Here is a 57,671-nt window from a genome sequence, read left to right on the forward strand (position 1 = left end):
GGCACGGGCGTGATCTCCCAAGGGCGGAAACGGCATCCAGTCGCTCGAACCTGGCGTGCCCGCCAGGTGTGAGTCTTAAGACACGGAGTATCTCCAAAATCTTAAGAACATCACGAAATCGATAATACAAGGGCGGGATAAGCCTGTCCTGAGCCCCGTCGAAGGGGCGCCAGCCGTTCCCGACAAATAGCCGGCTCTTGGAAACGACAGAATTGTAGGGCGGGTTAGCGTACTCGCGTAACCCGCCTTTTCGCGGTCTGCGGCGGGTTAGGCGGATGCCGTAACCCGCCCTACCGTGCTCGGGAAGGGGGTAGGTTCAGAACCCCACGAAACTTCTTGCAAAATTTGATCTCGAAAAATATATTCAAATCTTGATCCATTTTCCTCTGGCGCTCGTGGCAACGATGCCGTCGGTGCGTATATTCCAAGGAGGAAGCCGCGGCCAGTAACCGGATTGTTCGCAGGCCGCCTGAGTCGCTACCACTCCGCCGGTCATGCTCAGAACGTGTTTTAGAAGCGTCGCGAGCGGCCCGAGGGCAAGCCTGTCCTGAGCGTAGTCGAAGGGGCGCCCGGCGCGGAGGACCCGGAGTGTACACGGCATACATGAGGAGGCCTACACCTCCGCAACGCCGCCATCGGGCCGCGCAGTAGCTTCTAGGACACGTTCTCAAGGAGAGAGTATGCATCGCAATAAGGTACGGGTCGCCATCATCGGCGTAGGCAACTGCGCATCCTCACTGGTCCAAGGCGTCGAGTTCTACCGCAAGGCGAAGGACGGTGAATCCGTCCCCGGTCTGATGCACGTCAACCTCGGCGGGTATCATATTTCGGATATCGAGTTTTCCGCCGCCTTCGACATCAACGCTAGCAAGGTCGGCAAAGACCTGTCCGAAGCTATCTTCGCGGAGCCGAACAATACTTATAAGTTCTGCGAAGTTCCCGAGATCGGCGTCGAAGTGCACCGCGGCGTCACGCTCGACGGCCTCGGCAAATATCTCCGCGAGGTGATCGAGGAGTCGCCCGATCCGCCCGCAGATATTGCCCAAGTCCTACGCGACACCGCCACCGATGTCGTCACCTCATATCTTCCCGTCGGCTCTCAAAAGGCCACCGAGTTCTACGCCGAGCAGGCTCTCGACGCCGGCTGCGGCATGGTCAACTGCATTCCCGTATTCATCGCATCGGACCAGCGATGGCGGAAGCGCTTCGAGGAAAAAAACCTTCCGCTCATCGGCGACGACGTCAAATCGCAGGTCGGCGCCACCATCGTTCACCGGGTACTGGCCAATCTTTTCCGCGAACGCGGCGTCCGTCTGGACCGCACCTATCAGCTCAATTTCGGCGGCAACACGGATTTTTTGAACATGCTCGAGCGGGAACGGCTGGAATCCAAGAAGCTCTCCAAGACCCGCGCCGTCACCAGCCAGCTCGATCATGCCCTGTCCGATGCCGAGGCCCATGTCGGGCCCAGCGACTACGTGCCCTGGCTCACCGACCGCAAGTTCTGCTACATCCGGCTGGAAGGCACGACCTTCGGCAACGTACCGCTCCACGGCGAACTCAAGCTGGAAGTGTGGGATTCGCCCAATTCCGCCGGCGTGGTCATCGACGCGGTGCGCTGCGTCAAGCTGGCGCTGGATCGGGGCATCGGCGGGGCGCTGATCGGACCGGCCGCCTGGTTCATGAAATCGCCGCCCGAACAGTTCACCGACGCCGAAGCCCGCACCCGTACGGAAACATTCATCCGTGGCAAGGCGCCTCGCTAACCCGCATTTCTCACACCGCTTCGTCGCGAGGGCGTCGAGACGCCGCTGTGGCGCGCCGCACGGACTGAGCGGCGGCGAAGGCGTAGCCGACACTACGTCGAGTCGGCGAGAGGGAGTACGGTGCGCCACAGTGAGTGGATCGGCGTCCGCAGTAGGAGAGGGGTGAGAAATGCGGGTTAAGGGAGAGCGCCATGGTTGAGACCACTCAACCGGACGGGACTACCGTCTGGACCCGCGATCGCATCGAGCGGCGCGTCCGTGAACTGGGCGAATGGTTCCATAACCTCGACCTCAACGGCGTGCCCACCGCCCCCGGCCATTTCCTCGGCGACTATCCCGCCGCCAAGTGGCGGCAGTTCGCCGATGCCCTTCCCGCCGATTTAGACGGGCAGTCGGTTCTCGACATCGGCTGCAATGCCGGTTTCTACGTCATCGAGATGAAAAAGCGCGGCGCCGGCCGGGTGCTCGGCATCGACTCCGACGAGGCTTATCTGGCCCAGGCCCGCTTCGCGGCGGAGGTCAAGGAGCTCGACATCGAATTCCGCCGGCTGTCCGTCTATGACATCGCCGATCTCGGCGAAACATTCGATTGGGTGATCTTCATGGGGGTGTTCTATCACCTCCGCCATCCCTTGCTGGCGCTGGACCTGATCCACAAACATGTGTCTCGTGACCTGCTGCTGTTCCAATCCATGCAGCGCGGCAGCGGGGAAATCGAGGCAGTGGGATGGGACTATGGTTTCGAGGAACGGGAAATCTTTGACCGGCCCGGTTTCCCAAGGATGCATTTCATCGAGCACCGCTATTCCGGCGATCCCACCAATTGGTGGATTCCCAACCGCGCCTGCACCGAGGCGATGCTGCGCAGCGCCGGTTTCGATGTCCTCGCCCGGCCCGAGGAGGAGGTTTATGTCTGCCGCAGGAGGGAACTGAACACGGAAGACTGGGATCATCGGGCGGTCTACCCCAGCCGCGGCAGAAGGCCGGGCACCAGTGGCGAAGAGATCGATTCCAGCTTGGCGGAGGGAACATGATTGAAGCGGTGATGCTCTGGAACGAACCCAACAACAAATCCCATTGGGATTTCGAGATCGACCAAGACTGGAGCCTCTTCGCCGGCATGGTGAATCTCACCGCCGATGCCCTGCGCGCCGAACATCCTGAGCTTCCCATCGTGCTCGGCGGCATTTCCCCCATCGATCCCCTGTTCATGGAACGGATGAAGGGTTTCGGCGTCATCCGACGGATGGATGCCGTGGCGGTCCACGGCTTCCCGCTGGACTGGAACCACTGGCAGATCCACGACTGGCCCGAGAAGCTCCGGGAAATTCGCAGCGTTGTCGACGACAAGCCTATCTGGATTTCCGAAGTCGGCGTCTCCAGCTTCGGCGCCGAGGAGGTGCAGGAATTCGGGCTCAAGCGAACCGCGGAACTGCTGCTGGGACAGTCGCCCCGCATCCACTGGTACAGCCTCTACGACCTGCCCAAGGCCTGGCCCGCCACGACCCGCCACCGCGAAGCCGAAGGCTCGTCGTACTACCGCCATTTCTACATGGGCCTGCTGCGGGAAGACGGCACGCCCAAGATGGCCCTACGGCACTTCCACGAGTACGCGCCGGAGATGGGGCTGTGCCAGTGGTTTCATTTCGAGGACCACCGGCTCGATGATGCCGTGCGGATCATGAAGGAATTGGGCGTCAGCTATCTCCGCACCGGCCTGAGCTGGGCCGATCATTTTCGTCCCAACGCCCTGGAATGGTTCGACCGGCAGATGCGGGCGCTCGAACCCTTCCGGGTGACCGTGACTTATTGCTTCACCCCCGAGCACCGCGGGATCAACGCCCATCACACCAGCCCGCCGCAATGCGTGGAGGAGTTCGCCGAATTCTGCGTCGAGATGACCCGGCGGTATGCGCGATGACCGTTTTTCTGCTGATCCGCCACGGCGCGCATCTCCTGGGCGGCGACACCATCGCCGGACGGACGCCGGGTGTACGGCTCAGCCCACTGGGCCACGAGCAGGCCTCTCGTATGGCTGACCGGGTCGCAAATCTCCCGGTAAAGGCCCTTTACTCCAGTCCCGCCGACCGCACTCTCGAAACGACCCGCTATCTATCCGAGCGGCTCGATCTGCCAGTTCAAGTCCTCGAAAGCCTCAACGAAATCGACTTCGGCGACTGGATCGGAAGGAAACTCGGCGATCTTCGCCGTATCGAAGCGTTCGGTCGGTGGAATACCTTCCGCAGTGGAATGCGCATTCCCAACGGCGAAGCGATGATCGAAACGCAAACCCGCATCGTCGGCGAGATGCTCCGGCTGCGCGAACAACATCCGAACGACTGCATCGCCCTGGTGAGCCACGGCGACGTGATCAAAGCCGCCGTCGCCTATTTTCTAGGCGTACCTTTGGATCTTTTCATGCGCATCGAGATCGACCTGGCCTCGGTCAGCATCGTCGCCCTCTTCGATCAAGGCCCCTGGGTGCTTTGCGTCAACAATACGGGCAGCGAACTGCCGATGCCCTATTGAACTAACAATTCGTACGCCGGATGTAATGGTATTGAACCGGTTTGAAGCATGTGCCTGCTGGTATAAAGTCGATGATGCGCATAAAATGCGCACAGGAGGTCCGCCATGAAAACCATCACCCACGCCCAGAGCCGTAAACGCCCGGTAAACTTGACTCTCAATGAAGACCTGGTACAACAGGCCAGGCAGTTGACCAACAATCTCTCGGGCATCGTCGAAGCGTTGTTGGCCGAGTTCGTCGAGCGCGAACGTCTACGCCGCCGTGAGCACTCCGAACGAGTGACAACGACGATCGCTCTGTGGAATACCTTCGAAGAGCAACACGGCGCCTTCGCTGACGAGTATTCACCGCTCTAATGCCACAGTTCGATGTTCACCGAAATACTGGTCGGCACCGGGACACGATTCCATTCGTGGTGGTCGTTCAGTCATCGCTGTACGACGATTATCGGCGCCGCGTCGTGGTACCGCTGGTGCGCAAGGAACTGGTTGGATCCATTGTCGATCCAGGCTTCAACCCGACTTTCACCATCGAGGACATCGATGTCGTTCTACACCCGCTGGAGATCGTTTCCATTCCGATCGGGCAGTTGGGTGCTCAAATCGGTTCATTGTCTGACTCTGGCGATCAAATCATTCAGGCCATCGACCAATTGCTAAGCAGAGCGTGGCAGTAAAACGCCTTGCTAACCGGCAGAGGGTCGCGCACCAATTTCCAAGAGTTCTGTGAACTTCCTAACTACCCCGGCTTTGCCGAAGATACTTACTGATACTTTTCACACGTCCTCTCCCTGAGCCAACAACCCAGCCAGTTGCGACTTATAGAAATCCCCGGCGCGCCGGAGCCGCCGCTGCTCTTTCGGATCGCTCGTCCCGGCACAAATCACGCACTGTCCCAAGCGAAACGCCGCATACGCCATGCGGTAGAACGCCAACACCTCGGCAGACGGCAACTCCCCACCCGCCGTGCTAAATGCCCACAGCAAAGGCCGTGCAGTCTCGTCATCGAGCCGCCACTCCACCATCGCTCCCGCCAAGTCCCAGATCAGCGACTGGCGCCCCACCACCGTATGATCAGCCGAATGCCCGGCGCAATCGACCTTGATCAGCCTCCCGTCGATCCGGCGTATCCACTCCTCGGGTGCTAGCCGCCCATCCCCATAGGCGAGATACGGGTGTTCCGGGGTTAACCCTTTCCACCGCAGCGTTTGCTCCGCCATGGTCTCGCCCAGACTCTCGCGGGTATTCCAGTACAGCATCTCGCGCAGCCGATCCAGCGACGTCCTTTGCTCAAGAATCGAAAGCTCGGGATCGGCTGCATCGACGATGTAGCGCCCGATCCGATCGAGAACAGCGGCATCGCACGACTCCAACCGAAGCGGCTTTCCCTCGATCCAGGATCTCGCCACGAATCCGTGGGCGAGATCCACCGGAGCCACGGTCCATCCGCGCCGCGCAAGCCATGCCATCCGATTTCGGCCCGCTTCCGCCCCGCCGGTCAGTCCTTCGAATTTCCACAGCACCGATGAGCCGTCACGCCGCACGACCCGGTACTTGGCCCGCTCGAACGCCGCAAACGCCGCCGGCCAGTCGTCCTCATACGGATAGACGGCATGTCGCCAGTTTCCGCCGCTCAGATCTTCCACCCGGACTACTGAGCCGCTGCGACAAGCCAGTTCGTCCGCCAGTGATCGCCCCTCCCAACTCATCTCGTTCGGCCCGACGACGTAGCGCGGCGTATCGGCCCACCACTGCCGCACGTCTTCGGTTCCGGCGCTTCCGGGTCCGTGATCGTGTCCCGGAAAAAATCCGATTCCGGATCGATCGAGGCCTGCTTCGACCAGAGCTTGAGCCGCAGCCGCCATCGACGATCCGGATTGTCCGGGGCCTTCATCGACTACCAGTCCGAAAGCCGCTCCCTGCACGTTCTCACGCAGAATTTCCACGCGCCGGGTATACGGGTGCCCTGTCGGCCTGACCGTCAGCCGCCGCACGTTCCACCCAGCTTTGGCCAGCACCCGCGCCACGACCGCCGAGAGGCTGGTGCCGATGCTGCGGACGCCGACCACCGCCGCCCGCCGTGAACCGGAATCCGCATGATCGCGAACCCACCGGCTCGCGGCTTCGGCATATTGCTCCGGGTAGAGGGCGTAGAACGCAAATCCCTCGGGCACTTTGACGCGCACCGTCAGTTCGGGCGGCAACTCGATCTGCGCGAGCGCTTTTCGAAGCGGTCCAAGATTGGAATTGTCGAGAAATGCATCGGCGGCGAGATCGGTGACGTTCATGACGCGCCGTACGAGCGTATCGTTTTCCAGCCGATCGGCCAGGGCTTGCTCCAGTTGTCCGGCTTCGATCAGCAGCCTCCGGCGGGCATCAGGTCCTTCTTCGGCCGCGTACGATGTTGTCGAATCAAACGTGTAGGCCGGAATAAGCCCTTCGGCTGGGCTCAGGACAGGCTTATCCCGGCCTACCCAGGTCGACAACTCTAAATTTACGGCATTGCCGTTCGCGTACTCGGCCCACTGCCGAATCCGATCGAGCAACACACCGGCCGACTCCTCGAAGCTTGGATCACCATAGACGATCATATTTTCTTGGACTGCGCCGCACATCGCTTTTCACACGCCATCTAATCGTTAAAGACGGGATATTTGAATCTGAAAACGGCCGTTGAGACTTCCCAAACCCGCTCGCCCTGAGTCTGTCGAAGCCTGTCGTGAGCTTGCCGAACGGGGTGAGCGGGTTTGGGAAGCTTCACCCAATGGGCATGCATAGGCCGTTCATGCTTCGACAAACTCAGCACGAACGGCGTGTGCCTCGACTGCCCCGTTTTTAAGTTGAAACGCAATGGAAAATCCTCAGCCAAGGACGGGAATCCTGACCTTTCACCGCTGCGTCAATTACGGCAGCTATTGGCAGGTACGTTGCCTCGTGGAGGGGCTGCGCTCGCGCGGGCACGACGCCGTTATCGTCGATCACGATTCCTGGCGGATTAACCTCGCCGAATGGAAATGCGCACTCCGGCCGGTTCTGCCCACTCCCGTCCCGAGCAAGGATTACCTCCTTTATGGTTTGAAACTGATCAAGTTCGCCCGTGCCGTTTCTTCGCTGCCGCGCTCGCCGCGTTTCGCACTTGAGCGCGCGGCCGACATGGAGAGCTTCGATCGGGTGGTCGTCGGCAGCGACGAGGTATGGAATTTGATACATCCCTGGTATGGCGGGTGCTCGCTGTTCTTCGGCGCTAGCGTCCGGGCACGGCGGCTGGTCTCCTATGCCGCCAGTTTCGGAAATTACGACGCCTCGAACGGGCTTGAACCGGTTTGGGCGGACCAACTGCGGCGGTTTGAAGCCATTTCCGTTCGCGATGAGAACTCCCGGAGCATTATCAAAAACGCGTTGGGCTTCGAGCCGGAACTGGTTCTCGATCCCTGCCTTCAATTCATGCCCGAGCCCGAGGGCCCCTGGCGCGGACCGCATCGGCCCTTCGTGGCCGTCTATGGACACAACTTTTCCGAGACGTTCGGTCGGGAGGTTCGGCGCTGGGCCCGATCGCGCGGCTATCCGCTGATCAGCCTAGGCTACCGGAACGACTGGGCCGATTCCCAATGGATCACGGCCGGCCCGCGCCGCTTCGCCCACGGCATCGCCCAGGCAAAAGCGGTGGCGACCAACTTCTTCCACGGCTGCGTCTTTGCCCTACGGTACGCCAAACCTTTCGTCTGCGAGAGCTCCCCCTATCGATACACCAAGGTCCAAAACCTCATGGAAACGGTCGGTGGGGAAAAACATCTGGTCGTCAAAGATACGCCGGCGCTCGTCTATGACGCCCGCCTGAGCGAACCCTTGGATCCCGATATGCTTGATCGGATCGATCGGCTCCGTCGAGCGTCGGGCGACTATCTCGATCACGCGCTGGGCTGACCGATGCCGCCCCCTATCGATAAACAGATCTTCAGTCCGCGGGACATCGTGCGCTCGGGGCTGTGCATCGGTTGCGGCGGTTGCGTGGCGTCGCCGCTTGTTGCGGCGCAGGAGGCTCATTCGACCGCACTGCGGATGGAGCTGGACCGTTACGGGCAATATAAGCCGAGAGGTTCCCCCGAATGGCTGCGCCGCAGATCCTCGGAGTTTGCGCGAATCTGCCCTTTTTCGCCTTCCGCCCGGAACGAAGACGAGCTGGCCGCGGATCGTTTTCCCGATGCCGGCCAGACCGATTCGGCATTGGGCCGTTTTCGAGCCGCCTACGTGGGCTACGTGGCGGAAAAGGATTTCCGCGACCGGGGAAGCTCCGGCGGCATGGTCAGTTGGGTGTTGGCTGAGCTGCTGCGTACCGGGCGGGTCGATGGTGTAACCCACGTCGTCGCGGCCACGGACCCGCAGAGCGAGGGCCGATTCTTCCGGTATCGGATCTCGCGCAACGAGGATGAAATCCTGGCCGGCGCGAAATCCCGCTATTACCCGGTGGAGTTATCGGATGTGCTTGGAGCCATCCGCTCGGTTCCCGGCCGCTATGCCGTGGTCGGGGTTCCCTGCTTCATCAAGGCCGTGCAGCTCCTTCGCCGCGAGGACCCGGTGCTTCGCGAACGCATTCGGTTCACCCTGGGCCTCTTCTGTGGGCATATGAAGAGCGCGCGTTTCGTAGAAAGCTTCGCCTGGCAGATGGGTGTTTCGGTGGCTGACATTCAAGAGGTAGAGTTTCGCCGCAAGGACCCCAGTCGTCCGGCGAGTTGGTACACCGCGGAACTTTCACTTCGGGACGGCCGCACGCTGAAAAAGGATTGGTGGAATCTGGCGGACGGAGATTGGGGTGCGGGTTTTTTTCAGAATTCGGCCTGCAACGTCTGCGACGACGTGGTCGCGGAAACGGCCGATATCGCCTTTGGCGATGCCTGGGTAGAGCCCTATTCGTCCGATGGGCACGGCACGAATGTGGTAATTGTCCGCTCCCCGGAAATGGAACAGCTTGTCACGACCGGGATTCATGAAGGCCGCTTGCAACTAGCTCCGGTCGACAGCCGGTTCGTCGAACAAACGCAAGCTGCGGGTTTTCGGCAGCGCCGGGAGGGTCTCGCCTATCGACTGAGTTGGCGGCGTCCCGGCGTGAAGCCGAGAAAGCGCGTGCGGCCGGATTCCCGAGGCCTATCCACCCGAAGAAAACTGATTTACCGGTTTCGCAGCCTGATCACGGCCTGGAGCCATCGGGTATTCCGGTTCGCCCGTTTGATCCGCCGGCCGGGGCTCTATATCCGCTGGGCGCGTCTGGCGTTGGCGATCTATCACGGTTTGGCCTATTCCCGGGGCTGGCTTGGCGCAATGATCGATCGATGGGGGCAACACTAAGGAGACTACGTATAGAGCATTTCGGTCTTCTGTTTTTTTTCCCGTTATGGCGCGCCCGAGCATCGCCGCCTGGAACCGGAATGGCCCGGAGGGGCGCGGCAGGAGGCCGCGCGGCGACAAAGGCACAACGGGACGTGCCTTTTGTCGCCCCCGGCTCCAGGCGGCGACGCGCAGGATCAGCGCGCCATCCGGGTGCCCTTTCTTTGGGTTACTTTTCTTTGGGCAAGCAAAGAAAAGTAACTCGCCAGCGGGGCGAGACCCGCTCCAAAGCAGTCGCCGCGATCAGCGGCACCTTTTACCAAAGCGACTAATGCGAAAAGAAATCACAACCCCTCACCCGTGCTGCCAGCGCTTGGCGCTAAACACGTTGTGCACCTGACCGATCTTGTCCAATACCGAACTGAGCTGCCCCAGGTCGGAAACTTCCGCCGTGATCCGCATGATTACGGATTGGTCGTCGCCGTTGGTTTCGCTGTGCGTGCGCACGATGTTGATATGCTCGTGCGCCAGAATGTGGGTGATGTCCTTGAGCAAACCCTTTCGATCCAGGGCCTTGACCTCGAGCTCCACCGGGAACGCTTCCGACTCCGTGCCCCAGGCCACGTCGATCAAACGGCTTTGCTTGCGGGGCGGCAACTGTATGATGTTGTCGCAATCCTGGCGATGGATGGCGACGCCCTTGCCCACCGTCACATAGCCGATGATCCGGTCGCCGGGCTTAGGTTCGCAGCAATGAGCGAAATAAGTCAGGAGGTTGCGGATGCCCTGAATAGTCACCTCTTCCGATGCCGTGCCCATATGCGGCAAAGGCTTTTTTGCCGGATGAGCCGCCGGAACCTTCGGTTGCCATTCCGGAAGCCTCAAGGCGTTGGCCAATTGGGCCGGGGCGATATCGGCGCGGCCGACCGCCAACAGCAGATCATCCCCGCGCGGCAGGTGGAAATGCCGTGCCAGGTCGTCCAAGTCCACGTCCTTGATGCCCAGCTTCTGCCGCTCCCGGTCCAGAATGGATTTCCCGGCGCGAAGATGCTTTTCGTGATCCTGCTGTTTGAACCATTGGCGGATCTTACTGCGCGCATGCGCCGTCTTGACATAGCCCAAATGGGGATCGAGCCACCCCAGGCTGGGGCCGCCGTGCTTGGCGGTGAGAATCTCGACCTTTTCTCCGGACCTGAGCGAATAGGTCAAAGGCACGATACGGCCGTTGACCTTCGCCCCGCGGCAGCGATGCCCGACCTCGGTGTGAATTTGATAGGCGAAGTCCAGCGGCGTCGCCCCTTTGCTCAGCCGGACCACCTGTCCTTTCGGCGTCAACACGAAGATTTGATCCTCGAACAATTCGGCACGGAAATCCTCCAGCATCGCCTGATCGTCGTCCTTGCTTTCCAGCAGGCGGCGCAGGGCATTGATGCTGCGGTCCAGAACGGCGTCCTGCTTGCCGCCTTCCTTGTAACGCCAGTGGGCGGCCACACCGTATTCGGCGAAATCGTGCATGGCCTGGGTGCGAATCTGGACTTCGACCGGCCGGCCTTCGGGCCCGATCACCACTGTGTGCAGCGATTGGTATCCGTTTTCTTTGGCATTGGCGATATAGTCGTCGAACTCCTTGGGGACGTGCAGCCAGCGGCCGTGCACCAGACCGAGCACCGCATAGCAGGTGGGAATGTCGTCGACGATGACGCGCACGGCATGCAGGTCGTACAACTCCTCCAGATCCAGCTGCTTGCGCTGCGTCTTCCGGTAGATGCTGTAGATGTGCTTGGGCCGGCCGTAAACCTTGGCATGGATGTGATTCGCATCCAATTCCTGCCGCAGTATCTCGATGAATTGATTAACAAAAGCTTCACGGCTAGCCCTGTTCGTGGCCAATTCGCTCGCGAGGCTGCGGTATTTGTCGGGATTGAGATAGCGAAACGCGAGATCCTCCAACTCCCACTTGAGCTGCCCCACGCCCAGCCGATTCGCCAGGGGGGCGAACACGTCCAGGGTTTCCATGGCGATCTTCTCGCGCAATTCGCCGTCCTGGCCCTTGAACAGCCGCAAGCGTTGCAGGCGATAGGCGAGCTTGACCAGCACCGCGCGTACGTCATTGACTACCGACAGGAGCATGCGGCGCAAGAGTTCCGCCTGGGCAGGCTCCTTGATTTCGGTCGGACGGTATTCGTCGAAGGTGTTGAGCCAATTGACCTTCTGCACCAAATCGGCGACGACCTCCCCGAATCGGGCCTTGATTTCGGCTTCCTTGAGGTTATCGCGGAGATAAGGATCGCTCAGCAGCGCGACTTGCAGCGTGAGCGCATCGGCCTTGATCCCGTGGAGAATATCGGCGACATCGATGCCGCGCGGCCTGACCACCGGGTCCTGATCCCGCGCCCTAACGGCAAGGCTCAGGGCCTCGACGATTTTGTCGCGCTCGCTGGCCGTGGAGCCGGCCGTGAGCCGCGACTCCAGGTCATCCGTGGCGTGGGAAGAAATGTCCGTGTGATAGAGAGAATGCTTCATGACAGTTCGAAATAATCGCGCAGAGTTGAGCAAGACAAGCAAACGGCGCACCATCGCCGCACAGGGCTCAGCCCCAGACCATCACTCGATTGCGTCCCGCGCGTTTGGCCATATACATCGCGCTGTCGGCCTGGAACAGAAGATCCTCGCCGGTCGCGCCGTGACGAGGATATTCCGCGATCCCCATCGAGAGCGTGCCGGTTAATACTTGGTCTTCATATTCGATGCGTAATTCCTGAAACGCCAAACGCCACGATTCGGCGCGCTGAGCTGCCGTCGTCAACGGCGCGCCGGGAAGAATCGCCACGAATTCCTCGCCGCCGAAGCGGCAGACGATGTCCTCGCTGCGCAGATGGCGCAGCAGCAACGCGGCCAACTCCTTCAGCACCAGGTCGCCCGCCGGATGGCCATAGGTGTCGTTGAGTTGCTTGAAATGATCGATGTCGATCATCACCAGGCTAAGGGGCTGATCTTCCCGGGCCGAGCGGGATAACTCGCGTCTCAGGGTCTCTTCCATGTACCGCCGGTTGAACAGCGCCGTGAGCGGATCGCGTACGGCCAGATCCCTCAGCTTTTCCTGCAATACCCGGTTTTCGGCCAATTGCGCTTCGAGGCGCTCGTTGCTGGCCTGCAATTTGTCCTCCGCCAGCTTGCGGTCGGTGATATCGATCAGAAAAGCCAGGATGACGGAGACGGCGCCTTCCCCATCGCGCAGGATGCTCACGGACAAGTCGCCCCAGAAAAGGCTCCCGTCCTTTCGAACTAAACGCCTCCCCACCCGGTATTGATCGACTTCGCTCATCAAAAGCGCGTCGATTCGTCCGCACGATCCGGAACAGTCTTCCACGGGTGTGAGATTACTTGGAGATAACGCGCCCATTTCTTCGGCGGAGTACCCGAACATGTCCAGCCAACGCCGATTCACTTCGATAAACCGCAAATCCTTGTCCAACAGGGCGATGCCGACGGCGGCCTGGTCGAATACCCCCCGCCATAAAGCGATGTTGGAGCGGAACTCGGCTTCCCTTGGATTAGGAATACATTTGACCGTATCGATCATAGACAACACGGCAACACGCTCTCCGTCCATCTCGGCCGCGCTTGCCTCGATCGAATGCCAATGATGTGCATTCGACACACTCTTGAGAAAGGCTTCCGAACGAATCGCCTTTTCGTCGAACTGCAGGGATTCAAGCAACCGCAGTAGAGCGTTCGGATCGTCGAACAACACCGACGCATCAACCCCGGGTTTGGCGACATCGCCGAAAAGCTCGCGAGCCGAGCGATTGAGAAAGACCAGCCCCTTGTCGGCCAATCGGAGGACAAGAAGGGGGATAGGAATTTGATCTTTCCAATCGGGAATGGGATTCGGCGACTCGGAATTCAACGCGGGATCCTGTGGGGCACACATCTGATTAACGTCCCTTAGACAAGCCGACTAGTGTCTAGTTTTTAACCAACCATCAGCCGATTTTTAACCGCATATTAGCAAGGGCTAAGATGAACATCCACCGATGCCCATAGCGCAGGTTAAAGACACCGGCCGCCCGACTGTGGCAGAATCCGCCGGGAATCCGCAGCGGCCCAACATCTCATAACAACATGCCATGAGCGCGATCCATCCCGTCGAACTGATTGTTCCGTCCCATCGGAACCCCGCCGAGCTGATCAACACATTGGAACGGATACTCAACGTACGCTCAGCCGCTCAATATCCCATTGTTCGAACCTACTACGACAGCTTCGATTGGCGGCTTTATCGCTCCGGATTTTACTTCGCCGTCGACGACGCCGAAAACCGGCTAAGCGCGGTTTACGGAACTCTCGATAGCGCAGGGCATTACGATCCGGATGCCTTGGACAAGCCGCCCCGGTTCGCCCGGGATCTCCCCAACGAAAAATGGCGAAATCGGCTCGAAGACGCGCTGGGAGTCCGCGCCCTGCTGCCCCAAGTGCAGCTCCACGGGACACGGAACGCCTATTGGCTGGACGACCACTCGGGACACGGCATGTTTAAGCTGACGCTCGACGCCTATCGAGTCGACACGGCGCGCGGTCCGCTGCCGCTTGAGAACCGTTTGCGCACGGAATCGGCGAACCTACCGCGCAAAAATTATCGCCACATCCTGGATCGGGTTATTAACGAATTCGGGCTCGAACCGGCAATCGAACCGCTGCTCACCGAAGCGCTTATAGCAGCGGGCAAAACGCCGGCGGACCCATCGGCCTTGCCCCAAAGGCCCCTCGATCCGAACCTAAGAGCCGACACGGCGGTAAAACTCGTACTGCGGAATTTGCTCGACGTGATGCTGATCAATGAAAACGGCGTCAAAGACGATCTCGACGCCGAATTCCTTCACGATTTCCGCGTAGCCGTGCGCCGCACCCGGGCCGTTCTCAGCCAAACCAAAGGCGCTTTTCTGGAACGCCCCACCGCGAAGTACTCCCGAGAGTTCGCCGCACTCGGACAAGTCACCGGTGAACCGCGGGACCTGGATGTTCAGCTTCTCGGATTCGAAAGCTATAAAGCCGGACTCCCTGGCCCTATGCAAGCCGATTTAGCCCCGCTTCAAGCGTTTTTGATCGAAAAAGCGGCGAAAGCTCACGAGCAACTGAACAAGCATCTTCAGTCGGCTGCCCATCATCGGTTGATTCGGGACTGGCGAATTTTTCTCGAAAAACCGGCGCCGCGTAAGCCGCGCTCACCCCAAGCCTTGCTGCCCATCGGCGAACTCGTCGACCGGCGCATTTGGAAACTCTACCGCCGAATCATCGCGCAAGGTAAAGCGGTCAAATCCGATACCCCGGTGGAACCGATCCACGACTTACGCAAAACCGGCAAGAAACTGCGTTATGTGATGGAGCTTTTCCAGGGACTGTATTCGCCGGAACAAATGAAACAGACCCTTAAAATGCTGAAACGGTTACAAGACAACTTGGGCCAGTTCCAGGATGCGCACGTCCAAATCGAGAATTCGAGGCGCTATGCGTTCGACTTGCGGAAGGCCGGAGCGCCAACCGAAACCTTGCTGGCGATAGGTGCGCTCATCGAACGCCTATACCGGCGGCAGAAGACCGTGCGCAACGAGTTCGCCGATTGCTTCGGCGAGTTCGCGCAGGAGTCCCATCAGCGGCGGTTCCGTCAGCTGTTTGCACCGAGCAGGACCCGTGAAAAAGAACAGCGCGCGAGCGACGAACCGATACGCCCGGCCTCGGCCGCTTGAGCCGGAAAGAACAAATCATAAAGGCATTACCGATACTCAGTAACTCACAACAAGAGGGGGAAAATATGAGCGAATCCAAAACAAATCAAAACTGGCCCAAGATCGTGGTCGTCGGTGGCGGCGCCGGCGGTCTGGAACTGGTCACGCAGCTCGGCAAGCGCCTTGGCCGAACGAAGGCCGAGATTACGCTGATCGATTGCAGCCGTACCCACATCTGGAAGCCTCTGCTGCACGAAGTGGCTGCCGGCACCCTGGATTCCCACGACGACGAGCTGGATTATCTCGCCCAGGCGAGCAACAACCGTTTCCGTTACGTATTGGGTCGCATGGACGGCCTGGACCGCGCGAACAAGCTCGTGCATCTCGCCCCGATGCTCAATGAAAAAGGCGAGAAAATCATGCCCGGCCGCACCCACCCCTACGATGTTCTGGTCATCGCGGTGGGCAGCATCTGCAACGATTTCGACATCGCCGGCGTGGCCGAGCATTGCCTGTTCCTGGATACCACCGATCAGGCGGAACAATTCCAGAACCGGTTGCTGGAAGCGTATTTTCATGCCCACGCCACCGGCGGCGTCAAGGAAACCGGCCAGTTGGACGTCGCCATCGTCGGCGGCGGCGCCACGGGCATCGAGTTGTCCGCCCAGCTTCACCAGGCTACGCGGCTATTGAGCGCCTACGGGCTCGATAACGTGAAACCGTCCGACATTCAGATCCACATCATCGAAGCCGCCGACCGATTGCTCCCGGAACTGCCCGAGCGCCTCTCCAAATCCACGCTCAAGCAACTGGAAAAACTCGGCGTTCAGGTCCATCTCGGCGAGCGCGTGGTGGAAGTCACCAAGGACGGCATGAAGACCCAAAGCGGCCACTTCATTCCCGCGGCAATGAAAGTCTGGGCGGCCGGCGTCAAAGCGCCCGATTTCCTCAAGAACATAGCCGATCTCGAAACCAACCGAATCAACCAGGTCGTGGTGCGCCCCACCCTGCAAACCACCGTCGACGACGACATCTACGCCATCGGCGACTGCGCCGCCTGCCCCTGGCCGGAAAAGAACTCCACCGTCCCGCCCCGCGCCCAATCCGCCCATCAGCAAGCCACCCTCGTCCTGAAGAACATCCGGCGAAAACTGGACGGCAAGTCCGCGCTCACCTACCGCTACAAGGACTACGGCTCGCTGGTGTCGCTCGGCAAATACAGCACCGTCGGGAATCTCATGGGCAACCTCATGGGTACCGTAATGATCGAAGGCCTGATCGCCCGGCTGGTTTACCTATCGCTCTACAAGATGCACCAACTGGCGCTATTCGGACCGATCCGGGTCAGCATGCTGATGGTCTCGGGATTCTTCCGGCGGAGATTGAGGCCGAAGATCAAGTTGCATTAAGCCTCGTCTGTAGGATGTAGCGAGCGATGCGGCTCGTGCATCACCGATGCTACAAGCTTTTTGAGATGTTGATTGTAGTTAGAGCTTGGTTATGACGGATAAATGGCTTCATCTTTGCGAACTGAGTGGGGATCCTTGGGTTCTCCCCATTTGGGCGTCTGTTCATCGTGCGATGGCAGCTGGACGGACCACAGCCATCACACCGGAGCTTAGTGAGATGGGCGTACACATCTCCACTCGCCTCACATTGCTCCCTCGTGTAGTTGATCGTCTCACCAAAGATGTGTCGGCTCTCTATTGCACTGCAAAAGCCTATGAGCCAGAGCATGTTTTTACGAGAACAAAGAGCGGAACGGCTCTTCCGGTTGACAATGACATCAAGTACCACGTCATAGCCGATGTCGATTCGTTCCTGTTCGAAGTAAATGCTTGCGCGGAATTGATGCAAAAGTTCTTTCAGCTCCTATACGCGCATGCGGGTAAACCTATCACTGACAAAGAAGACGTCGCCAAGGCAGTCATTGCGGTTCTCAAAAAAGACGGAGTGCCAAAAGCTTGGTTCAAAAAGCTCAAACAAGCTCGGAACTTCGCGGCTCATAATGGCACGCCTTATGTCGCCATAGACATTTCTGAGTATGGAAAATGGGAGGCTCTGTTCTTGAAGGAGAACATTGTTCTACTTGATGACAAAAGAAAGTTCTTCAAAGTCTCGGATCTTCAGGACATTTCGCATGGATTTTCCAGTGCAAAGACCGCCTTGCAAAAACACCTCGTAGAGCTATTTCAGCTATGAAGAAACGCAGAGCGTTCTCCAGCGAGGCGTAGCGAGGGCCGTCGCCACTCGTCCTCAGTCCCGTTAGGGCGCCCCCGAGCATCGGAGTCCGGCACCGGAATTGCCCAATGGGGCGCGGCAGGAAGCCGCGCGGCGACCGAGGTACAGGGACGTGCCTTCGGTCGCCCCCGGTGCCGGGCGAGACGCGCAGGATTAGGGCGCTCTACGGGTGTCCTTTCTTTTGGTTCCTTTTCTTTGGACAAGCAAAGAAAAGGAACCCGCGTGCGGGGCGGCTCCCCGCTCCAAAAAGAATCGCCGCGATCAGCGGCACCATGGGTCGCGCGTCCGGATACTTCACCACCGCTATGCCGAAACGAAACATACTCTATCGGCAACACGGGATATATCCGGAGAATTGGGGCGGCGAGAGCGTCGCGAGCGGCAATACGTTCGGGGAGTAACTCGAACGATGCGGTTCGTTCCTCATCGCATCCTACAAACCAGGAACTACGCACACTTGTTCGCAGAGCGGCAACCGGATTACAAATTCGCTGCCTTTGCCGAGTCCTTCGCTTTTCACTTCGACGTGCCCTCCGTGCATCTCGACGATTTTGTGGACGATCATCAAACCCAATCCGAGGCCGCCTTGCGTGCGGTCGAGAGTCCGAGCGGCTTGAGTGAAAGCATCGAAGAGATGGGGCAATAACGAGCTTGAGATCCCTTCTCCCGTATCGCGAACGGAAATGACCGCCTCCCCATTCGCAAGGACGACGGTCAGCCAAATGCAGCCGCCTTCCGGCGTGTACTTGGCGGCATTATCGAGGAGATTCGAAATGGTCTGAACCAAGCGCACGTGGTCCCCTTCGAGGTACACCGGCTCTTCCGGCACCGCAACCGAAAGCACGTGACGTCTGGACTCAATCAGCGGCTGGCTGGTTTCGACAGCCTGGTTGATTACCGTCACGAGATCGACCAAGGTTATTTGAAGCGTGAGCTTGCCTTGGACGATCCGCGAGACATCCAATAGATCGTTCACCAACCGCACCAGGTGATCGACTTGCCGGTCCACCACGTCGCGCGCCCATCGGAGCTTGGGATCGAGGGTATCCAGCTTGCGCATGACATGAACCGCATTCCGGATCGGCGCCAGCGGATTCCGGAGCTCATGACCGAGCATGGCGATGAATTCGTTCTTTTGCCGGTCGGCCTCGCGAAGCGCTTCCTCCGCTTGTTTACGGTCGGTAATGTCCATCAGCACTCCGATCATGCGCACCGCGGTTCCGTGGGTGTCATAGTGGAAATTGCCGATCGCCGAGACCCACCGGACGGAACCATCGGGCCAAACAACACGATGATCGAGAACATAACGGGTGTGATGTTCCCGTGCCTCGGCTACGGTGGCTTCGACGCGCGGCAAGTCCTCGGGATGCACCCGGTCCGAAAAAGTCTGATAGTCCACGAGAGTAAGCTGTGGCGGGTAGCCAAAGATCATAGCGTGGCGAGGGTTCCACACGATTTGCTGGCTGATGGGATCCCAGTCCCAGGTACCCAGCCTGGCGGCATCGATCGCCAATCGGTATCGCTCCTCGCTCTCCCGCAGCGCTTGTTCCTTCTTGACGCTTTCGCTGATGTCCATGATCGCCACCGCACTGCCCACGATGCGGCCGGCAGCGTCGAAAATGGGGGCCGCGCTGTTGTGGACGAAGGCCCGGGCACCGTCAAAGCGCTGGATTTCCATCAACTGCCCGACAACCGGTTCGCCCTTCCGCAAGGCTTGCGCCCCGGCCCAATCCTCCGGCTGAACCGGCTGGCCGGTGTCGCCCCACCACGCTTGATAGACGGCGTAATCGCTGATGGACCGTACGGCCGGACACGAGCCGCCCCATACTTGGTCGTAGGCCCGGTTAGCCCCGATTCTGCCGCCTCGGGAATCCAAGATAGCCACGCCCACGGGCAGAGTTTCCATGACGGCTTCGAGCCGGTTCCGCTCGTTCACGACCTCGTCGTGCGCCGCGCTTAGCGCCTGCTCGGCCCGCTGGCGCTCGACGATTTCCTGCTCGAGTCGTTCCTTTTGCGTAAGCACCTCCATCAGCGCCTGCCTTTCCTCCTTGCGGAGCAGCGAGATCATCAGGCTAAGCACCCCGCCCACGCTCAAAAGCAGCAGCACGCGCAGCCACTCTCTTTGTTCCGCGATCTGCCATGAGTAGAAGGGTTCGATTAAATAGTAGACGCTCGATAATGTGCTCAATACGGTGGCAAAAAAACCCGCTTTAAAGCTGCCGTACCAAGCCGCGAGCGCCACCCCGACCAGAAAGAGAAGCAGGGGAGGAGATCCCATGAAAAGCGGCAGCAGGAAATGCTGAACGATCAATATGGTTCCTGTCGCCAGTACCGCTACAACGTAGCCGTTGCTCAAAACTCGCTTAATGGAAAGTGTGTGCAAAGAGGTAACCTTTGTTAATCACTATCTCTTCGGATGAAACCGAGGTCGTAAAATCTGCTGTTGCGAAAAACACAATACCCTAGAGAACAGCTATGACAAAATAGGACACCGATAAGCTCGATGCGGCTTAGTTTCCGGAGGATTTCCACTGAGACCGGCGCGCGCGCCTAAACGCACAGATCGCGACGACAAGCCCGATTGAGATTGCCGCCCGCTTTGGGGTAACGTAGACCCATGATCCTCGACCGATTTCACCCTGCCGTCTCGGCCTGGTTCCGGGAAACCTTTCCCGCGCCGACCGATTGCCAGACCGAAGCCTGGGATGCCATCAAGGCCGGCAAGCACACGCTGATCGCCGCTCCGACGGGTTCCGGCAAGACTCTGGCGGCGTTTTTGGCCGCCATCGACGATCTGGTTCGGGAGGGCGAAGTCTTCGGATTGCCGGAAGAAACCCGAGTGCTCTACATCTCGCCGCTCAAGGCGCTGAGCAACGATATCCATAAGAACCTCGAAGCTCCCCTGGACGGCATCAACACCAAGCTGTTCGAGCTCGGTTCGACCGACGTGGCGATCCACTCGCAGGTCCGCACCGGCGACACTCCGGCGTTAGCTCGGGCGGCCATGAACAAGCATCCGCCGCATATTCTGGTGACCACGCCCGAGTCGGTTTATATCCTTCTTACCAGCGAAGGCGGACGCCGCCTGCTGAAAACCGTGCGCACGGTGATCGTCGACGAAATTCATGCGGTGGTGGGCAGCAAGCGCGGGGCACACCTGGCCTTGTCGCTGGAGCGGCTGGAACGCCTGGTCGAGCATCGCCTCATCCGCATCGGCCTTTCCGCCACCCAGAATCCCATCGAATCGGTCGCGCGCTTTCTGACCGGCGGCGCCGATTGCCGCATCATCGACACCGGCCACCGGCGCCGGCTCGACCTTGCCATCGAGCTGCCCGATTCGCCGCTCGAAGCCGTGCTTTCCCAGCAGGCGGCCAAGGAAATCTACGACCGCATGACGGCGTTGATCGAGGCGCACAAGACCACGCTGATCTTCGTCAACACGCGCCGCCTGGCGGAACGGGTGGCCCGCGCCTTGAGCGAACGGCTGGGCGAGGACCACGTCACCTCGCACCACGGCAGCCTCTCGCGGGACCAGCGCCTGTCCGCCGAGCACCGGTTGAAAACCGGCAAGCTGAAAGCGCTGGTCGCCACCGCGTCCTTGGAGCTTGGCATCGACGTGGGCGACGTGGACCTGGTTTGCCAATTGGGAACCACCGGCTCGATCGCCACATTTTTGCAGCGGGTGGGCCGTTCCGGGCATTTCGCGGGCGGCCTGCCGAAGGGCCGGCTGTTCCCCGCCAGCCGCGACGATCTCATCGAGTGCATTGCCTTGATCGACGCGGTGCGTCGGGGCGAGCTGGATCGCTTGATCATGCCGCAGAAGCCCGCGGACGTCCTGGCCCAGCAAATCGTGGCGATGGTGGCCTCGGAGGACTGGTCGGAGGACGAGCTTTACCGGACCGTGTGCCGCGCCTTTCCGTACGACGAGCTGAGTCGGCAGGAGTTCGACGAGGTCGTCAAGATGCTGGCGGAAGGCTTCAGCACCCGGCGCGGACCGCGCGGCGCCTATTTGCACCGGGACGGCATTCACAAGCGCTTGCGGGCCCGTCGCGGCGCGAGGCTCACCGCCGTGACCTGCGGCGGGGCGATTCCCGATAATGCCGAGTATCGCGTGATCCTGGAACCCTCCGGGGAATTCATCGGCACCGTGGACGAGGATTTCGCCATCGAAAGCCTGGCGGGCGATATTTTTCAGCTCGGCAACGCCAGTTGGCGGGTTTTGCGCCTGGAAGCGGGCACCTTGCGGGTGGAGGACGCCCGCCATCAGGCACCCAGCATTCCCTTCTGGTTCGGCGAAGCGCCAGGACGGACTCATGAGCTGTCTTACGCGGTGTCGCGGCTGAGGCGGGGAATCGAAGAGCGCCTGGAGGGAAACGATTGTATCGGGGCTGCCGTTGTAAGCCGCGATAAGCCTGTCCTGAGCCTGGCCGAAGGAGCGGCAGCCGTTTCCGGCGAATCAAACTTCCAACTGACCATTGGGGGAAATGTCGACCCCGTTGCCGGAAACGCCTTGCTTATTCCGGCCTACACACTAGACCAGAACCTGAACCTTCTCGCTGCCAACTCGTTTCTCGAAAACGAGGTCGGCGTGTCGCCGCTGGCCGCATTGCAAGCCGTCAATTATCTTGCCGCGGCCAAGCTGGCCCTCGGCACGCTGCCCACCTTGGATACCCTGGTGTTCGAGCGTTTCTTCGACGAATCGGGCGGCATGCAGTTCATCATTCACGCCCCCTTCGGCAGCCGGGTCAATCGGGGCTGGGGACTCGCCTTGCGCAAGCGCTTCTGCCGCACCTTCAATTTCGAGCTGCAAGCCGCCGCCACCGAGAACGCCATCATTTTGTCCCTGGGCACCTCACAAAGCTTTCCGCTGGAGGACGTCACGCGCTTTTTGAACACCAACACCGTGCGCGAAATTTTGGTGCAAGCACTGCTCGCGGCCCCCATGTTCAACGTGCGCTGGCGCTGGAACGCCGTCTGTTCGCTGGCGCTCAAGCGCTTTCAGGGCAGCCGGAAGACGCCCCCTTATCTCCTCCGCATGCAGGCGGAAGACCTCGTCACCGGCGTGTTTCCAGACCAGCTCGCGTGCTTTGAGAACATCGTCGGCGACCGGGAAGTCCCCGACCATCCGCTGGTCAACCAGACCGTGCACGACTGCCTTACCGAAGCCATGGACATCGACCGGCTGATGGAAGTAATCAGCGGTATCGAGACCGGCGCGATCCGCGTGGTGTGCCGCGACCTGACCGAACCCTCGCCGCTCGCCGCCGAAATTGTCAATTCCAAGGTTTACAGCTTCCTGGACGGCGCCCCCCTGGAAGAGCGCCGAACCCGCGCGGTGGCCAGCCGCCGCTGGCTCGACCCTTCGGAAGCCGCGGACCTCGGCCGTCTCGACCAAACAGCCATCGACCGGGTGCGGCAAGAAGCCTGGCCCGACGCCTCCTGCGCCGACGAGCTGCACGACGCTTTGCAGATGCTGGGCTTTCTCCAACAATCCGAGGCGGAAATCGGCTGGGAAGCTCTTTTTCGGGAGTTGAAACTGCAAGAACGCGTGGCGGAATTGCATGTCCCGACCGGCAAGGTTCTTTGGATTGCGGCCGAGCGCTTGCCGCAATTTCGTGCGGTATATCCGCAAGCCGGTGATTCGTCGCCCGTTCACATCGGTTATGCCGCACAACTGCCGCCGGAGTACTCGGCGCAGACTTGGACGCCGGAAGACGCGCTGAGGGAGATCGTCCGCGGACGCATCGACTGTACCGGTCCCGTCACGGCGGCCGTGCTGGCGGAGGCGTTGTCTCTCCCCGCCGGCCGCATCGAGCAAGCACTGTTGGCGCTGCAGAACGAAGGCTTCGTTCTGCGCGGGTCATACACGCCGGGGAACGACGCGGAAGAATGGTGCGAAAGGCGTTTGCTGGCGCGCATCCATCGCTACACCATCAACCGACTGCGTCAGGAAATCGAGCCGGTGCCCAGCGCCGATTTCATGCGCTTCCTGTTTCGCTGGCAGCACGTGCATCCCGAAAGCCGCATGCAAGGCGCGCAAGCCCTCGCGGCGGTTTTGGCCCAATTGGAAGGCTTCGAGGCCGCCGCGGTCGCTTGGGAAGGCGATTTGCTGCCGGGTCGGATTGCCGATTACGATCCGGCCTGGCTCGATGCCTTATGCCTTTCGGGCAAGGTCGTCTGGACCCGGCTTTCCGCCGCTAAAGGCGGCCAGGGACCGGTCAAATCCTCGCCCATGGCGCTCATCGGCCGGCGCCATCTGCCCTATTGGCGGCAATTCGCCGCCTCGTGCGACTCACCCGAGCTATCGCCGGCCGCACGGCGCGTGGCGGACATCCTGAGCATCCGCGGCGCTTTGTTCTTCGAAGAGCTGGCCCAGTGGGCGGGCTTACTGCCGACCCAACTGGAAAACACTTTGGCGGAACTGGTCGCACGTGGGTGGGTTGCGTCGGACAGCTTTATGGGACTGCGCGCGCTGCTGATCCCGGAGCAAAAAAAGCAGCGCTACCGGGGACTTTCGTTTGGAATGGCGGAAGCCGGGCGCTGGACCCTCGTTCAGCCCCCGCTGCGGATCGATGAGAGCCCGTCCGAGTTGCCCCATCAGGAAGATCAGGAAGCCACCGAGCACGTCGCCGGCATGCTGCTCAAGCGTTACGGCGTCGTGTTCCGCGCACTGCTGGCCCGCGAAACCATCGCACCGCCCTGGCAGGATATCCTCCGTGTTTACCGGCGTCTGGAAGCTCGCGGCGAAATACGCGGAGGACGCTTCGTGGCCGGCCATTTCGGCGAGCAATTCGCCCTGCCCGAAGCCATAGAAGCGTTGCGTGCGGTACGCAAGGAGAAAGACACCGAAACCCTTGTCACCCTCAGCGCCGTCGATCCGCTCAACCTCGTCGGCATCATCACGCCCGGCGCTAAAATTCCCGCGCTCCCCGGTAACCGCGTGCTCTTCCAAGGCGGCATCCCGACGGCCTTACACGTCGGCAAGGAAACGCAATTCCTGGTTTCGGTCGAAAAGCATCGGGAGTGGGAACTCAAGAACCGGCTGACGCAGCGGACGATCCCGCCGCAACTGAGGGCTTATCTCGGCTCGGCGTCTTAGGATAGGGCCGAAAACAAGCTTCCGATTCATGTTTCCGGTGTAGGATGGGTTAGCCTCGCCTGGTGGGTTACGGCGCGCGGAAACACCAAAAGAACTTTGCCGAGTCCGTGGAATGCGCGCCTAACCCACCCTACAATCGTTTTCGAGTAGAACGGGACGTTATTGGTGGCCAAATCGTTGGCGCCTTCAGCGCGATACGCTTTCCTGGCGCTTTTTCTGCAATTCGATCTCGTAAATGAATTTCTGAAGGCTGATTTCAAAGTTCCGGCTGGTACCCCGGAAGATGCATCCTACCCGCTGCCCGGCCGGCGGATTGGCCCAGGTCATCGCGACTTTATTGCGCACCTCAAGACCCAGCTTCACTTCGCCGTGGCCGGGTAAGATTAGCGTGCATTCTTCGAGAATATGCCCCATGGCAAACGAATCGTTGAGCCGATTGGTTTTGTCGACGAGGGCTAACCCTGAAAGACTGATGTCGGCGATGCCGAACTCGGCAGGCATATCGTCCAACTTGACCACGCATTTGGCCGGCATGGCGACCGGAATCGTCACCCGGTAAAACTTCCGCTGCTGCCGCCAGTACAAAGAATCGGGAATCGGCGCCGCGAGCACGGTCTGCCCGTTCAAGGTCGCTTCGGTAAGTTTGGCCAGGGTGAACCGGCTTTGGATACCTTCGACTTGTCCGCTGAACACGACCTCCTGCGCCGCCAGCAACTGCTGATTAAGGCCGAAATTCTCGCTCAAATCCATGACCACCAGTTCCCTTTCCGGCATCACCTGCACGATTGTGGTCACGAAACTCAGATTTTTCCCGCTCGGCTGAGCGCTTAAAAGGCACTTTTTCTTCTGGATGAGCTTGAGCGTTTCGATAATCTCGCTCCTGCCTTTCAGAGTGTATCCGCCGTGGCTTTCAATGGTATCGGCTTGCATGTGTCGCTATCGAACTAACGGGCCATTTTGGCATTAAAGCTTAGCAGGGGATTGCGCCGAGAAGCGATATCGGAGTCGCCTGCCAGTGGTTAATCGTCCATCGATTCGGAAGGGCCGCGACTAAAGCGGCCGTTTGCGATTGGGCGGCTCCGTCCATCCGCGGGCTGCTTCGGCAAAGGCACGTCGAAAACGATGTTTTCGCCGCCGCTGAGAACGAGGAAGTGCCGTCCCTTCGCTCGGGCGAGCATGGTAACGCCGGCCTGCCGGGCCAACTCGAACCCCATGTGGGTCGCACCCGAACGCGACAGCAGCACCGGAATCCCCATTTGCGTGACCTTGATCACCATTTCCGAGGTCAGGCGTCCAGTGGTGTAGAAAATCTTGTCCCCGCCTTCCATGCCGGTGAGCCACATGTAACCGGCGATCGCATCCACGGCGTTGTGACGTCCGACGTCCTCGACGAAGATCTCGATCCTCCCGTCTTTGCAGAGCGCGCAGCCGTGCACCGCTCCGGCCCGCTTATACACCTCGTTGTAATCCCGAAGCGCATTGAATACATCATAGATCTCCGATTGGCGGACGGTAACCTTCGGCACGCGAATTTCCCGAAGCTGATCCATCAGCCGGCCGAATACGGTGCCCTGACCGCATCCCGTCGTGACGGTGCGGCTGCCCAGCCTTTCGAGAAAAGCATGCTCGGTGAGCCGGGTGGTCACGGCAACCGCTTCGGTCTCCCAATCCACCTGCACGGAACGGATGTCGGCGATGTTTTCGATAAATCCCTGGTTGCGAAGATAGCCGAGGGTCAGCAGCTCCGGATGGGTCCCGATGGTCATCAAGGTAACGATCTCGTACTTGTCCACGTACACGGTCAGAGCGCGCTCGCCCACCAGTTCCAACTCGCGGCGTTCCCCGTACTCGTCGAGCGCGGTGGCGGCATAACAGGAGGCGCGGCCCGCATCGGTCATTCGGATGTCGTAAGGGTTGGCGCTAAGATCGATTCTGATCGGCAATGCGCCCGCCGTCTCCGTATTCTCCAGTGCGGCCAGTTCGTCCGGTGTGTTGATGTTGGCGAACAATTCGGGATGGTCGCTGAAATCGGCCAAGGCTAATCTGTGCTTTTCGAACCAAAGGTCGATCTTCCGTTGACCGCTGGCCAGATAGCGCTCCAGGCTCTCCGCCAGGCAGCGTTCGGCCAAGAGGAATACCGGGTGCAGGCGTTCGCCGTCGTGAGCGGCGCAAAGCTCGGCTCCGGTCTCCTGCATCACCCGGCACAGCCTTTCCAGGAGCCGTCCCGTCACCAGCGGCGAATCGCAGGGCACTGTCAAAACATAAGGGGTTTCCGCCGCGCGCATGGCGCTGAGCAATCCGGCCAGAGGACCGTCGAAGGTGTCGGTCCGGTCGGATACCACGGGGTAACCGAAGCGCGCGTAGGCCTCCCGGTTCCGGTTGGCATTGATCAGGATATGCGCGGCGACCGAGTCCAAAGCCTCCAGGGCGTAACTCGCCAGCGGACGGCCATTGAACTCGATCAGCCCTTTGTCCTCGCCACCCATTCGCCGCCCGCGCCCGCCGGCCAGGACCACGCCGGTTATTTTTGCCCTCTCTGAAATCATGGTGATAAGCTAAAAATCAAGTTTCGACATGTTGCTGTTTAGTGTATGCGCCTGCTTCTAGGTTCGATTGTCGCACTGCTGCTGATTATCCTGCCAGGGTGCGCCGCCCAAAAAGAACCCGAACCTCTCTACTATCAAGCCGAGACCACCAAACCTTATCAGGACGTTCTGGCCGAACTGGAACTCGCCATCACCGAGCGGAATTTCCGCATCACGGGCCACAACAAGATCGGCAGCGTGATCCGCGAGCGCGAAAATATCGATTTCCCCGATTACGACACTATCCAGTTCTGCAACCTTACGCTAGCCCGTGAGATGCTGGAAATTTCGCCGGAATCCGTCATTTACATGCCGTGCAACGTAGCCATCCGTTCGGAAAACGGCAAAGTCATCGTGACCACGCATTTGCTGCCGACCCGTTCGCCTAACCCGAGAATGAACGAGTTCGCCCGGCAAATGAACGAAAAACTCAAACAAATCGTGGACTTTGCAGTCGAAGACTGAGCTCCATAAATTGCGCCGTCCGCTTTCGCTGCACTATCATGTAGCGATTTTGAGACAGGTTTTACGAGAACGACTGAACATGAAAAAACCCGCTTTTCCCTTGAACCTCCGTTGGACCGCAACGATCGCCGCGCTGATTCTGGCGTCGGGCTGCACCTCCACTCCCCCTGCCCCCGAGACAGCGGCAAAGGAAACCAATGATTTTCCCACCTTGGCCAGAGTCGAATATGTCCTGCAGTGCATGCAGGAGCATGGTGGCCAGAACTACAACAATCTCTATCACTGCACGTGCAGCGCCGACAAGATCGCCAGCAAGATGAGCTACGACGAATTCACCCAGGCGCAGACGTTCACCTACGCCCTCAACACTGCCGGCGACCGTGGCGGGGAATTCCGCGACCCGCCGGAGTCCGCAAAGCTGCGCGATAAGTATAAGGAAGCGAAGACGTACGCTAAGGAAGCCTGTTTTCCCGGCGGTGCGGCTAAGGACGTGAAGAAATAACGGGACGACGAGTCCGGTTACGGTTGTAGGCCGGAATAAGCCCTTCGGCTGGGATCAGGACAGGCTTCGCGTTTCCGGCAGAATCCTGCACTTTGCGAGCGCTACGCGTGCCGATCGGCTACCGGCCAATGGGTTCGGCCCGCCCTGAATGACAAACCCGGTTTCGGTGGGTTACGGCTTTCAGCCTAACCCCCACCCTACCAAGCTACCAGGCACCGCGGCTTCAAACTTAAAACAGGTCCTTCCGCCGGCGCGTTTCCGCAAACACCTGTACCGGCTTCGAGCCCAGCAAGTCCAAATTTCGCTGAATCTCGTCGCTTTCTGGGCGCAGAAACGGATTGGTCGCCAATTCCTCCTCCAAGGTCGATGGCACCGTGGGCTTGTTCTGCCACCGAAGTTTATCGACGCGCTCCACCCGTTGCCTGAGCGCCGCATTACCCGGCTCCACCGTCAGGGCGAATCGGCCGTTCGCCTGGGTGTACTCGTGGGCGCAGTAAATTTTGGTTTCGGGAGGCAAGGCGCGGATTTTCGAAAGCGACCGCCACATCTCTTCCGGCGTGCCCTCGAACAGCCGACCGCACCCCATGGCGAACAGCGTATCGCCGCAAAAAAGCGCATTATCCCCGGCGAACCAGAACGCGATATGCGCCCGTGTGTGTCCCGGAACGTCCAGGATGCGAGCCTCGGAACTTCCCAATTTGAAAACCGCTGTCTCGCCGACCGCCAGATCGATGCCCGGAATACGCCCCCGGTCGCGCTCCGAACCGACGATTCGGCACCCCGTCCGCCGCTTCAGCTCGAGGTTGCCGCCCACGTGATCCCCGTGATGATGGGTGTTCAAGACATAGGTCAGGCTCCATCCGTTCGCGGCGAGTGCCTCCAGAACCGGATCGGCCTCGGCCGGGTCGACCGCCGCCGTCTCGCCGGTCTGGCGATCGTGGATCAGGTAAACATAGTTGTCCTTGAGCACGGGGATCTGAAGGATTTCCAGCATGACATTTTCTCATTTGCCACTGGACAAATACCGGGCGATATCTTCTTTCGAAAAACCGATCTTGCGGGCCACCCGATCGGCATGGCTGACCCGTGAAACGCCTTCGACCACCCGGTAAGTCGGCTGTTCGTTCTTGAACTCGACCTGCCGCGCCAGTCCGATCTCTTTTTGCTGGTAGGCATCGACCAACTCGTGGTTGTGGGTAATCAAAATCGTGTTGCTGCCTTTTTGATAAAACCCGTCCAGGATATTCATGGAAATCTCGATCTTCTCTTCATGGGTCGTGCCTTCCGACAGCTCATCCATGATGACCAGGCTTTTCGGTGTCGTTGCGAGGAAAATGTCCTTGGTACGCTTGAGTTCGGTGCCGAAGCGCCCTTCCCCGTCGGCCAGATGGCTGATCTCCGGGACTTGATAAAAGATACGGTCGGCGACCGTCAGTTCCGCTTCCTGAGCCGGCACATAACAACCGATTTGCGCGAGCAGCTGGCTCTGCGTCAAGGTTTTGCAAAATGCTGTCTTGCCCCCGCTATTCGGCCCAGTGACGAAGGTGAGCCGCGTGTCTTTCAGGGCGATATCATTGGGTACGTAATTCGGGTTGTCCTTACTGAGCACCGGATTCCGCACGCCCTTGAGCACCAGGGAATGACGGTCGGCCTCGACGATCTTAGGCAAGACCATGGGGTGACCGAAGGATTCCTTGAGGCGGACGAAGCTTAAGAGTTCGTCCAGCTTGCCCAGCGAATCCAGCGTGTTTTGCACGTCTTCGGACCGCTTGAAGATGTCGCGGAGCGGATAAATGCAGCCGTCCCGGTCGAAACCGCCAACGATGGGAATATAGACGAAGCTGATAGGCAGCAGGAACAGCCAGAATACCGGTGCGATCGAGGTCGCGAGATCGAGCACCAGCGGCAGAAATTCGAGAGCGAGCACTAGGAGAATCCCCGCCATCGTGAGCCCCACCGGCTTGAACAGCGAGGGCCGAAAGCGGATCGCGGGGGTATACCAGCTTTTCTCCGCCTTGGTTCGGATGTCTTTCTCGGTCCGGTACACCGGCCCTATCATCAGTGCATAGGCGCGCGAATTGGCGAAGCTCCGCAAGTCCTCAACCAGCGTTCCCAAGTACTCGCTGTTCGGCGTTGGAAGCCGGTTTGCCGCCCCCACCACATCGAGCATGAACCGCGTGCCCTTTTTGTACGTCTCATAGCCATAGCCTTCGATTTCGAGCTTGTGCGCCAGCGAACTCATGAGTCCCATGAAAGTGCCGAACAACAGGCCGTAAAAATCCTCTTCGAGCGATTTCGCATGCTTGATCAGGGCTTCCAATGACTCTCGAAGAGCCTTGTTGGACTCAATCTCCCGAATCGCGTCCTGCTTGGCCCGAATTTGCTCGGCTGAAGCCAGCGGCTGTACCAGCGAGCGGTAAAGAGTTGCCTGACCGGCCACGGTGGAGGCGTGATTCACGCTGTCGAACAGCTTGTCGACCTCAATGGCCTGAAACGTCGAAACATCGATGACGCCCTCTCCGATCGCGCCCGGTGCAGCGGAGCGAACGACCGGCGGTTCCTTGGAATCGGATCGTAGAAGAGTCTTATACAGAGAATTCATGGGGCGAGGACCTTGCAATGATAGGATATTCGGCGCCCTAACCTACACCTTAGCGGCGGCCGCTTCAACCGGAGAGGGAACGGGCGGCGGAACACCCGAGAACGCCTTCTTTTCCTAAGGGCCTTAAGACTTGTTCGAAAACTACTGCGCGGCCGTGATCCGGGGTCGGACAGTCCGTGGTACAAGGATGTACCATTGCACAGGACTGAGGAATCCTCATGTACGTCTTGTACACTCCGGGGGCTCCGCGCCGGCCGTTCCCGGCTAACGGCCGCTCGCTACGTTTTGCAAACAGGTTCTTAGACCGGTTAAACAGCACCTAAGATCGACTCGACCGTCGATTCAGCATAAAATTTGAAACATTTTTCAAGAAAATCCGTCTGTCCTTCGGCAACTCCGTGCACACGATGCCCGGCGATTGTCCCGGCGGAATAGAAAAACTTTCATCAACCCTCGCGATCTTGATACCCATGACCGATCACCCCGTTCGCTCCGATGCGGGCCACAACGCCGTATCCGCTTTGACCCTGGGCATTTCCGGCTTTAGCTATGCCGATTTGTACGAGCCGGAACGGCTCAAGGACTTGTCGGACGTCTTCGACGTAACGGTCCGAAACCATGATCCGGCTTTATTCGCCGAATTCGAGCGATATCGCGCTTGCCAAGGCGAAGGCATGCCGCCCGAGCAGGTTTCGGATGTGCTGGTCAAAATGGCGCCCTATGTCGGCACCTTCGTGGCGCGGCTCTTCGGCGTGTCATCCGCACGGGATGCGCAGATGCAGACGATCCGCGAGGAATTCGACAGCATCTTCGTGTATCGCAACGAGATCATCGGCAAAGTCGCCGGCCTGTTCAAGAATCAACCGGTGGAAAGCTGGGATGTCGCCGGTGTCCGCGCAAGCTTCGACGCCTTGCTCCGGGTCGCCGAACCCGTGCTGTTCGAAACGGACCGGGAAAAAGCCGTCGCCGCCCTGGGCGCGCGCTTGCACCGTTGGAATCAAGGTTTGCAGGCCGCCGAACAATCTCCGAGCCCGGCGGCCACGAGCGGAATCGCCGAACTCCGCCGTTCGCTTATTGCTTATCCCGACACCAAGGAATATTTCGCCGGTTTACTGGGCGAAAGCGACGGAAACTTGGTGAAAGCGCTGCTGGATTTGGTCCAGCGCTGGACCCATGCCGCCCAGCAGATCCCCGAACTCAAAGCCATGGTCCAGGGCTGGGCCAGCTTCAAATTCCCGGCCAAGACCGATTTCAACCACCTGGTCCATCACGAAACGCGCCCGGCGGGCGGCTACACCGTATGGGCCGGACCCGAGGAGCACCACCGGCGGCGCGAGGGGTTCGGTCTTACCGATCCTCGTTTCCCCGAACGGCGCGTCTTGTACGAGATCGACCACTGCATTTATTGCCACGACCGGGACACCGACTCGTGCTCCAAGGGCATGCGCAACAAAAAGGACGGCTCGTACAAAACCAATCCGCTGGGTGTGACCATAACCGGCTGTCCGCTGGAGGAAAAGATTTCCGAGATGCACGTCATCAAGCGGCAAGGCGACAACATCGGCGCGTTGGCTTTGATCACGATCGACAACCCGCTCTGCCCCGGCACCGGCCATCGCATCTGCAACGACTGCATGAAGGGCTGCATTTATCAGAAAACCGAGCCGGTCAATATTCCGCAGATCGAGACCAACGTCCTCACCGACGTGCTGTTCATGCCGTGGGGTTTCGAGATCTACAGTCTCTTGACTCGCTGGAATCCGCTCAACGTGAAGCGGCCATATGCGCTTCCCTATAACGGCAAGAACGTGCTGGTGGCCGGCATGGGCCCCGCCGGTTACACCCTGGCCCATTATTTGATCAACGAAGGCTTCGGCGTCGCCGGGATAGACGGCCTCAAGATCGAACCCTTGCCCAAGGACATCGTCGGCGACGAGACGCATCCGCCCCGCCCCATCCACGATTTCCGCGAGTTATACGAGGACCTGGACAAACGCATCATGCTGGGTTTCGGCGGGGTGGCCGAATACGGGATTACGGTTCGTTGGGACAAGAACTTTTTGAAAGTCATTTATCTGAATCTGCTGCGTCGGCACACCTTTCGCTGCTACGGCGGCGTGCGTTTCGGCGGCACCCTCACGATCAACGAGGCCTGGGATTTGGGCTTTGATCATATCGCCATCGCCTCCGGCGCCGGCAAGCCCACGCTCATCGACATCAAGAACAACCTGATTCGAGGCATTCGAAAAGCGTCCGATTTCCTGATGGCGCTGCAATTGACCGGCGCCGCCAAGGAGTCGTCGCTGGCCAATCTGCAAGTGCGCCTGCCGGCCGGTGTCATCGGCGGCGGACTGACGGCCATGGACACGGCCACGGAGCTCTTGGCGTACTATCCGGTGCAGGTCGAAAAGATCATGCAACGCTATGAAACGCTTTGCGCCGCCTTGGGCGAGAAGGCCGTACGCGCCCGCTACGACGAAGAAGAGCTGCTGATCCTCGATGAATTTTTGGACCATGCCAAGGCCGTGCAGGCGGAACGCCAACGCGCGCAGACCGCCGGTGAAAAACCCAATTTCCTGCCGTTGCTGAATGCCTGGGGCGGCGTCACGCTGTTCTATCGCAAAGGCATCAAGGATTCGCCCGCCTACCGGCAGAATCACGAGGAAATCAAGGAGGCCATGGATGAAGGGATTCTGCTGGCCGAAGGCATGAACCCTCTCGAAGCACTAGAAGACAAATATGGCCATCTCCGCGCTGTGCACTTCGAAAAACTCGAAGAACAAGAGGGCCGCTGGCAAAAGGCCGGCATTCTAGAAGTCCCGTTGCGCAGCCTGTTCGTCGCCGCTGGAACATCGCCCAACACCATCTACGAATCCGAGCATCCGGATACGTTCGAGATGGACAAGAAGTTCTACCAACGCTACGAGCCGAACTGGCTGAGCGAAATTCCGGAGCTGGAGCCGGTCAACGACACCGCCGTTGCCAAGATCGGCAGACCGGCGCCGTTTACCTCGTATCGGCGGCACGGCAAATTCATCACGTTTTACGGCGACAACCACCCGGTTTATGCCGGCAACGTCGTGAAAGCCATGGCCAGCGCCAAGAACGGATATCCTTACATCGTCAAACTGTACGAAAAAGAATTCGCCACGCTCGACCGAGCCCAACAGCCTCAGCGCCTTGCGAATTTGCGGGAATTCCAGCGCAAGCTCGACGACATGCTTTTGGCGCGGATCGTGGAAATCAATCGCGTCACGCCAACCATCATCGAGGTGATCGTCAGGGCCCCCTTGGCCGCGAAGCACTTCTGCCCGGGCCAGTTCTACCGCGTTCAAAATTTCGAAGTCCTCGCGCCGGTCGTGGACGATACGGTTTTGGTTGCCGAAGGTCTGGCACTGACCGGCGCGTGGGTCGACAAGGAACAGGGCCTGATCTCCCTAATCGCCCTGGAAATGGGTTCGTCGTCCAGGCTGTGCGCGATGTGGAAACCGGGCGATCCAATCGTGGTCATGGGCGTTACAGGCGCCCCCACCGAGATTCATACCGGGCAAACGGTCCTTCTTGCCGGCGGCGGCTTGGGCAATGCGGTGCTGTTCTCCATCGGCAAAGCGCTGCGCGCCGCGGGCAGCCACGTCATCTATTTCGCCGGCTACCGGAAGCGCGAAGACGTGTTCAAAATTCGGGAAATCGAAGCGGCCTCCGATGTGGTGATCTGGTCGGTCGATCGGTTGCCGGGTGCCGAGCCCATACCGCCGCTGCGTCCCCAGGACAAAAGCTTCGTCGGTAATATCGTCGAGGCGATGCTGGCTTATGCCAAAGGCGATTTGGGCGCGACCCCGATCCACATGGACGACGTCGACCATATGGTCGTCATCGGCTCCGACCGCATGATGGCGGCGGTAAAAGCGGCCCGTTACGGCGTACTCCAGCCGTACCTGAAAGCCCATCATTCCGCCATTGGTTCCATCAACTCGCCGATGCAGTGCATGATGAAAGGTGTCTGCGCGCAATGCCTGTGCAAGCATGTGGACCCGGAAAGCGGCAAGGAGTATTTCGTGTACTCCTGCTACAACCAGGACCAAGACCTCGACCGGGTGGATTTCCCCAACTTGTACGCGCGTCTGCGTCAGAACTCGGTGCAGGAAAAGCTATCGACGATGTGGCTGGATTATTTGCTTTCGAGGAAACCCGAACGTGGGACGAGTTAGACAAGTTTCCTGGAACGAACGCATGACAACATTAAGAAAGTCTTTTACTATTGGCTGCTGTTGACTACATCAAGGCGCGGTTTTGGATCTTTCCTTCCCGATTCCATCGTGGAGGATAGCCGTGCGGAGACTTTTTCTCGGCAACGATGAAGTGTGTGTCAGCAATTAACAAGTAAACATGACATTAGTTTGGTTATTCAAGGATAACCAGAGGAGAACTTAAGAGAATGAAAATGAATAAAACCGCGAAAGTATTGAGCGCTTTGTTGTTGACCGGCGCGTTCGGTGTGTCGGGTAGCGCCATAGCCGCCGAAAACGCTGCAGGCGTCGCCGAGCACTTTGGACTCACCGTCAAAACCGCTAAGGAAGCTCATGAAGCGGCGAAAGCAGGCGACAAAGACGGTTGCCTCTCGGGCATCAAGCAGTCGATCCAGCACTACAAGGAACTCACTGGCGCTGCAGCCGGAAAAGAACTGCAAGACACCATCAAAGTGGTGAAAGAAGCCAAGGGCGAATGCGAAAGCGGCAACACCACCAAAGGCGCCGAACTCCTCGGACAGGCAGTTCCGGTTCTGGAAAAGCTCCAGAAAAGATAAGGCACTCCGGGAAACGCGCTCTATTGCGCACACGTACCCGGTGAGTCTTCCGCTCCGCCCGCAAGGTGACATGCTTGCGGGCGGAGACCCAAGGTCCTCCCCCCGCATCGCCTCTTAACCCATCGCCTCTATCAGGGCGTCTCCAAATTCGCTGGTCTTGACCTCCTTCGCTCCGTCCATCTGCCGCGCAAAGTCGTACGTGACGATCTTCTTGCCGACGACGGCGCTGTAAGCGGCTTCCACCACATTCGCTGCTTCTTGCCATCCCAGGTATTCGAGCAACATCACCCCGCTGAAAAGTAATGATCCGGGATTAGCCTTATCCTGGCCGGCATATTTGGGCGCGGAACCATGAGTCGCCTCGAACACGGCAATGAAATCACCGATGTTGCCTCCCGGCGCGATGCCTACGCCTCCCACTTCCGCCGCAACCGCATCCGAAAGATAGTCGCCGTTCAGGTTGGGTGTGGCAATGACGTCGAACTCCGCGGGGCGGAGTAACATCTGTTGGAACATGATATCGGCGATGCGGTCCTTTATGACAACCTTGCCGTCCGGCTGCTTGCCGCCATGGATACTGTTCAACTCGTCTTCGGTGATGGTTTGATCGGCGAACTCCGTACGGGCGAGTTCGTAACCCCAGTTGCGGAACGCACCCTCGGTGTACTTCATGATGTTACCCTTGTGCACCAAGGTAACGCTCTTCCGCCCGTGATCGAGCGCATAACGGATGGCCTTGCGAATCAGCCGCTTGCTTCCGAATTCGCTCACCGGCTTCAACCCCAGAGCGCTACCCGATTGAAACTCCGCTTTGAGCTCCTCTTTAAGAAAACGCTCGAGTTTAAAGGCTTCGGGCGATCCCGCCGGATATTCGATGCCCGCGTAAACGTCCTCGGTGTTTTCGCGGAAGATCACCACGTCCACCGCTTCCGGATGACGCAGAGGCGACGGCACACCCGGGAAATGGCGCACCGGACGAACGCAAGCGTATAGATCGAGGACTTGTCGAAGGGAGACATTGATGGACCGCATGCCCCCGCCCACGGGCGTGGTCAAAGGGCCCTTGATGGATACGACGAGATCTTTGAGCGCATTCACCGCCTCGTCGGGAAAAGCGTTGCCGTAGAGAGTACTGGCCTTTTCTCCGAGATAGAGTTCGCACCAGTGGATTTTGCGCGATCCGCCGTACGCTTTGGCGACCGCGGCATCCCAAACCCGAAGGGAGGCGCGCGTGATGTCCGGACCGATGCCATCGCCTTCGACATAACCAACGATAGGATCATCCGGAACATGAAGCTTGCCATCTTCAACGCTGATTTTTTCGCCGCTGGCGGGAAGCCGAATGTACTGGTAATCCATGGCAACCTCCACGAGAAAACCTGGGGAGAGTGAAATTTCGACCGGCGCCTAAATCCGAGGCGGTCTAGCAGCTAAGCGGAATAAGCTCCGACTTGGAGCCTATTATGCTTGGGCGAAATAGCGTTGTAAAAATTCGTCGAAAGAAAATCTATCGCCGGCTTCTATCCGCCGCTGCTCCTCAAGTGATTGCTCCGAGTAGCGTCGGAATAGCGCGGCTCGCTCGGCCGATAGGGAACGTTCGCGGAATACCCGCGCGTGTTCGTTCGATAGCCGCAGCGCATAGGCGGCAAACGATTCGCCATTCTCCTTCATTTCGGCCAGCATGCGGGCGGACGGTGTCCGCTCGGGATCCGATAGCAGGTCGCCTTGTGCCTCCAGACTTCGGGTATAGGGTTTAAGTGCATCCCCAGCATCGAGAATTTCCGCAATGCCGCGCATAGCATCGAGCATTTCCGCGGCCCATCCCTTTAGCGAAATCTCCCCGCCTTTGCGCCGAAGCTTAAATCCGGGCGTACGACCACAGCACGCGACTGCCATGCCGTTCCGGCTGACTTCCGCTTTTTCCGCGGAATCGAGGGGAGAACTTTCCTCCAAAAGGCAGAAAAGCAGAAAGATTTCCAGGAAACGCAACTGATCAAGGTTTGCTCCTGCGGGACTAAAGCACTCCAAGTCCAGCGACCTGAGTTCCAAATAGCGCACCCCGCGTTTTTTAAGGGCGAGAGTAGGCTTTTCGCCGGACTCGGTAATTTGCTTGGGACGAATGATGCTGTAATACTCGTTTTCGATTTGCAGGATATTGCCGTTCAGTTGACGATATTCTCCGTCCACCTTGACGCCGATACGCTCATAAAGCGGAAAGGGAGTCTCAATGGCCTTGCCGAGACTGGCCACATAATCTTCGAGATTATCAAACGAGATCTCAAGTCCCGCCTGGCTGTCGTTTTTGTAGCCGATATCGCTCATACGCAACGAGGTTGCATAGGGACGAAAAAGCGTTTGGGCGTCGAATTCCGAAAACTCGGAAATAAGATGCTCGCGCCCGGTGAAAAAGGATTTGCAGAATGCCGGGGAAGCACCGAATAAATAGATTGTCAGCCATCCATAACGATGTACATTTCGGACCATGCCGAAATAATTGTCGGCAATAAAGCCGGACAGCGATTCCGATCCGCCTTTCAACTCCCGCAAGACCGGCCATAAGGCTTCATTGACGGAATAATTGAAATGAACGCCGGCGATAGCCTGCATCGTTCGACCGTAGCGATAGGCGAGCCCGCGACGGTAGACGTGCTTCATCCGACCTATATTGGATGTTCCGTACTCGGCGATCGGGATGCTCTCGTCCCCGGCCACGCCGCAGGGCATGGAGGTCGCGAGTAAAATTTCCTCTCCCAGATTGCGGTACACGAAGGTGTGCAAGTCTTCGAGGAATCGCAGCGTTTCCGCGGGATCGGCGTGAGGCGGCGTGATCAGCTCGATCAGGGCCTCGGAATAATCGGTGGTGATATAAGGGTGCGTCAGCGCCGATCCCACGCCTATCGGATGCGGCGTATGCGCAATGACTCCGTCGGGTGCAAGCCGAAGACTTTCCTTTTCCAGCCCTTTAAGGCCGTTCCTCAGCAAATGTTGTTGGCCGGCATTGATAAGCTGGCTAAGCCGGGAGTCTATTCTTTGGCTCAAACGGAAATAATCCTTAGTGTTGTTCTTAAAGGCGGGATAACTCGTGAGATCACGGAATGGCAGTCTGAATTCGCGGGACTACAAAACGCCCGAATCTGGCGCCATTCTATCAAAGAAGGGCATTTAGCCTGTACAGTAAACAGTTATCTCGATTTAAACCGAAACTCACCAACTGAAAAGCACCCATTGAGGAATCTGCATGTCATCCTCCAGATCGCTGCGCCGCACGTCCATATTACCGTCGCCGTCAGTATCGAGCAGATAGTAGGCCGGCCCGATGCGTGGCTTGATCTTAACCATGTAAAGCCGGTTGTTGATCCGGTATTCTTCGATGATGTCTTTGCCCCGGCGGATAATGGTGACATCCGGCTCCAAGGGCTCACCACTCTCGACCTGTGGCGGAATGTCCGGCGGCTCAGGCACCGGGGCGAGTTCATCCTGCGCTTGAGCGGAGAGCGCGCCAAGTAAAAGAAATAGGAAAATAATCCGTAACATGATGAATCCTGCTAAAAGTACTCGGGGTTCAAAGTTCGCCAATGATAGTACATATCGGATCGAGAAATACGCTCCCATGGCCACACGTGCTGCGAATGATTGAACTGCGGAAATCTCGGTTATTTCGGTATTTTTGAAATCCGATAAGCCACGTAATGACCCGGAGATTACTCGGCACATCGAATGTCGGCGATGATAATCATCAAATGTCCCTCCATACCTTACGATCCGCATCGGACAGGAGTCGAGCGAAGTTCAAGCAACTGCCCTCGCCTTAAGATTAAGGACTGACAGCATCCTGCTAAATTCCCCGGAGCGAGCAAAGCATCGAGATATTCCCCATGGCCAGACGAAACGATCATAGCCGCGACGAGATTCGCGAAATGGCGCTTAAAGCAGCGGAAACCATCGTCGAGCGGGAAGGGGCTGCGGGCCTCAGCACGCGCAAGATCGCGAACGAAATCGGCTACACCGTAGGCAGCCTTTATTTGATTTTCGAGAACCTGGATGACTTGATCTTCCATGTGAATGCCCGAACTTTGGACCAATTAGCCTTCGAACTTGACCAAGCCACAGCCCGAAAAAACGATCCCGCGGCTGTCCTGGTAGAACTGGGCCTCACTTATCTTCGTTTTGCCGCCTCCCACCAAGGGCGGTGGAATCTGATTTTCGGACGTGGGTCGCCCACGGCCACCGCTTCGCCCGACTGGTACCGCAGCCACGTTCTCGTTTTGTTCGATCGAGTTGAAAAAATGCTCGAGAGACTCGCTCCACCCCGGAATCCGAACGAAGTCGCACTGGCCGCTCGCGCGCTTTGGGGAGGAGTACACGGTGTCTGTACCTTGGCGCTTACCGATAAATTGGACATCGCCGGTCTTTCGGATGCCGAGAAATTGACGACGTCGCTTATCGAGAACTATTTATTGGGCTGGATGCAACAGAATTAGCGCGCTGGATCTAAGGACGCCTCGTCTTCCCATAAGTCTTTTTACATAAAGGCGATTCACCAACCTCAAAGCAAGCTCGTTCGTTTCTCGCCTTATGCGACGACGCTTTTTACCGGTAAACTGGTTTATTTTTCCGAACAGCCTGTAGCACCAAACGATGGACGATAATCAACTTTTGCGTTACAGCCGACAGATTCTGCTGCCTCAGATCGACGTTGAGGGCCAGGAAAAGCTGTTGAATTCCAGGGCATTGATTATCGGTCTCGGCGGGCTCGGCTCGCCCGCAGCCATGTATCTGGCTGCCGCAGGCGTCGGCAACCTCGTGCTCAACGACTACGATGTCGTGGAAATATCCAATCTTCAGCGGCAGATCGTCCACGGCATGGAGAATATCGGGGAGCCGAAGGCGGTTTCGGCGCGTAAGACAGTCGAAAGATTAAATCCCGATATCCGGGTCACTGAGCTGATATCCCGGCTGGAAGGCGCAACATTGGAGCGCGAAATCGCTCAGGCCGATGTTGTACTCGATTGCTCGGACAACTTCACCACCCGTTTTGCTGTCAACGCCGCTTGCGTAAAAACTCGAACTCCCTTGGTTTCCGGAGCGGTGATCCGTTTCGAGGGACAACTGGCGGTATTCACCGCGGGCACCGGAGACAATCCCTGTTACAACTGCTTGTACGCCGATCACGGCGAACTTGCGGAAAGCTGCGTGCAAACCGGCGTTCTAGCCCCTCTCCCCGGGATCATCGGCAGCCTGCAGGCGTTGGAGGCCATAAAGCTCCTCGCGGGCGTGGGCAACACATTGCGGGGACGGCTGTTATTGCTCGATGCGCTGAGCATGGAATGGAATCAGATGATCTTGAAAAGAAACCCGAAATGCCCGACTTGCGGTAGGCTAGATTGACCAATCAGCCTAGCCGACATCCGCCTATTTCACTCCAACAACGGGAATATCTCCCGTTGCTTTCCAAAAATCGGATACGTATACTGTGATTCGAGCTTTTTAAGCCATTTCCAACTAAAGCAATAAATCAGTTTTTTGGAGGTAATCCGAAATGAGATGGGAAAAACCAAGCTACAAAGACCTGCGCTTTGGCTTCGAAGTTACGATGTACATCTACAACCGCTAATTCGCCGGTTGTATCCCTGAGCGGGGCTCCACAGCAATGTAGGGCCCCGTTTTTCGTTTAAGGGCTCGTATAAGCTCTTTTGCTTAGTAAAGACCGAAATGAAAGTTCGAGTGTTGGGCGCCGGCGCCGGCGGCGGGTTCCCGCAGTGGAACTGTAACTGCCATAATTGTTCCAGGCTTCGCCGAGGCGAAGTCAATGCCAGATCGCGCACTCAGTCGTCCATTGCCATCAGTAGCGATAATGAGAATTGGGTGCTTTTCAATGCTTCGCCCGACATCCGCACCCAACTGGAAGCTTTTCCGGCCGTCCATCCCAAGCGCGGCATCCGCGACAGCGGCATCAAAGCCATAGTTTTGATCGACAGCCAAATCGATCACACCACGGGGCTATTGATGCTACGCGAGTCCACCCGGCCGCTGGACATTTACTGCAGCGAAATGGTGAGACAGGATCTATCGACGGGATTCCCTGTATTCAAAATGCTGGAGCACTACTGCGGCGTCAATCACCACAGTACACCTCTGGATGGTAGCAGTTTCACGATTCCCGAGATTCACGACCTGAAGTTCTACACGCATTCGCTGAAAAGCAAGGCGCCGCCTTATTCGCCCCACCGGCACAATCCACACGCAGGGGACAATATCGGCGTAGTCATCGAGCAGATTTCTTCAGGCAAGAAACTTTATTACGCGCCGGGGCTCGGTGAAATTGAGCCTCACGTTTTTGCGGCCATGCAGAAGACCAATTGCCTGCTGGTCGACGGCACATTTTGGCAAGAGGACGAAATGGGCTGTGCCGGAATCTGCGATAAACTTGCCCGCGATATGGGGCACCTACCCCAATCGGGTTCGGACGGCATGATCGAAGTGCTGAAAAATGTGCCCAAAGCGCGGAAAATTTTGATCCATATCAATAACACCAACCCGATTTTGGATGAAGATTCGCCGGAGCGAAAGGCGCTTAACGAGGCGGGCATCGAAATCGCCTACGACGGCATGGAAATCGACCTGTGAGAGACACCATGAGCGAACCGACACCTTGGAGCCGAGAAGAATTCGAAGCCAAACTGCGCGCGAAGGAGGCGTATTATCATATTAACCACCCGTACCATGTGCTCATGGCTGACGGCAAACTCAGCAAGGAGCAAATTCAGGGTTGGGTTGCGAACCGCTTCTATTACCAAATCAAGATTCCGGTCAAGGATTCGGCAATCCTGGCGAATTGCCCCGATCGCGAAACACGCCGCGAGTGGATTCAGCGCATACACGACCATGACGGCTGGGGCGACGATGCGGGCGGGATAGAGGCATGGACGCGCCTCGGTATTGCCGTGGGCATTCCCCGCGACGAACTGTGGTCGCTAAAACACGTGCTCCCGGGTGTACGCTTCGCCGTGGACGCCTATGTCAATTTCGCCCGCCAGTCTTCCTGGCAGGAAGCTGCCTGCTCGTCGCTGACCGAGTTATTCGCGCCGACCATCCACAAGCAGCGTTTGTCCGGTTGGCCCGATTTGTATCCGTGGATCGATCAGGAGGGCCTGGCCTATTTCAGGAAACGGGTAACTCAAGCCAGCCGCGACGTGGAGCACGGCCTTGCCATCACACTAGATTATTTCAAGACTCGCGAGCAACAGGAGCGCGCCTTGGCAATCCTCCAGTTCAAGCTGGATATCCTGTGGAGCATGCTTGACGCGATGTACTTGGCCTACATCGAAAACAAGCCGCCCTATTTCAACATCAAGGCCTAAAGCTATGGCCTTAGATGTCCAAAGCCTTTTTGCCTTCTCGCCCCTGCACCGATTGCAATGGGAGGAAGCTCAGCAGCGTTATGTGGTCCTTTACCCTGAGGGCTTGGTTGAACTAAACACGCCCGCCGCCGAAATTCTTAAGCTGTGCGACGGCACACGTGATTTGGACGGAATCGTCGTAGAGCTTGAGACGAAATTCGAAACCACGGGTCTAAGGGACGATATTTCCGAACTCCTGCAATCTGCCTTAGATAATGGTTGGATCAGACAAATCCCCCGTCAGTAATCCCCGGTGGCTGCTCGCCGAACTGACGTACACGTGCCCGCTACAGTGCCCCTATTGCTCTAATCCCATCGACTTCGCGAAACACAAGGACGAACTCGGTACCGACGATTGGCTGAGAGTGTTTTCCGAAGCTCGCGAAATGGGCGCGGTGCAACTCGGCTTGTCGGGCGGCGAACCCCTGGTACGCCAGGACTTGCCGATCCTGGTCCGACATGCCCGGGGGCTAGGCTATTACGTCAATCTGATCACCTCCGGCCATAACCTCAACGAGGATAAAATTGCCGAGTTGAAAGAAGCGGGATTGGATCATATTCAGGTCAGCATACAGGCGCCTGAAAAGACGCTGAACAACTATCTCGCCGGCACCGAATCCTTCGAGCACAAGAAGGAAGTCGCCCGACTGGTCAAGAAGCACAGCTATCCCATGGTGCTGTGCATAGTGATTCATCGCCAGAACATCCACCTGATGCGCGAGATTCTCGACATGGCCGTCGAACTGGAGGCCGATTATCTGGAATTGGCCAACACCCAGTATTACGGCTGGGCGCATCTCAATCGTGATCGGTTGCTGCCCACCCGTGAGCAATTCCAGGAGGCCGAGGCCATAGCCCAGGACTACAAGGAGAAGCTCAAGGGAAAGATGAAGATTTATTACGTAGTGCCTGACTACTATGAAGATCGACCAAAAGCCTGCATGAACGGCTGGGGAACGACGTTTCTGACTATCGCTCCGGACGGCCTTGCCCTACCCTGCCACGAGGCCCGGTCGCTGCCGGGACTCAACTGTCCCAATGTGCGGGACATGAGCGTGCGGGATATTTGGCTCCACTCCGATGCGTTCAACAAATTTCGCGGATACGATTGGATGAAGGAGCCCTGTCGATCCTGCCCGGAAAAGACCAAGGACTTCGGCGGTTGCCGTTGCCAAGCCTATCTGTTTACCGGCGACATGACCGCCGCCGACCCGGTGTGCAGCAAATCTCCAGATCGGCATACCGTATTTGACGCTATCGCCAGCGCACGCTCGGCCTGTGAAACCGAAGCAGCGCAACCGCTAGTATTTCGCAACGTCCGGAACTCCAAGTCTTTGAGCAACTAATTTCTGGCGTAGCAGTAGGGTAGACAATACCCGCTCTACTTTTGGAGTCCTTCCCAAGGCTCGTACAAACCCTGCACCTCAACCTCGAAGAGCCCTAGAATCCGCCCGACCGTCTCGTCGATCAGCTCCGGCAGCGTCTTCGCTTTGCCGTAAAAGGCCGGCAACGGCGGAAAGATAATGCCTCCCATTTCCGTAACTGCCGCCATATTGCGGATATGGGCCAAGTTCAACGGCGTTTCCCGCGGCACTACCACCAACCGACGACGCTCTTTAAGCGTCACATCAGCCGCGCGGGAGATTAGATTGTCGGAAAACCCGTGCGCCACTGAAGCCAAAGTTTTCATGGAGCACGGTGCGATGATCATGCCGTGGGTCTTGAACGCGCCGCTCGCAATACTGGCCCCGATATCGTTTACATCGTGAACCACATCGGCAAACGCGCACACCTCGCTCCGCTTCATGCCCAGCTCATGGTGGATATTGAGCACGCCCGCCGAGGAAATGATCAGATGCGTCTCCCATCCGCCGATATCGCGCAGCACCTGCAGCAAGCGCAAGCCGTATACGGCCCCGGTAGCGCCGGTCATGGCGATAATCAGGCGCTTGCTTCCGCTCATGAATCGAACCGCTCAAGCATTTCATCCGCCGCCGAAACCAAGGCGTCGGCCATTTCCTCACCGGCAGCGATATGTCCGGCGTTCGGCAAAATGCGCAATTCGGAATTCGGCAAGCGTCTGTGCAGGCTAAAGGAAGACTCTACGGGACAAACCAAGTCGCGACGGCCGTGAATCAAAATCGCCGGCAAATGGCTGATCCTGTCACAGCCCTCCAGAATGCCATTTTCAGGAATGAAATATCCGTTCACGGCATAGTGGAGCTCAATCCGAGCCTGATTGACCACTTCGGATGAAACATGCTCGTTCAACTCGGACGGATCGAACTCATCGCCGAGAACGACTTGACCGCCCCACAACGCCCATGCCCGAGCGGCGCGCCGCTGGGCCAGTTCATCATCACCGGTCAGGCATGAATACAAATAGGACAATGGATTATTCTGTTCGGACTCCGGAATACTTTCTATGAACCGCTCCCATTCCTCCGGATAAATTCGGTTTACGCCCGAGCCGGCGAACCAGGCGAGATCGCACTGCCGGGCCAAAAACACCGCCCTCAGCACCAGCGCCGCAACCTTAGCCGGATGGCGCTGAGCATACAAAAGCGCCAAGGTTGCGCCCCAGGAGCCACCGAAGAGCAGCCAGCGATCGATTTGAAGGACATGACGGATGTATTCCAAATCACCGATCAAATCTGCCGTCGTGTTGCCGACAAGCTCCCCATGAGGACTTGACTGCCCCGCGCCTCGCTGATCGACAAGGATAATCCGGTACTTTTCGGGGTTGAAAAAGGAGCGATGATAAGGCTTACAGCCGGAACCCGGTCCTCCGTGCAAGAACACAACGGGTACTCCGGAGGGAGTCCCGCATTCTTCCACAAAGACCTGATGATTATCCCGCTTGAATTGGTGAATCGCGTAGGGCTCGATGCCGGGATAAAGGGATTTCATGCGCAAAAGATATTTGTTCGTCTATGGCCTTTATAGCCAAGACGCGATATTCATGGCATGTCTAGAATAACTCATTACCTCCTCCATGGCATAACTGCCATCACTCCCTCTCAAAGGGAACAAAAAAGGGGGATTTGCATCCCCCTTTCTCTCGACTTGAAAGTGACTTTAGAAGCCGAAGCCGAGAAATGCGCCGGTGGTAAACCCGTCCGTATCTACACCCCTGAGCACACCGTTGCTGCTCTTGATGTCCAGGTCATCACCGGTGAAGTGATAGCGGAAATCGAGACCTGCCCACAGATCGCCCCAGATCTTGTATTCGGCGCCGGCACCGACCATCAGGCCTGGATTCAGCACGGTGACACCGCTGGAGGGCGGGCTGATGACATGGATGCCGAGACCGAACGGAATGATCCACGGCCTGAAGTTACCCATATTGTTGAACTTGATTTTCGGTGCGGCCGTCAGAGTGAACTGGGTAATCTTGTTCTCAATAGTTCCAGTAATAGCTGAGGTCTCATTGATAGCAATCAGCGTGTTCGTACCGGTGCCGAAGTTCTTGTATTCGAACATGACCTCACCGTCGAGCGAGGCCATATCAGTCAAGCCCCAGAAATCGTCGGTCAACTGATGGTCGAAACCGGCGCCGACATACCAGCCGTCATTATCGTTATCCTCCTGATTGATCAACAGGGTTTCGAGACCTTTGTAGCCACGGCCATGCTCCATCTTGGCATAACCGCCGCGGAAGAAGAGAAGATCATGATGCTCTTTCTCATGCTCCTCTGCCTCGGCAAGCTGTTGATCGACCTTCTGCTGCTGCGCCTCGAGCTGTGCGGCGTTGGCCTTGGAGTCGGAACGCGCCTTCGCCAGTTCCGAGCGCAACGCGCGCATCTCGTCTTCCATCATCTGAAGACGTCTTTCGATATCGGCCTGGGCAGACGTACCTTTCGAGGTGTGCTTATCGGCCATAGCCTCTTGCGGCGCCAAGCCGGCAACCGCGACAGCGGCGGTAACAATCGCCGCCATACCAGTCGTTTTTTTGATCATTCTTAATCTCCCCCTCGTGCAAGTTTAACTTAAGTCCGTTGCATGCCAGCAACAAAAAGTTGCATGTCGGCGCGATCCTAACAAAAAAATCCCCTTACAACAATTAGTCTATTTCACTATTTTTGCCAATTACGGCAATTTGCATTATTGCTTTTTTCCAGCTAGCGAAAACACATAACCTTGCGGTTATAATGGCGAGTTACATTGCAACGGACATTTTGTGAGGCACGCCACTCGGCTATATAGCTAAGCGATTTGGCAAAACAAAAGGACCATCGCCTTGATATTAAGAGGATGCCCGACTCTCTCTTGCTTCTTGCCCGCAGCGAACAAATCTAAAAGGAATTCAAAGCACTACCTGTTTCAATCGGGTCGTGGCAGATATTTGCTCGATTACAACATTCACTCGTCTAAAAATACAGAGACACGACATGGCCGTAAAAAATCGATTACACCGTAGCGAGTTGGCTGTTCCCGGCAGCAACAAACGCATGCTGGAAAAAGCGCCCGACTCCGGCGCCGACGTGGTTTTTCTCGACTTGGAAGACGCCGTCGCCCCGGACGACAAAGAGCAGGCGCGGGCCAACATTATCGAAGCGCTGAACGCTTACGACTGGTCGAAGTGTGCCGTTTCCATCCGCATGAACGGACTTGACACCCATTACGCCTACCGCGATCTGGTGGAAGTGGTTGAAGCCTGCGGCGATAAACTCGACACTATTCTTATTCCCAAAGTGGGCTCTGCCTCCGACGTGTATTTCGTCGCCACCATGCTGTCCCAGATCGAAGCCTATAAAGGCTTCAAACCCATCAACATCCACGTGCTAATAGAAACCGCCATGGGCATCGCGAACGTGGAAGAAATCGCGAAGAGCTGCCCCGAGCGCATGGAAGCCATGGTGTTTGGCGTGGCCGACTACGCCGCCTCGGTACGCGCCCGCACTACGCAGATCGGCGGCGCCAATCCCGACTACGGCATGCTGACCGATCCCGACGAGAGCGGCGCACGCGCCTATCACTGGGGCGATCAATGGCATTTCGCCATCGCCCGCATGGCAGCAGCCTGCCGTGCCTATGGGCTTCGCCCCATCGATGGTCCGTTCGGCGATTTCAGCGATCCCGAGGGCTATAAGGTCGCCGCGCGCCGCGCCGCCGCCTTGGGCTGCGAGGGCAAATGGGCGATTCACCCATCCCAAGTCGCGCTGGCGAATGAAGTCTTCACCCCCACCGAAAAAGAAGTGAATCGCGCCCGCCGCATCCTGGTGGAGATGGAAAAAGCGGCGAAGGAAGGCAAGGGCGCCGTATCCCTGGACGGTCGCCTGATCGACGCTGCCTCCATCCGCATGGCCGAAAACGTGGTCAGGCAGATCGAACAAATCGAAGCCCGCAAGTCATAAGGGATTTCCGTCGGTCGGGTTATCGAGTCGTAACCCGACATTCCTATCGTCGGGTTACGGTCTGCCAGCCCAACCCGACCTACATTGAAGAGAGGAAAGCAATCAGTGAACATCCATGAATATCAAGCGAAGGAACTGCTGAAATCATACGGCGTGCCGGTTCCGGTTGGCGGCGTCGCTTATTCCGACCAGCAGGCAGCCCAGGTGGCCGAGGAAATCAGTGGCAGCAAATGGGTTGTCAAGGCACAGATTCATGCCGGTGGCCGCGGTAAGGCGGGCGGCGTTAAAGTCGTCGGCTCCATCGATGAGGTGCAGAAAACCACCGATGCCATGATCGGCACCCATCTGGTCACCCATCAGACCGGCCCCGAAGGCTCCGTGGTCCAGCGCGTCTGGATCGAACAGGCCAGCGACATCAAGAAGGAGTTTTATCTAGGCCTCGTGATCGACCGCGGCTCTCAGCGCATCACCATTATCGCGTCCAGCGAAGGCGGCATGGATATCGAGGAAGTCGCCAAGGAGACTCCAGAGAAAATCGTCAAGGAAGTGATCGACCCCGCGATCGGCCTTCTGGATTTTCAATGCCGTAAAGTCGCCACCGCCATCGGACTCAAGGGCAAGCTGATGCCGCAGGCCGTCAAGCTGATGAAGGCCCTCTACCGCTGCATGCGCGACAAGGACGCCCTGCAGGCCGAAATCAATCCGCTGGCCATCGTCGGGGACGGTGATGACAAACTGATGGTGCTGGACGCCAAGTTCAGCTTCGACGACAACGCCCTCTATCGCCAGAAAGCCGTCACCGAAATGCGCGACCTGGCCGAGGAAGATCCGAAAGAGGTCGAAGCCTCCGGACACGGTCTCAACTACATCGCGCTCGACGGCAACATCGGCTGCATCGTCAATGGCGCCGGCCTCGCCATGGCTTCGCTGGACGCCATCACCCTGCACGGCGGACGTCCGGCCAACTTCCTCGACGTGGGCGGCGGCGCCTCCCCCGAGAAAGTCACCAACGCCTGCCGCATCGTGCTGGAAGACCCTAACGTCAAGTGCATCCTGGTCAACATTTTCGCCGGCATCAACCGCTGCGACTGGATCGCCAAGGGCTTGATCCAAGCCTGCAACAGCCTCCAAATCAAGGTTCCGCTGATCGTGCGCCTGGCCGGCACCAACGTCGAAGAAGGCCGCAAAATCTTGGCGAAGTCCGGCCTGTCCTTTATTACCGCCGAAAATCTGGATGCCGCGGCAGCCAAGGCGGTCGAAACGGTGAGAGGGTAAGCAGCATGAGCGTATTCGTTAACAAAAACTCCAGGGTCATCTTTCAAGGTTTCACCGGCGAGCACGCCACCTTCCACGCCGAAGACGCCATCAGAATCGGGACCAACGTGGTGGGCGGCGTCACGCCCGGCAAAGGCGGCACCACCCATCTGGGACTTCCGGTGTTCGATACCGTGGCCGAGGCCGTGGCCGCGACCGGCGCCGATGTCTCCGCCGTATTCGTGCCCCCGCCCTTCAGCGCCGACGCCTTGATGGAAGCCATCGACGCCGGGATCAAAGTGGCGGTGACCATCGCCGATGGCGTTCCGGTCCACGACATGATCCGCCTGCAACGCTACCGCACCGGCAAAGATGCGATCCTCATCGGCCCCAACACCCCCGGGATCATCACGCCGGGCGAATGCAAAGTAGGCATCATGCCTTCGCACATCTACAAAAAGGGCAATGTCGGCATCGTCTCACGTTCCGGAACGCTCAACTACGAAGCCACCGAGCAGATGGCGGCCTTGGGACTCGGCATCACCACCTCCGTGGGCATCGGCGGCGATCCCATCAATGGCACCGACTTCGTGACCGTGCTGCGTGCCTTCGAAGCCGACCCTGAAACCGAAATCGTGGTCATGATCGGCGAAATCGGCGGTCCTCAAGAAGTTGCGGCGGCTCGCTGGGCCAAGGAAAACATGAAAAAGCCGGTCGTCGGTTTCGTAGCCGGCATTGCCGCTCCGCCGGGAAGGCGCATGGGTCACGCCGGCGCCATCATCTCCAACGAAGCCGACACGGCCAGCGCCAAGATGGATGCCATGGAAGCCTTGGGCCTTTATGTCTCCCGAAACCCGGCCCATATCGGCGAAACCGTGCTGCGGGCGATGACGGATAATGGCATCGCTATAAAATAGGCCACCGTCGGGTTACGGCCTGTCGGCTTAGCCAACCTACAAAGCCGCTGGACCTGGACCAGCGGCTTTTTTCATACGAGTGGAAACCATGCGCGATATCTTGCCCTCGGAACTTCGAAGCTATCTCGAGACCGCCGAGCCTAAACCTCTCCTGCTGGACGTGCGCGAACCCCAGGAATATGCCTACTGCCATATCGAAGGCAGCGCGCACATTCCCATGAACGATATTCCCTCCCGTCTCGGCGAACTTCATCCGCAACAGGAAATCGTGGTCATCTGCCATCACGGAATGCGCAGCCGTATGGTGGGCGACTACCTAACCCACCAAGGGTTCAGCAACATCGTCAACCTGCGGGGCGGCGTCGACGCTTGGGCCACGGAAGTCGACCCCAACATGCCGCAGTATTGATCATGATCGCCGTCATTCAGCGGGTGACACGGGCGGAGGTGACCGTGGCGGGCGAAAGCGTCGGCAAGATCGGCCATGGGCTTCTCGCCTTGATCGCGGTCGAACGGGGAGATGCCGAATCCCAGGCGGACCGGCTGGCCAAGCGCATCCTGAGTTACCGGATTTTCGGGGATGCCGAGGACAAGATGAATCTCAACGTAGTGGACGTGAGCGGCGGAGTGTTGCTGGTCTCCCAGTTCACTTTAGCTGCCGATACCAGGAAGGGTATGCGTCCCAGCTTCACCCCAGCCGCCGATCCCGAAACCGGAAAACGGCTGTTCGATTACTTTGTGGAAAAGGTACGGACAAGGTACGCCCCCGTGGAAACCGGGCGGTTCGGCGCCAACATGCAGGTAGAATTGGTGAACGACGGGCCGGTGACGTTCATTCTCAGCGTGCCACCAGCCAAAACCGAGTGATGGCAGTTTTGTAGGGTGGGTTAGACGCGCATCATCCAGGCGTTTTCGAGTTTCCCGGAACCTTGGAGCGCGTCGTAACCCACCGATCAAGTCGGCCGTTCCATAGAAAACCGGAATGGTGGGTTATGGTGCGCGTCCGGCTCAGTACCGATCGGAACGGTTTTCCTAATGCGCACCTAACCCACCCTACTTCCTACGGTTCAATCAACACCCGCGTCCCCACATCCACCCGCTCAAACAATTCGGCGATATCGCCGCTATGCATGCGGATGCAGCCATGGGACGCGGGCGCGCCGGTTACGCCAGCCTCGGGGCTTCCGTGGATGTAGATGTAGCGCCAGGTGGTGTCGACTTGGCCGTACCGGTTGAAACCGGGCTCCAAACCGCCTAGCCACAGGATTCGGGTCAAGATCCAGTCTCTTTCCGGAAACCTCGAGGCGAGGTCCGCATCGTAAATCTCCCCGGTGGGTCGACGTCCGACGAATACGGTGTTGAGCGGCAGGCCCGTTCCGATCTTTGCCCGAATGCGATGCCAGCCGCGCGGGGTGCAGCCGCTGCCCATGCGCTCGCCGGGCCCGTTCTTCGCAGTGGAGACGGGCCAGGTGCGGACCACCTCACCGTTCTCGATTAGATCGAGTTCCTGGCGGGGGATGCTGATGCGGAGGTAGAACGGCGATTCAGATGCCGGCCGGTCGGTTCGCACGGCACACCCTACCCTTTCTCGAACAGCGCGATGGACTCCACGTGCGCCGTTTGCGGGAACATGTCCATGACGCCGGCGCGAATCAGACGATAGCCGTGTTGATGAACCAGGATGCCGGCATCCCGCGCCAACGTTGACGGATTGCAGGATACATAGACGATGCGGCTCGCCCCCCAGCGCGGCACGTAAGACAAAACCTCTTCGGCGCCGGCGCGTGAGGGATCGAGCAATATCTTGTCATACCGCCGACTTGCCCAATCCGCATCGTTCAAGGCTTGGCTCAGATCGGCGACATGAAACTCGACGTTACCCATGCTATTGGCGTCCGCATTCTGCCGGGCGCGCTCGACCGATTCCCGGCTGCCCTCGACGCCGATAACACACCCAGCGCGCTTTGCGATCGGCAGGGTGAAGTTGCCGATCCCGCAAAATAGGTCAAGTACCGCATCGCCGGGGGCAGGATCGAGCACTTCCATCACGCGATCCACCATTTTCCGGTTGATCTCGACGTTGACTTGAGTGAAATCGGTCGGCTTGAACCGGAACTCGATGTCCTGATTAGGCAGCGCATAGCTCAGCATCGGCGGATGCTCCGGATAATGCGGAATGACCGAATCGGGGCCGTGCCTCTGCACGTAAATGTCGAAATCGAGCCGCGTGCCGAACGCCTTCAGCCGTTCCAAATCGTCCGGGGGCACGTCCTCGAGGATACGGAAGATCAAGGCGGTACGCTCATCGCCCACGGCGACTTCGATCTGCGGCAGCCGGTCCTTGATGACTAGCGAACCGATCAATTCCGACAAATCGCGGAGCCGCTCGCCCACTTTCGGATGCAGAACGGGGCAGAACTCCAGATCGGCGATGTAGGGGCTGGAGCGTTCGCGAAATCCGACCAGCACCCGCCCCTTCTTCGGTACGTATTTCACCCCGAGACGGGCCTTGTGGCGATAGCCCCAATGCGGACCGGTCAAAGGCGGCCACAACGGCACATCGTCGATTTTGCCGATACGCCGGAACTGGTCGACCAGAAGCTTTTGCTTCTCTTCGATTTGCGCCGCGTCGGTCAGGTGTTGAAAGCTGCAACCGCCGCAGACGCCGAAACTCGGGCAGCCGGGACTGACCCGTCCCGGTGCCGGCGTCACGACTTCCTCCACCTTGCCTTCGGCATAATCGCGGCGCACGGACGTATAGACGAAGGTCACGTCTTCGCCCGGCAGGGCGCCGTCGATGAAGACGGCCTTGCCCTCGACGCGGGCGACGCCTCGCCCGTCGTGAGCGAAGGATTCGATGTGCGCCGAGATGGCTCCCTGGGGAAGCGGTTTTTTGCGAGCTCGTGCTGACATGGTTATTCCGGAAATACGCCGGTGGACAAATAGCGGTCGCCGCGGTCGCAGACGATGACGACGATCACCGCGTTCTCGACTTCCTTGCACAGGCGCAAGGCCGCCGAAACCGCGCCGCCGGATGAAATGCCGGCAAAAATGCCTTCGCGCGCCGCGAGCTGACGGGTGGTTTCTTCCGCTTCCTCTTGCGTCACGTCCATGATGCGGTCGACCCGGCTGAAATCGCAGATTTTCGGCAGGTATTCCTTGGGCCAGCGGCGTATGCCGGGGATCTTGGCCTCGTCCTTGGGCTGCACGCCGATGATTTGGACGGCGGGATTTTTCTCTTTCAGAAATGCGGACGTGCCCATGATGGTGCCGGTGGTGCCCATCGAGCTGACGAAGTGCGACACGCTGCCTTGCGTGTCGCGCCAAATCTCGGGACCGGTGCCTTCGTAATGGGCGCGCGGATTATCCGGATTGGAAAACTGATCGAGAATCCGGCCCTCGCCTTTTCGCTCCATCTCCCGCGCCAAGTCGATCGCCGCTTCCATGCTGCCTTCGGCGGGCGTCAGGATGATCTCGGCGCCGAAGGCTTTCATCACCGCGCGCCGTTCCGCGCTCATGTTTTCCGGCATGATCAGAATCATCCGGTAGCCCTTGATGGCTGCCGCCATGGCCAAAGCGATGCCGGTGTTGCCGCTGGTTGCTTCAATGAGCCGATCCCCCGGCTTGATGTCGCCGCGTTCCTCGGCGCGCGCGATCATGCTGATAGCCGGCCGGTCCTTCACCGATCCCGCGGGATTGTCGCCCTCTAGCTTGGCCAGGATGACGTTGCTGGTGTCGCCCGGGAGACGCTGCAACCTGACCAGTGGCGTATTTCCGACAAAGGATTCTATGGTGGGAAAGATCATAGCCATTCTCAAGGAGTTGATATTCCTGAGCGATACGCTCAACTATGGGATAATATGGAAACCCCGAATTTTACCACTTCACGTTTTGTGCCATGCAAAAAGTCGAATTGCTGTCCCCGGCAGGCACCCTCAAAAACATGCGTTATGCCTTTGCTTACGGCGCCGACGCGGTCTACGCCGGCCTGCCGCGCTATAGCCTCCGCGTGCGGAACAACGATTTTCTCGAGAACAATCTCGCAGCGGGCATCGCCGAAGCCCATGAACTCGGCAAATCGTTCTATCTGGCAACCAACGTGCTGCCGCACAATGCCAAGGTCAAAACCTTCATCAAAGATTTGGCCCCGATCGTTGCCATGGGTCCGGATGCCCTGATCATGGCCGATCCCGGATTGATCATGCTGGCCCGGGAAGCATGGCCGGACATGCCGATCCATCTCTCGGTCCAAGCCAACACCCTGAACTATGCGGCGGTACGCTTCTGGCTATCGGTCGGGATCAAGCGGATCATCCTGTCGCGGGAGCTCTCCCTGGACGAAATCGGGGAAATCCGCCAACGCTGTCCGGACATGGAACTGGAAGTGTTCGTGCACGGCGCCTTGTGCATCGCGTACTCGGGCCGCTGCTTGCTGTCGGGTTATTTCAATCACCGCGACCCAAACCAGGGCACCTGCACTAATTCCTGCCGCTGGAAATACGATCTTGCGCCCGCGGAAGAAAACGCCGAAAGCGATTACGTCCCCGGCCAGCTCCGGTTGTCGCTGTCCGACCTCAACCGGAACATCTCGGCTTGCGGCGATCAGGCTCGGCACCCCTTGGCTGATCAGGTCTATCTTCTTGAAGAAGAAACCCGCCCGGGCGAACTCATGCCGGTCCTGGAGGACGAGCACGGCACCTATATCTTGAACTCCAAGGACCTCCGCGCCGTGGAACACGTGCAACGCTTGGTGGAATTGGGCGTTGACAGCCTCAAGATCGAAGGACGCACCAAATCCTATTATTACGTGGCGCGCACCGCCCAAGTTTACCGGCAAGCCATCGACGACGCCCTGGCCGGCCGGCAATTCGATCCAGCGCTGCTGGGCGTGCTCGAAAACCTTGCCCAGCGGGGATACACCGACGGCTTTTACGTGCGCCATCACACGCAGGATTATCAAAACTATATGCGTGGCCACTCGGAGAGCCACCGCCAGCAGTTCGTGGGGGAAATCGCCGACTTCGACGCAAACTCCGGACTGGCGGCCATCTTGGTGAAAAACAAGTTCGCCGTGGGCGACCGGCTCGAACTGATCCTTCCTCAGGGCAATCAGGACGTCGTCTTGCAGCGTATGGAGGACGAACACGGCAAACCCATGCAGGAAGCTCCGGGCGGGGGTTATAACGTCAAGATACCGGTTCCGGTCGACGATTGCCGCAATGGATTGATCGCCCGGTATCTGTAAGCGGCAATTCCTCAAATCCGCCCAACCGCCGGGCTTAGTCAGAGGGTATGTGAAAAGCGTCGCAAGCGATCCGAGTGCAAGCCTGGCTTGAGCTTAGTCGAAGGGGCACCCGGCGCGCAGGACCCGGAGTGTACACAGAGTACATGAGGAGGCCTACACCTTCGCAACGCCGCCATCGGACCGCGTAGCAGCTTTTCACACACCCTCTCAGGTATCATAACACCTCCTAACTTCATGTCCGGAGACTGCCTCATGACGTTCACGACCCCCGATCTTTGCGATCGATACTCCGGCACCCATCATCTGCAAATCGCCGAGCCGATGTTTCGCCCTTTCGGCGGCAAGAGCGCGTTCAGCGGCCGCGTCACGACTCTTAAGATATTCGAGGACAATGTCCTGCTCCGGGCGGTCCTCGAAGAGAAGGTCGAAGACCGGGTTCTCGTCGTCGACGGCGGCGGCTCCCACCGTTGCGCCCTGCTCGGCGGCAATCTGGCCAAGCTCGCCTGCGACAACGGCTGGCAAGGGATCATCGTCTACGGCTGTATCCGCGATTCGTTGGAAGTCAACCGGCTGCCCATCGGCATCCGTGCACTGCACACCCATCCATTGAAAAGCCATAAAAAGGGCGGAGGCGATCGGGATATCCTGGTCTCCTTCGCGGGAATCAATTTCAGGACCGGATACTACGTTTATGCCGACGAAGATGGCATCGTCGTGACTGAGGACAACTTGGCCTGATTATGGGACACCGACTCACAAAAATTTATACGCGAACCGGAGATACGGGTACCACGGGGCTCGGCGACGGCACCCGGGTCGACAAAGATGCTCCTCGAGTCGAGGCGTACGGAATGCTGGATGAACTCAACAGTCACATTGGGTTGATCCTGGCTTACGCCCCACCGCCAAAGGTGGCGCAGTGTCTAACCGAAATTCAGCAAGTTTTGTTCGATCTCGGCGGAGACCTGTGCATCCCCGGACGCCACACCATCGACCAGAACCATATCGACTGGCTGGAGCAGTGGTTGGATCATTTCAACGCGCAACTGCCTTGGCTGCAAAATTTCATACTGCCCGGCGGAAATCCGCCCGCTGCCCAGTGCCATGTCGCCCGCGCCGTGTGTCGCCGGACCGAGCGGGCGCTGGTTTCGCTGGGAAAAACGGAGGATCTAGATCCTTTCGCCCTCGCCTATCTCAACCGTCTATCGGATCTCTTATTCGTAGTCGCCCGTGTGTTGGCTCGCCAAAACGACGGGACGGAAACGCTGTGGCAGCCTCGCCGCCCCGCCCCGGTGCCGCCACGTTGATTCGGCTCGTCTAAAATGTAAGAATCTCCCACCTTCTTAGTCAGAAATTACCCATACGCCTATGGAAATCATACTTGCCAATCCCCGTGGTTTTTGCGCCGGCGTCGACCGCGCCATCGAAATCGTCGACCGCGCCATCGAGGTTTTCGGAGCGCCGATCTACGTGCGGCACGAAGTGGTCCATAACCGCTACGTGGTCGACGGACTACGCGATCGGGGAGCGGTATTCGTGGAAGAGCTTTCCGAGGTACCGGAAAAATCCACCGTGATTTTCAGTGCGCACGGGGTTTCCAAGGCCATCCAGCAAGAAGCTCAGGAGCGCGGTCTTCAGGTGTTCGACGCTACCTGCCCCTTGGTAACCAAGGTGCATATCGAAGTGCACCAGCACGCGAACGAGGGCCGGGAGATCATTTTTATCGGACATGCCGGACACCCCGAAGTGGAAGGCACCATGGGACAGTACGTCAATCGGAAGGGCGGGATTTATCTCGTGGAATCGCCGGAAGACGTAGAGACCCTTCAGGTTAAGAATCCGGAAAACCTGGCTTAT

General features: G+C 58.5%; 50 protein-coding genes and 1 other RNA gene (1 of these 51 running past the window's edge). 33 read left to right on the forward strand and 18 right to left on the reverse strand.

Annotation, left to right across the window (positions count from 1 at the left end; all coding sequences use genetic code 11):
• Nucleotides 1-364: 364 nt before the first annotated feature.
• Nucleotides 365-601, reverse strand: a complete 237-nt coding sequence (locus VEB01_RS21655; protein WP_324879158.1) for a hypothetical protein — start codon at nt 599-601, stop codon at nt 365-367.
• A 79-nt stretch (nt 602-680) separates the two neighbouring features.
• Here VEB01_RS21655 and VEB01_RS21660 point away from each other — a divergent pair, with 79 nt between their 5' ends.
• From VEB01_RS21660 to VEB01_RS21685, 6 genes are all read left to right on the forward strand, one after another.
• Nucleotides 681-1,766 (forward strand): inositol-3-phosphate synthase, encoded by a 1,086-nt coding sequence (locus tag VEB01_RS21660; protein WP_324879160.1) that lies wholly within the window; start codon nt 681-683, stop codon nt 1,764-1,766.
• Nucleotides 1,767-1,957: 191 nt separating this feature from the next.
• A complete protein-coding gene (locus VEB01_RS21665) occupies nt 1,958-2,800 on the forward strand; it encodes a TIGR04290 family methyltransferase (protein WP_324879162.1) in 843 nt (280 codons plus the stop codon).
• On the forward strand, nt 2,797-3,687 hold the full coding sequence (locus VEB01_RS21670; RefSeq protein ID WP_324879164.1) for a glycoside hydrolase 5 family protein: 891 nt from the start codon (nt 2,797-2,799) through the stop codon (nt 3,685-3,687). Before VEB01_RS21665 ends, VEB01_RS21670 begins: the two co-directional genes overlap by 4 nt.
• Nucleotides 3,684-4,295, forward strand: coding sequence for a histidine phosphatase family protein (locus VEB01_RS21675; RefSeq protein ID WP_324879166.1), 612 nt, complete (start codon nt 3,684-3,686; stop codon nt 4,293-4,295). Before VEB01_RS21670 ends, VEB01_RS21675 begins: the two co-directional genes overlap by 4 nt.
• Nucleotides 4,296-4,400: 105 nt before the next feature.
• Nucleotides 4,401-4,652: a type II toxin-antitoxin system CcdA family antitoxin gene (locus VEB01_RS21680; RefSeq protein WP_324879167.1), complete on the forward strand. Its 252-nt coding sequence runs from the start codon at nt 4,401-4,403 to the stop codon at nt 4,650-4,652.
• Complete coding sequence (locus VEB01_RS21685) at nt 4,652-4,972, forward strand: CcdB family protein (RefSeq protein WP_324879169.1); 321 nt, start codon at nt 4,652-4,654, stop codon at nt 4,970-4,972. Before VEB01_RS21680 ends, VEB01_RS21685 begins: the two co-directional genes overlap by 1 nt.
• A 99-nt stretch (nt 4,973-5,071) precedes the next feature.
• Here the strand turns inward: VEB01_RS21685 and VEB01_RS21690 are convergent, their stop codons facing one another.
• The gene (locus tag VEB01_RS21690) at nt 5,072-6,886 is read right to left on the reverse strand and encodes a hypothetical protein (protein WP_324879171.1); all 1,815 of its coding nucleotides are present in this window, start codon (nt 6,884-6,886) and stop codon (nt 5,072-5,074) included.
• Between the two features lie 259 nt (nt 6,887-7,145).
• On the opposite strand from VEB01_RS21690, the gene VEB01_RS21695 reads away from it, so the two are divergent.
• The gene (locus tag VEB01_RS21695; RefSeq protein ID WP_324879173.1) at nt 7,146-8,219 is read left to right on the forward strand and encodes a polysaccharide pyruvyl transferase family protein; all 1,074 of its coding nucleotides are present in this window, start codon (nt 7,146-7,148) and stop codon (nt 8,217-8,219) included.
• A gap of 3 nt (nt 8,220-8,222) precedes the next feature.
• On the forward strand, nt 8,223-9,638 hold the full coding sequence (locus tag VEB01_RS21700) for a Coenzyme F420 hydrogenase/dehydrogenase, beta subunit C-terminal domain (protein WP_324879174.1): 1,416 nt from the start codon (nt 8,223-8,225) through the stop codon (nt 9,636-9,638).
• A gap of 333 nt (nt 9,639-9,971) precedes the next feature.
• Here VEB01_RS21700 and VEB01_RS21705 read toward each other — a convergent pair whose 3' ends face one another.
• Both VEB01_RS21705 and VEB01_RS21710 read right to left on the reverse strand, forming a co-directional pair.
• Complete coding sequence (locus tag VEB01_RS21705; protein ID WP_324879176.1) at nt 9,972-12,140, reverse strand: RelA/SpoT family protein; 2,169 nt, start codon at nt 12,138-12,140, stop codon at nt 9,972-9,974.
• A 67-nt stretch (nt 12,141-12,207) separates the two neighbouring features.
• Nucleotides 12,208-13,551, reverse strand: coding sequence for a sensor domain-containing diguanylate cyclase (locus VEB01_RS21710; RefSeq protein ID WP_324879178.1), 1,344 nt, complete (start codon nt 13,549-13,551; stop codon nt 12,208-12,210).
• Between the two features lie 196 nt (nt 13,552-13,747).
• Here VEB01_RS21710 and VEB01_RS21715 point away from each other — a divergent pair, with 196 nt between their 5' ends.
• The 3 genes from VEB01_RS21715 (at nt 13,748) to VEB01_RS21725 (ending at nt 17,545) form a co-directional block, all read left to right on the forward strand.
• Entirely contained in the window at nt 13,748-15,364 is a 1,617-nt protein-coding gene (locus tag VEB01_RS21715; protein WP_324879180.1) for a CHAD domain-containing protein, read from the forward strand.
• A 65-nt stretch (nt 15,365-15,429) separates the two neighbouring features.
• On the forward strand, nt 15,430-16,752 hold the full coding sequence (locus VEB01_RS21720; protein ID WP_324879182.1) for an NAD(P)/FAD-dependent oxidoreductase: 1,323 nt from the start codon (nt 15,430-15,432) through the stop codon (nt 16,750-16,752).
• Nucleotides 16,753-16,843: 91 nt separating this feature from the next.
• Entirely contained in the window at nt 16,844-17,545 is a 702-nt protein-coding gene (locus tag VEB01_RS21725) for a hypothetical protein (protein WP_324879183.1), read from the forward strand.
• 472 nt (nt 17,546-18,017) lie between these two features.
• Here the strand turns inward: VEB01_RS21725 and VEB01_RS21730 are convergent, their stop codons facing one another.
• On the reverse strand, nt 18,018-19,967 hold the full coding sequence (locus tag VEB01_RS21730) for a sensor histidine kinase (protein WP_324879185.1): 1,950 nt from the start codon (nt 19,965-19,967) through the stop codon (nt 18,018-18,020).
• 234 nt (nt 19,968-20,201) lie between these two features.
• On the opposite strand from VEB01_RS21730, the gene VEB01_RS21735 reads away from it, so the two are divergent.
• Nucleotides 20,202-24,683 (forward strand): DEAD/DEAH box helicase, encoded by a 4,482-nt coding sequence (locus VEB01_RS21735; protein WP_324879186.1) that lies wholly within the window; start codon nt 20,202-20,204, stop codon nt 24,681-24,683.
• A gap of 186 nt (nt 24,684-24,869) precedes the next feature.
• Here the strand turns inward: VEB01_RS21735 and VEB01_RS21740 are convergent, their stop codons facing one another.
• Both VEB01_RS21740 and mobA read right to left on the reverse strand, forming a co-directional pair.
• Nucleotides 24,870-25,613 (reverse strand): flagellar brake protein, encoded by a 744-nt coding sequence (locus tag VEB01_RS21740; protein ID WP_324879188.1) that lies wholly within the window; start codon nt 25,611-25,613, stop codon nt 24,870-24,872.
• A gap of 89 nt (nt 25,614-25,702) precedes the next feature.
• On the reverse strand, nt 25,703-27,229 hold the full coding sequence (gene mobA / locus VEB01_RS21745) for a molybdenum cofactor guanylyltransferase MobA (protein ID WP_324879190.1): 1,527 nt from the start codon (nt 27,227-27,229) through the stop codon (nt 25,703-25,705).
• Between the two features lie 45 nt (nt 27,230-27,274).
• On the opposite strand from mobA, the gene VEB01_RS21750 reads away from it, so the two are divergent.
• The gene (locus tag VEB01_RS21750) at nt 27,275-27,733 is read left to right on the forward strand and encodes a DUF302 domain-containing protein (protein ID WP_324879192.1); all 459 of its coding nucleotides are present in this window, start codon (nt 27,275-27,277) and stop codon (nt 27,731-27,733) included.
• A 79-nt stretch (nt 27,734-27,812) separates the two neighbouring features.
• A complete protein-coding gene (locus tag VEB01_RS21755; protein WP_324879194.1) occupies nt 27,813-28,235 on the forward strand; it encodes a hypothetical protein in 423 nt (140 codons plus the stop codon).
• A gap of 229 nt (nt 28,236-28,464) precedes the next feature.
• Here the strand turns inward: VEB01_RS21755 and gloB are convergent, their stop codons facing one another.
• Together gloB and VEB01_RS21765 are read right to left on the reverse strand one after the other, a co-directional pair.
• Nucleotides 28,465-29,229 carry a hydroxyacylglutathione hydrolase gene (gene gloB, locus VEB01_RS21760; protein WP_324879196.1) on the reverse strand — a complete coding sequence of 255 codons (765 nt, stop codon included), beginning with the start codon at nt 29,227-29,229 and terminating at the stop codon, nt 28,465-28,467.
• Nucleotides 29,230-29,238: 9 nt separating this feature from the next.
• Nucleotides 29,239-30,837: a MutS-related protein gene (locus VEB01_RS21765; RefSeq protein WP_324879198.1), complete on the reverse strand. Its 1,599-nt coding sequence runs from the start codon at nt 30,835-30,837 to the stop codon at nt 29,239-29,241.
• A gap of 218 nt (nt 30,838-31,055) precedes the next feature.
• Between VEB01_RS21765 and VEB01_RS21770 the strand changes: the two genes are divergently transcribed.
• The 3 genes from VEB01_RS21770 (at nt 31,056) to VEB01_RS21780 (ending at nt 35,641) form a co-directional block, all read left to right on the forward strand.
• Nucleotides 31,056-31,131, forward strand: a non-coding RNA gene (locus VEB01_RS21770) — sX9 sRNA.
• A 176-nt stretch (nt 31,132-31,307) separates the two neighbouring features.
• Entirely contained in the window at nt 31,308-35,045 is a 3,738-nt protein-coding gene (locus VEB01_RS21775) for an FAD-dependent oxidoreductase (protein ID WP_324879200.1), read from the forward strand.
• A 227-nt stretch (nt 35,046-35,272) separates the two neighbouring features.
• Nucleotides 35,273-35,641, forward strand: a complete 369-nt coding sequence (locus VEB01_RS21780) for a hypothetical protein (RefSeq protein ID WP_324879201.1) — start codon at nt 35,273-35,275, stop codon at nt 35,639-35,641.
• A gap of 114 nt (nt 35,642-35,755) precedes the next feature.
• Here the strand turns inward: VEB01_RS21780 and icd are convergent, their stop codons facing one another.
• From icd to VEB01_RS21795, 3 genes are all read right to left on the reverse strand, one after another.
• On the reverse strand, nt 35,756-37,000 hold the full coding sequence (gene icd / locus VEB01_RS21785) for an isocitrate dehydrogenase (NADP(+)) (protein ID WP_324879203.1): 1,245 nt from the start codon (nt 36,998-37,000) through the stop codon (nt 35,756-35,758).
• A gap of 102 nt (nt 37,001-37,102) precedes the next feature.
• Complete coding sequence (gshA, locus tag VEB01_RS21790; protein WP_324879205.1) at nt 37,103-38,680, reverse strand: glutamate--cysteine ligase; 1,578 nt, start codon at nt 38,678-38,680, stop codon at nt 37,103-37,105.
• A gap of 165 nt (nt 38,681-38,845) precedes the next feature.
• Nucleotides 38,846-39,175 carry a DUF2782 domain-containing protein gene (locus tag VEB01_RS21795; RefSeq protein ID WP_324879207.1) on the reverse strand — a complete coding sequence of 110 codons (330 nt, stop codon included), beginning with the start codon at nt 39,173-39,175 and terminating at the stop codon, nt 38,846-38,848.
• Nucleotides 39,176-39,516: 341 nt separating this feature from the next.
• Here VEB01_RS21795 and VEB01_RS21800 point away from each other — a divergent pair, with 341 nt between their 5' ends.
• The 7 genes from VEB01_RS21800 (at nt 39,517) to pqqE (ending at nt 44,387) form a co-directional block, all read left to right on the forward strand.
• A complete protein-coding gene (locus tag VEB01_RS21800) occupies nt 39,517-40,122 on the forward strand; it encodes a TetR/AcrR family transcriptional regulator (protein WP_324879209.1) in 606 nt (201 codons plus the stop codon).
• Nucleotides 40,123-40,279: 157 nt separating this feature from the next.
• Nucleotides 40,280-41,029, forward strand: coding sequence for a HesA/MoeB/ThiF family protein (locus VEB01_RS21805; RefSeq protein ID WP_324879211.1), 750 nt, complete (start codon nt 40,280-40,282; stop codon nt 41,027-41,029).
• Nucleotides 41,030-41,180: 151 nt separating this feature from the next.
• Complete coding sequence (gene pqqA, locus VEB01_RS21810) at nt 41,181-41,255, forward strand: pyrroloquinoline quinone precursor peptide PqqA (protein WP_077731218.1); 75 nt, start codon at nt 41,181-41,183, stop codon at nt 41,253-41,255.
• 98 nt (nt 41,256-41,353) lie between these two features.
• Nucleotides 41,354-42,268: a pyrroloquinoline quinone biosynthesis protein PqqB gene (gene pqqB / locus VEB01_RS21815; protein ID WP_324879213.1), complete on the forward strand. Its 915-nt coding sequence runs from the start codon at nt 41,354-41,356 to the stop codon at nt 42,266-42,268.
• 8 nt (nt 42,269-42,276) lie between these two features.
• Nucleotides 42,277-43,002 (forward strand): pyrroloquinoline-quinone synthase PqqC, encoded by a 726-nt coding sequence (gene pqqC / locus VEB01_RS21820; protein ID WP_324879216.1) that lies wholly within the window; start codon nt 42,277-42,279, stop codon nt 43,000-43,002.
• 4 nt (nt 43,003-43,006) lie between these two features.
• A complete protein-coding gene (gene pqqD, locus VEB01_RS21825; protein ID WP_324879218.1) occupies nt 43,007-43,288 on the forward strand; it encodes a pyrroloquinoline quinone biosynthesis peptide chaperone PqqD in 282 nt (93 codons plus the stop codon).
• Complete coding sequence (pqqE, locus tag VEB01_RS21830; protein ID WP_324879220.1) at nt 43,257-44,387, forward strand: pyrroloquinoline quinone biosynthesis protein PqqE; 1,131 nt, start codon at nt 43,257-43,259, stop codon at nt 44,385-44,387. Before pqqD ends, pqqE begins: the two co-directional genes overlap by 32 nt.
• 35 nt (nt 44,388-44,422) lie before the next feature.
• Here pqqE and VEB01_RS21835 read toward each other — a convergent pair whose 3' ends face one another.
• The 3 genes from VEB01_RS21835 to VEB01_RS21845 all read right to left on the reverse strand — a co-directional run bounded on the left by VEB01_RS21835 (nt 44,423) and on the right by VEB01_RS21845 (nt 47,001).
• Nucleotides 44,423-45,004, reverse strand: a complete 582-nt coding sequence (locus VEB01_RS21835; RefSeq protein ID WP_324879222.1) for a UbiX family flavin prenyltransferase — start codon at nt 45,002-45,004, stop codon at nt 44,423-44,425.
• Nucleotides 45,001-45,951, reverse strand: a complete 951-nt coding sequence (pip, locus tag VEB01_RS21840) for a prolyl aminopeptidase (protein WP_324879224.1) — start codon at nt 45,949-45,951, stop codon at nt 45,001-45,003. Before pip ends, VEB01_RS21835 begins: the two co-directional genes overlap by 4 nt.
• Before the next feature lie 168 nt (nt 45,952-46,119).
• Complete coding sequence (locus VEB01_RS21845; protein WP_324879225.1) at nt 46,120-47,001, reverse strand: hypothetical protein; 882 nt, start codon at nt 46,999-47,001, stop codon at nt 46,120-46,122.
• A gap of 431 nt (nt 47,002-47,432) precedes the next feature.
• Between VEB01_RS21845 and VEB01_RS21850 the strand changes: the two genes are divergently transcribed.
• The 5 genes from VEB01_RS21850 to dtd all read left to right on the forward strand — a co-directional run bounded on the left by VEB01_RS21850 (nt 47,433) and on the right by dtd (nt 51,436).
• Nucleotides 47,433-48,398: an HpcH/HpaI aldolase/citrate lyase family protein gene (locus tag VEB01_RS21850; RefSeq protein WP_324879226.1), complete on the forward strand. Its 966-nt coding sequence runs from the start codon at nt 47,433-47,435 to the stop codon at nt 48,396-48,398.
• Nucleotides 48,399-48,503: 105 nt separating this feature from the next.
• A complete protein-coding gene (gene sucC / locus VEB01_RS21855) occupies nt 48,504-49,673 on the forward strand; it encodes an ADP-forming succinate--CoA ligase subunit beta (protein ID WP_324879228.1) in 1,170 nt (389 codons plus the stop codon).
• A gap of 5 nt (nt 49,674-49,678) precedes the next feature.
• Nucleotides 49,679-50,569, forward strand: a complete 891-nt coding sequence (gene sucD, locus VEB01_RS21860) for a succinate--CoA ligase subunit alpha (RefSeq protein ID WP_324879230.1) — start codon at nt 49,679-49,681, stop codon at nt 50,567-50,569.
• Between the two features lie 88 nt (nt 50,570-50,657).
• Nucleotides 50,658-50,978 carry a rhodanese-like domain-containing protein gene (locus VEB01_RS21865; protein WP_324879232.1) on the forward strand — a complete coding sequence of 107 codons (321 nt, stop codon included), beginning with the start codon at nt 50,658-50,660 and terminating at the stop codon, nt 50,976-50,978.
• A gap of 2 nt (nt 50,979-50,980) precedes the next feature.
• A complete protein-coding gene (gene dtd, locus VEB01_RS21870; protein WP_324879235.1) occupies nt 50,981-51,436 on the forward strand; it encodes a D-aminoacyl-tRNA deacylase in 456 nt (151 codons plus the stop codon).
• A gap of 193 nt (nt 51,437-51,629) precedes the next feature.
• Here the strand turns inward: dtd and VEB01_RS21875 are convergent, their stop codons facing one another.
• The 3 genes from VEB01_RS21875 to cysM are packed head-to-tail and all read right to left on the reverse strand — an operon-like array spanning nt 51,630 to nt 54,375.
• Complete coding sequence (locus VEB01_RS21875) at nt 51,630-52,139, reverse strand: L,D-transpeptidase (protein WP_324879237.1); 510 nt, start codon at nt 52,137-52,139, stop codon at nt 51,630-51,632.
• Between the two features lie 8 nt (nt 52,140-52,147).
• Nucleotides 52,148-53,482 carry a 23S rRNA (uracil(1939)-C(5))-methyltransferase RlmD gene (gene rlmD / locus VEB01_RS21880; RefSeq protein ID WP_324879239.1) on the reverse strand — a complete coding sequence of 445 codons (1,335 nt, stop codon included), beginning with the start codon at nt 53,480-53,482 and terminating at the stop codon, nt 52,148-52,150.
• A gap of 2 nt (nt 53,483-53,484) precedes the next feature.
• Nucleotides 53,485-54,375 carry a cysteine synthase CysM gene (gene cysM / locus VEB01_RS21885; RefSeq protein WP_324879241.1) on the reverse strand — a complete coding sequence of 297 codons (891 nt, stop codon included), beginning with the start codon at nt 54,373-54,375 and terminating at the stop codon, nt 53,485-53,487.
• A 92-nt stretch (nt 54,376-54,467) separates the two neighbouring features.
• Between cysM and trhP the strand changes: the two genes are divergently transcribed.
• The 4 genes from trhP to ispH form a co-directional block, all read left to right on the forward strand.
• Nucleotides 54,468-55,814 carry a prephenate-dependent tRNA uridine(34) hydroxylase TrhP gene (gene trhP, locus VEB01_RS21890; protein WP_324879243.1) on the forward strand — a complete coding sequence of 449 codons (1,347 nt, stop codon included), beginning with the start codon at nt 54,468-54,470 and terminating at the stop codon, nt 55,812-55,814.
• A gap of 252 nt (nt 55,815-56,066) precedes the next feature.
• Nucleotides 56,067-56,552, forward strand: a complete 486-nt coding sequence (rraA, locus tag VEB01_RS21895) for a ribonuclease E activity regulator RraA (RefSeq protein ID WP_324879245.1) — start codon at nt 56,067-56,069, stop codon at nt 56,550-56,552.
• A 2-nt stretch (nt 56,553-56,554) separates the two neighbouring features.
• Entirely contained in the window at nt 56,555-57,121 is a 567-nt protein-coding gene (locus VEB01_RS21900; RefSeq protein WP_324879247.1) for a cob(I)yrinic acid a,c-diamide adenosyltransferase, read from the forward strand.
• Nucleotides 57,122-57,182: 61 nt separating this feature from the next.
• Nucleotides 57,183-57,671, forward strand: the 5' portion of a protein-coding gene (gene ispH, locus VEB01_RS21905; RefSeq protein ID WP_324879249.1) for a 4-hydroxy-3-methylbut-2-enyl diphosphate reductase. It continues 450 nt past the right edge of the window; the window shows 489 of its 939 coding nt (coding positions 1-489); the start codon lies at nt 57,183-57,185; its stop codon lies beyond the right edge, outside the window.

This window comes from Methylocaldum sp. (assembly GCF_035627495.1).
In the GTDB taxonomy this organism is placed as follows: Bacteria; Pseudomonadota; Gammaproteobacteria; order Methylococcales; family Methylococcaceae; genus Methylocaldum.

Excerpts from the sequence above, each read along its gene's own strand:
- VEB01_RS21655 (WP_324879158.1), bottom strand. The coding sequence starts at position 601 with ATGCCGTGTACACTCCGGGTCCTCCGCGCCGGGCGCCCCTTCGACTAC.
- VEB01_RS21660 (WP_324879160.1), top strand. The coding sequence starts at position 681 with ATGCATCGCAATAAGGTACGGGTCGCCATCATCGGCGTAGGCAACTGC.
- VEB01_RS21665 (WP_324879162.1), top strand. The coding sequence starts at position 1,958 with ATGGTTGAGACCACTCAACCGGACGGGACTACCGTCTGGACCCGCGAT.
- VEB01_RS21670 (WP_324879164.1), top strand. The coding sequence starts at position 2,797 with ATGATTGAAGCGGTGATGCTCTGGAACGAACCCAACAACAAATCCCAT.
- VEB01_RS21675 (WP_324879166.1), top strand. The coding sequence starts at position 3,684 with ATGACCGTTTTTCTGCTGATCCGCCACGGCGCGCATCTCCTGGGCGGC.
- VEB01_RS21680 (WP_324879167.1), top strand. The coding sequence starts at position 4,401 with ATGAAAACCATCACCCACGCCCAGAGCCGTAAACGCCCGGTAAACTTG.
- VEB01_RS21685 (WP_324879169.1), top strand. The coding sequence starts at position 4,652 with ATGCCACAGTTCGATGTTCACCGAAATACTGGTCGGCACCGGGACACG.
- VEB01_RS21690 (WP_324879171.1), bottom strand. The coding sequence starts at position 6,886 with ATGATCGTCTATGGTGATCCAAGCTTCGAGGAGTCGGCCGGTGTGTTG.
- VEB01_RS21695 (WP_324879173.1), top strand. The coding sequence starts at position 7,146 with ATGGAAAATCCTCAGCCAAGGACGGGAATCCTGACCTTTCACCGCTGC.
- VEB01_RS21700 (WP_324879174.1), top strand. The coding sequence starts at position 8,223 with ATGCCGCCCCCTATCGATAAACAGATCTTCAGTCCGCGGGACATCGTG.
- VEB01_RS21705 (WP_324879176.1), bottom strand. The coding sequence starts at position 12,140 with ATGAAGCATTCTCTCTATCACACGGACATTTCTTCCCACGCCACGGAT.
- VEB01_RS21710 (WP_324879178.1), bottom strand. The coding sequence starts at position 13,551 with ATGTGTGCCCCACAGGATCCCGCGTTGAATTCCGAGTCGCCGAATCCC.
- VEB01_RS21715 (WP_324879180.1), top strand. The coding sequence starts at position 13,748 with ATGAGCGCGATCCATCCCGTCGAACTGATTGTTCCGTCCCATCGGAAC.
- VEB01_RS21720 (WP_324879182.1), top strand. The coding sequence starts at position 15,430 with ATGAGCGAATCCAAAACAAATCAAAACTGGCCCAAGATCGTGGTCGTC.
- VEB01_RS21725 (WP_324879183.1), top strand. The coding sequence starts at position 16,844 with ATGACGGATAAATGGCTTCATCTTTGCGAACTGAGTGGGGATCCTTGG.
- VEB01_RS21735 (WP_324879186.1), top strand. The coding sequence starts at position 20,202 with ATGATCCTCGACCGATTTCACCCTGCCGTCTCGGCCTGGTTCCGGGAA.
- VEB01_RS21740 (WP_324879188.1), bottom strand. The coding sequence starts at position 25,613 with ATGCAAGCCGATACCATTGAAAGCCACGGCGGATACACTCTGAAAGGC.
- mobA (WP_324879190.1), bottom strand. The coding sequence starts at position 27,229 with ATGATTTCAGAGAGGGCAAAAATAACCGGCGTGGTCCTGGCCGGCGGG.
- VEB01_RS21750 (WP_324879192.1), top strand. The coding sequence starts at position 27,275 with ATGCGCCTGCTTCTAGGTTCGATTGTCGCACTGCTGCTGATTATCCTG.
- VEB01_RS21755 (WP_324879194.1), top strand. The coding sequence starts at position 27,813 with ATGAAAAAACCCGCTTTTCCCTTGAACCTCCGTTGGACCGCAACGATC.
- gloB (WP_324879196.1), bottom strand. The coding sequence starts at position 29,229 with ATGCTGGAAATCCTTCAGATCCCCGTGCTCAAGGACAACTATGTTTAC.
- VEB01_RS21765 (WP_324879198.1), bottom strand. The coding sequence starts at position 30,837 with ATGAATTCTCTGTATAAGACTCTTCTACGATCCGATTCCAAGGAACCG.
- VEB01_RS21775 (WP_324879200.1), top strand. The coding sequence starts at position 31,308 with ATGACCGATCACCCCGTTCGCTCCGATGCGGGCCACAACGCCGTATCC.
- VEB01_RS21780 (WP_324879201.1), top strand. The coding sequence starts at position 35,273 with ATGAAAATGAATAAAACCGCGAAAGTATTGAGCGCTTTGTTGTTGACC.
- icd (WP_324879203.1), bottom strand. The coding sequence starts at position 37,000 with ATGGATTACCAGTACATTCGGCTTCCCGCCAGCGGCGAAAAAATCAGC.
- VEB01_RS21795 (WP_324879207.1), bottom strand. The coding sequence starts at position 39,175 with ATGTTACGGATTATTTTCCTATTTCTTTTACTTGGCGCGCTCTCCGCT.
- VEB01_RS21800 (WP_324879209.1), top strand. The coding sequence starts at position 39,517 with ATGGCCAGACGAAACGATCATAGCCGCGACGAGATTCGCGAAATGGCG.
- VEB01_RS21805 (WP_324879211.1), top strand. The coding sequence starts at position 40,280 with ATGGACGATAATCAACTTTTGCGTTACAGCCGACAGATTCTGCTGCCT.
- pqqB (WP_324879213.1), top strand. The coding sequence starts at position 41,354 with ATGAAAGTTCGAGTGTTGGGCGCCGGCGCCGGCGGCGGGTTCCCGCAG.
- pqqC (WP_324879216.1), top strand. The coding sequence starts at position 42,277 with ATGAGCGAACCGACACCTTGGAGCCGAGAAGAATTCGAAGCCAAACTG.
- pqqD (WP_324879218.1), top strand. The coding sequence starts at position 43,007 with ATGGCCTTAGATGTCCAAAGCCTTTTTGCCTTCTCGCCCCTGCACCGA.
- pqqE (WP_324879220.1), top strand. The coding sequence starts at position 43,257 with ATGGTTGGATCAGACAAATCCCCCGTCAGTAATCCCCGGTGGCTGCTC.
- VEB01_RS21835 (WP_324879222.1), bottom strand. The coding sequence starts at position 45,004 with ATGAGCGGAAGCAAGCGCCTGATTATCGCCATGACCGGCGCTACCGGG.
- pip (WP_324879224.1), bottom strand. The coding sequence starts at position 45,951 with ATGAAATCCCTTTATCCCGGCATCGAGCCCTACGCGATTCACCAATTC.
- VEB01_RS21845 (WP_324879225.1), bottom strand. The coding sequence starts at position 47,001 with ATGATCAAAAAAACGACTGGTATGGCGGCGATTGTTACCGCCGCTGTC.
- VEB01_RS21850 (WP_324879226.1), top strand. The coding sequence starts at position 47,433 with ATGGCCGTAAAAAATCGATTACACCGTAGCGAGTTGGCTGTTCCCGGC.
- sucD (WP_324879230.1), top strand. The coding sequence starts at position 49,679 with ATGAGCGTATTCGTTAACAAAAACTCCAGGGTCATCTTTCAAGGTTTC.
- VEB01_RS21865 (WP_324879232.1), top strand. The coding sequence starts at position 50,658 with ATGCGCGATATCTTGCCCTCGGAACTTCGAAGCTATCTCGAGACCGCC.
- dtd (WP_324879235.1), top strand. The coding sequence starts at position 50,981 with ATGATCGCCGTCATTCAGCGGGTGACACGGGCGGAGGTGACCGTGGCG.
- rlmD (WP_324879239.1), bottom strand. The coding sequence starts at position 53,482 with ATGTCAGCACGAGCTCGCAAAAAACCGCTTCCCCAGGGAGCCATCTCG.
- cysM (WP_324879241.1), bottom strand. The coding sequence starts at position 54,375 with ATGATCTTTCCCACCATAGAATCCTTTGTCGGAAATACGCCACTGGTC.
- trhP (WP_324879243.1), top strand. The coding sequence starts at position 54,468 with ATGCAAAAAGTCGAATTGCTGTCCCCGGCAGGCACCCTCAAAAACATG.
- rraA (WP_324879245.1), top strand. The coding sequence starts at position 56,067 with ATGACGTTCACGACCCCCGATCTTTGCGATCGATACTCCGGCACCCAT.
- VEB01_RS21900 (WP_324879247.1), top strand. The coding sequence starts at position 56,555 with ATGGGACACCGACTCACAAAAATTTATACGCGAACCGGAGATACGGGT.